Source organism: Streptomyces sp. NPDC033216 (assembly GCF_055577115.1).
Map to the genome: position 1 here is coordinate 54088 of NZ_JBVIQK010000021.1, position 53739 is coordinate 107826.

Consider the following 53739-nt stretch of genomic DNA (forward strand, 5'->3'; position numbering starts at 1 on the left):
AACGGAAGCGTATGGCTGTCGAAGGGCGGAACGAGAGCCAAGTCGTGCAGCAACGCCGCGACGAAGAACAACTCACGGTCGAATTCCAGGCCTTGTGCCTCAGCCCAGGCCGCACCGAAGAAATAGGACCGCATGGAGTGGTGGTAGAGCGCCTTGTCAGCATATTCCTCACAGACCAGCCGCGCCGCCGATGCCGCCCGCCCGCCGGGGGCGCGAACCCCTGCCACCTCACTGAGCATCCGCTTGCCACCTTTGCACTCGAAACATCGTGCTGCCATTGCGCCGGAACCTCTGGCCGCCTGAATACCCGTCACTCGCACGTATCCCGGAGGCAAGACACGTTGCAGTGTTCCAAGCGCGCGTGATCAGCGGCACTGGTGTTCGGGCCGGCTAGGCACAGGATCGGGCCAGACGTGCGCGGCGGGCGGCCCAGACGGTGCGTTCGGTGCGTACCGTCAGGTCGTCGCGGCGCAGGATGCCGCGCGGGTTTGCGGGGTCGAGGAGCTGGTCGAGTGCGGTGAGGTCCTCGGGGGTGAGTCTGTCGGCGATGACGCCGCGGATGCGCAGCAGGACTGCGAGGGCGTAGCGACCGGTCGCCTCGCTGCGGTCGCCCTCGATGTTCACGGTGAGGGTGCGTTCGTCTTCGACGGTGAAGCCGGCGGCAGTCAGCATCGGGCCCCAGTCGGCGCCGCGGTGGGGCATGTGTTCGGCTTGCCGGAGATCGGCGGCGGTGTGGACGCGCTCTTCCAGGCCGGGCCGCTCCTCGGGGGCGTTCTCGGGCAGGAAGCGGGGGTGGCCGGCCAGTTCGACCACGGCGAACAGGCCGCCGGGTGCGAGCATGCCGTGGACGGTGCGCAGTGCGCGGTCGGGGTGGGCCATGTGGTGCATCGAGGCCGATGCCCATATCAGGTCCGGTGTGCCGAGGTCGGGCCAGGTGGCGGCGTCGAGGTCGGCCCGCACGGTGCGTACGCGTTCCTCGACGCCGCGGGCGCCCGCCTTGGCGCGCAGGCGCTGAAGGTGTTCGGCGGACGCGTCGACGGCGGTGACATACGCGTCGGGGAAGCGTTCGAGGAGGGCGAAGGTGCCCGCGCCCGTGCCGCAGCCGAGGTCCACGATGTGGCCGGGGGCGGTCTTCAGTGGCAGCGACGCGGTGATGGAGGCGGTGTGCTCGGCGAGGACCTCGGCGTCCAGGTCGAGGATCTCCGCCTGGCCGCTGGTGTCCTGCCCGGGGTGACGGCCGTGCGACGCGCCGTGGTGGGGGGTGTGCGTATGCGCCTGGTTCATGCTTTTCACCCTAGGTCCACTATGCGCCTGGGGCATGCTGTCTTCCTATTTACGCAAGACGATGGGCGTAGGTGCTGCCCGACGCGCAAGAGGTCGCCGCCGAGGAGGGTGGTGCACAGCTCGCGCCGTCATCCGGGGGGACCTTGAGTGTCGGCGTCGTCGCGCTGGTGGCCGCGGCGGGCGTCGCGGTCGAAGAGGCCCAGGATCTCGCAGGGGCCGCCCTCGGCGCCGATCGCGTGCGGCATCATCGTGGGGAACTCGGCAGCCTGGTTGGTCTCGATGCGGAAGCGGCGATGGCCGAGCATGAGGATCGCGGTGCCGGACAGCACGACGAGCCACTCGCGCCCCGGATGGGCGCGCATGCGGGCGGGGTTGTCGGGCGGGGGGTCGGTCAGGCGCTGCCGCACCACGCTCATGCCGGGGTCGGCCTTCAGGTTCCAGCGCATCCGGCCGTGGGTGCCGTCGATCGTCGGGCTGGTGACGACGTCGTCGGTGGCGGTCTCCACGAGCTGGTCCAGGGTGGTGTCCAGGGCGCGGGCGAGGGTGACCAGCTGATCCAGTGCGAGGCGGCGCCGGCCGGTCTCGATGCGGCTCAGTGAGGACTGGCTGAGGTGGGCGCGGGTGGCCAGTTCCTCCAGCGACAGGCCCTGTGCCACCCGCAGCGCGCGGATGCGTTTGCGTACGAGGCTGTCCAGCTCTCCACCTTCTTGCGTCATGCGCAACATTCTATGCCTCGTATGCAATGCGGGCCTAGGGTTGTGTCCCGGATGGTCCGCGCTGCCTGGGACCAGGCACGACGAAAGCAGAGGGCATGGCTGCGACTGTGACGACTTCTCCGTACGCTCACTGCCCGGTGGGACCGTCGACGCCGTGGTGATCGGCGGGGGCGCCGCAGGACCGACCGGCGCGTCGGCGCTGCCCCGCTCGGGCCGGCACCGTCGCCGAGGTCCGCGGCTTCGCGTGGGTCACCCGGGCAGCTTCCTCTGATCATCAGTACGAGCCGTACGTCGAGCCGCGTGACACCCGCGAAGGGGACGACGAGGCCCGACGCCGCACGCAAGAGGCACCACCCGGCCGAACGGGCCGGCCCGAAAAGGCTCTCGACGAAGCGATGTCACGGGTGTGGGTCCGCCACCGGGGGACATGTGCAGATCATGAGCGTGCGAGCAGAAATACAGGAGGCCGACACGGCCGTGTCCCAGCAGGCGGGCACACGCATTCCCGCCTCCGTCGGCCGGATGCTGTCGGTGGTGGAGGAGGCAGCGGAAAGCTCGAAACTGTGGTGCGGCGCGGCCGTGGTGATGGCCGCTCTCGGCGGGCGGCGCGGCCGGAAGGCAGCCGTCGCGGGCATAGCGGCGCTCACGCTGGCACAGCTGGTCTCCAACGGCCTGGTGAAACAGCTCTGCGACCGGTCCCGGCCGCCGAAAGAATGGTTCCCGCACGACGAGGTCGACGACCGCCCCGACTCCTCCTCCTTCCCCTCCGGGCACACCGCGGCAGCAGTCGCCTTCACCGCCGCCGTCGCACCCGCGTGGCCCGCCGCAGGCCTCACGTGCGCGATACCGGCAGCCTTGGTGTCGGTCGAACGGGTGCAGTCCGGCGCCCACTACGCCAGCGACGTCGCCGCCGGCGCCGCCATCGGCCTGCTCAGTGCCTGGCTCACCCGGCACGCCCCGTACCTGCTCACGCGCCGCCGACGGTAATCGCCCAAGCGGCAAACGCCTGCCTCCGCGACCTTGCCGGCCGGCACGCCGACGGGGTCGGGGCAGCTGGCCGGCCGACATGCTGGCGGGCCGGGGCAGCTCGCCGGCCGGCACGCTGAAGGGCCGGGGCAGCTCCGTCCACGCCGACCCCGGCTTGCGTACGGCGGGGGTCGGCACGCCGGCAAGTGGTCGGCGCACCCCGAAAGCGCGCCGAGGTGGACTGTCCTCACGAATACTTGGCTAGCCACATGACTGCTGTTACCTTAATTATGTGGCCAGCCACGCTTCTGGTGGCCCGAAGGGAATGGAGTCATCATGAAAGCAATCGTTTTCGACCAGTTCGGCGGCCCGGACGTACTGCACGAGGCGGACATCGACGTGCCGCAGCCCGGCCCCGGCCAGGTCCGGGTCCGCGTGAAGGCCGCCGGGCTGAACGCGCTGGACGGCAAGATCCGCTCAGGGATGCTGGAGGCCGTCCGCCCGACCACCCTCCCCGCCGTCCCCGGCGGCGAGCTCGCCGGCGTGGTCGACGCCCTGGGTGAGGGCGTGAGCGACGTGCGGGTCGGCGATGAGGTGCTCGGCTGGTCGGACACCGGCTCGTACGCCCAGTACGCGCTGGCCACCACCGTGGCCCTCAAGCCGGCCGGCCTCGACTGGCGGCACGCGGCCGCGCTGCCGGTGGCCGGCGAGACGGCCGAGCGGGTCCTGAACCTGCTGGGGGTCGCCGCCGGGGAGACCGTGCTGATGCACGGCGCGTCCGGAGCGGTCGGCACGGTGGCGGTCCAGCTCGCCACGGCCCGCGGAGCACGCGTGATTGCCACCGCAGGCCCCTCCAACCAGGACTACCTCACCTCGCTCGGTGCCACCGCGACCGTGTACGGCGAGGGCCTGGTCGAGCGCGTGCAGGCCCTCGCCCCCGACGGCGTGGACGCGGTGTTCGACCTGGCCGGGAAGGGCGCCCTGGAGGACTCCATCACGCTGCGGGGCGGCACCGACCGCATCGTCACCATCGCCGACTTCGGCGCACGGCAGCTGGGCATCACCTTCTCCCAGGGGTCCCAGGAACGCTCGACCGCCCGCCTGGCCGCCCTGGCCCAGGACGCCGCGGCCGGCACGCTCGTCACCACCGTCACCGCCTACCCGCTCGACCAGGCCGCCACGGCCCAGCAGGTCAGCGACGCCGGGCACGTGCGGGGCAAGCTCGTCCTGACCGTCGACTGAGCACCCCCGCCCACCGCCTCCCCACGACCACGCTGCCTCTACGGTGACCCGCCGGTCACCGCCCTGTCGAAGGATCCCCTCATGCTGAATCCCCTGTGGACGCCGACCACTCTTGGCGGCATGTCTCTGCCGCACCGCCTGGTCATGGCCCCCATGACCCGTGACCGCTCCACGCCTGAAGGCGTACCGACCGAGCTGAACGCCGAGTACTACGCCCAGCGGGCCTCGCACGCGCTCGTCATCACCGAGGGAACCCAGCCCTCCGCCGACGGCCAGGGCTACCTCCTGACCCCCGGCATCCACAACGACGAGCAGATCGCCGGGTGGCGCAAGGTCACCGACGCCGTGCACGAGGCCGACGGCCGGATCGTCATCCAGCTGATGCACACCGGACGCATCGCCCACCCCGACAACACCCCCCACGGGCGCATGCCGGTCGCCCCTTCGGCAGTCCGGCCCCAGGGCATGATGTTCACCGCCTCCGGGCCCCAGGAGATGCCGACCCCCCGTGCTCTGTCGACGCAGGAGGTCGCGGCGACCGTCGACGACTTCCGCCGCGCCGCAGCCGCCGCCGTCGCGGCCGGCGCCGACGGCGTGGAGATCCACGGCGCCAACGGCTACCTGGTGCACCAGTTCCTGTCCGACAACACCAATCAGCGCACCGATGGCTACGGCGGCTCGATCGAGGGCCGCATCCGCTTCGCCGTCGAGGTCGCCGCCGCGGTGGCCGACGAGATCGGTGCCGAGCGCACCGGCATCCGTATCTCCCCCGGCAACCCCTACAACGACATCGCCGAGTCCGACACCGCCGAGCTGTATCCGGCGCTCCTGGACGCCCTGCGCCCCCTGGGCCTGGCCTACCTCCACGTGATGCACGCGGGCGACGAGGAACTGCTGGGCACCCTGCGCGCGCTGTGGCCGACCACGCTGATCCTCAACCGGGGCGGCACCGACCTGCCCGCCCGCGCCAAGGACATCGACAACGGCACGGCCGACCTCGTCTCCGTCGGCGCCCTCGCGCTCGCCAACCCGGACCTGGTCGAGCGGCTCCGCGCCGGCGCGCCGCTGAACACCCCCGACCCGGCGACCTTCTACGGCGGCGGAGCGGCCGGCTACACCGACTACCCCACCCACACCGTCTGAGGAACCGCACCATGCCCACCCCCGAACCCCGCATCCCCACGACGGCCGGCGCAGGACCGATGAGCTACGCGATCTTCCAACTCGCCCGCGCCCACCGCGCCTACGCCGCCGCCATGCTCCGTGAGATGGACCTGCATCCCGGACAGGAGCTGCTGCTGATGCACCTTCTTGACCGGGACGGCCAGACCCAGTCCGAGCTGCTCGACAGCGTCGGCCTGGACCACTCCACCGTCTCCAAGTCCCTTCGCCGCATGCAGGACGCCGGCCTGCTCATCCGTGAGCCGGCCGCACATGACCGGCGCGTCATGGTGGTCCACCTCACCGACAAGGGCCGGGCGATGCGCGAGCCCCTGGCAGCCCTGTGGCAGGCCCTGGAGGAGACCTCCGCCCGGAATCTGTCGGAGCAGCAGGCGCAGTCCTTCGTCGAGACCGCGTACGCCATCACCGAGGCGATCAGCAGCCGCGCGCTGCCGGAAGAGGAGTCCGCGTGACTCCCCGGTGTGCACCCCACGCGGACCGGGGTGCACACCGTCCCGCCAAGAAGCTCGCCGAGGACAAGCTCGAACAGCTCGGCGTCCCGTTCGTCGCCCTGCGTCCGGGGGCGTTCCTCGACCAGGTGGCGAGCGTGGCGGGCGACCCGGTCGACAAGGGCCGCATGTGGTGGATCGGCAAGGCCACCGTCCCGCTGACCTTCGTCCACACCTCCGATCTCGCGGCGTACCTGGCGGCCGCGGTCGACGCCGAGGCCGAGGCCGGTGAGCGGATCGACATCGGCTGGGACCGGCCGGTCAGCATGCGAGAGGTGGCCGACGTGATGGGCGGCCGGGCCGGAAGGAAGATCAAGGTGAGGGCCGTCCCGTCCGCCGTCGCCCGCGCCGCAGGAGCCGTCGCCGGCCGCTTCATGCCCCAAATCCAGGACATGGCCGCGATGTTCCGCTGGTTCGAGACCGGACGCTACGTCGCCGACCCCCGCCGCCAGGAGCAGCTGTTCGGCCCCGTCCCCACGGCCGAGGAAACGCTCGCCTGCTACACCGACGAGCTGCGCACCGCACGGCACCGGTGACAGGTCCGCGCCCCATCTCCCGCCGCCCGGCGGCCTGACCAGGACGCTTCGGGCCCACCCCTCCGGGAACGGAAAAAGGAAACACTCATGAACGGATCGACCCTGCTGGCGTTCGCCGCCGAGTACGCGGAGCAACTCCCCGGAGCCCAACTGGAGCACCCCTTCGGCCCGGACTGGGAGGTCTTCAAGGTACGAAACAAGGTGTTCATGCTGATGACCGAGGTCCCCGGGCGCCCCGTCGTGATCCTCAAGGCGGACCCCGACGAGGCCCACGCTCTCCGGGAACACAACAGCCACATCACCCCCGGCTACCACATGAACAAGAGACACTGGATCACGGTGGAGGGCGGGACAGGCGTCGACGAGAAGCTCGTCAGGGAACTCGTCACCGACTCCTACCTGCTCGTCGTCTCCCACCTGCCCAAGGCCGAGCAGCCCGTCGACCCGCACACCTACGGCACAGCAGGCGGGCGGCCCGGTGAGCACGGCCGGTGACCGCCTCCAGGACACCGCCCGCGAGGCGGTCCTCGCCCTGCCCGACGTCAGCCACGGCCGCCTCTTCCTCTCCCCCGGACTCGACGTGTACAAGGTCGCGGACACGGCGTTCCTGATCGTCACCGACGACGGCAGCAGCTGGAGCCCACAGCCGCGGACGGGTTGCGTGCGTACGCAGCCAGGACCCGCGGGACTGCCGACCGGTTCGCCGCCGTCCTGGAGGACATCGCGGTAGTGGTGGATGCGAAGCCGCACCGCCGGCTGCCCGCCCCCGAGGTGGCGTTCGCGTTCGCGGGGACCCGGCAGGCGGTCGAGTCGCGTGACGGGCGTTCAGCGCCTCGTCTCGTACCTGGTCAGGATCACGCCGCAGGGAAGCGTCCGCGTCTCCACCAGGTTCAGGTTCACCCAGCTGTCCAGCGCGGTGAAGAACGGCGTGCCGCCGCCCACCAGGACCGGCGCGGTGGCCAGCAGGTACTCGTCGATCAGCCCGGCCCGCATGGCCGCCCCGGCGAGCGTCGCGCCGCCGATGTCCATCGGGCCGCCGTCCTCGGCCTTGAGCCGGGTGATCTCGGCTACCGCGTCGCCGGCGACCAGGCGGGTGTTCCAGTCGACCTTGTCGATCGTCGAGGAGAACACCACCTTCGACATGTCCCGCCAGCGGCGCGCGAACTCGATCTCCGCCGGGGTGGCGTTGGGCTGCTGGTCGCCGGTCGGCCAGTAGGAGCTCATCGTCTGCCACAGCTTGCGCCCGTACAGCGACAGGTCGGTCGCCCGCAACTGGTCGGACCAAAACTGGAACAGCTCGTCGCTCGGCACGCTCCAGCCGATGTCGTCGCCGGGCGCGGCGATGTAGCCGTCCAGGGTCAGGTTCATGCCGTAGATCAGTTTGCGCATGGCGCCAGCCTTCCGTGAGTCGGTCTCACGCGTACGGACCGGCGCGGCGCGGGAAACTCATCGGTGGGCGATCTGAGTTCGCATGCAGTGGTCTCCACAGCGAGTACCGGGTTGAGAGGCTCCGCGCGTTCCTTGGGGCCCCTCGGGAGAAACAATCCACCGCTTCGGGCCCGGCGCTGCCGAGAGCGCCCACGGCCGGGAACCGGTACTACCGCCGTCGCCTCTTAATGGGCGGAGCGGGCTGAACGCTTCTGGCCGTCACGGAACGTCGATCAACCGACCAGATCCACCGACCACTGATCCCCACACAGTCCCATCCGCCGGGCCGGACCACGCAGCCCGGGAACGCTCCGTCCGGACCGGGACCATGGGCGCCGGAATCTCGAGGAGAAGAAGGAGACCATGAGCGGCGTACTGGTCCACCTGCCGTCGATGGAAAGGACGGAGTTCACGCCCGCCTCGGAACCTGTGAGCCTCCGGCTCGGTCCGGGGGACGTCGCCCGCTTCGGGCGCGGCTCCGCCTCCGTCCCCGTCGATCTACGGCTGAGATGTCCAGCGGTCTCCCGGCTCGCGGGAGAGATCCGGGTGACGGAGGATCACTGGCAGTTGAGCAACCTCAGTACGTCCCAGACCTACCTGGTGGAGAACCCGGAAGGAGCGGGGGAGTACTTCAGGGTCCCGCCCCGCAGGGCCGGAGCGCCCGTGCCCTTCGAGTTCGCGCGCGTCATCCTGCCGGCCCGGGGTTTCGCCGTCAGCTTTCAGGTGTTCGCCCCCGACCACGCGTACCTCGGGACGAGCGGCATCGCCGACTTGGCGGGCACCGGGACGCTCGCCGGATTCTCCCTGGACGAGACCTCCACCTACTTCCTCGTCCTGGTCGCGCTGTGCGAGCCGAGGCTGCGCGACGAGTCCGCGGTGGCGGTGGCGACCACCCCCCAGATCGTCGAGCGGCTGCGGAGCCGGCCGGGCTGCGATCCGCTGACCGCCCGGGCGGTCAGTTCCCACATCGACTATCTGGCGGACGAGAAGTTGCGGATCACCGCCCCGGTGACCGGGCCGGGTCAGGGCGTGCGACGCAACGGCAAGCGGGAGGCGGTGGCGGGACTCGCCCTGCGTTTCGGGCTGGTGCGCGAGGAGCACCTGGGTCTCCTGCCGCCGAGAAGAGCCGCCCTCCACCGGACAGGGGTGGCGGGAGGGTGAGCAGCGGATCCGTGGAGGTGGTCCCGGCCGGCTACCGGGTCGGTGAGTGGGAGGTCACCGACCTGATCGGGGCCGGTGGATGGGGGACGGTGTACGCGGCCAGACGCGCGGACGGTCCGGGCGGCGAGGGCGAGGGTCACGGCCACGTGAACGGGGCCGGGGAGGGGGACGAGGGCGGGTCTGCCACCGGCGGTGAGGCGGCTCCGACGGAGGTCGCCCTCAAGTTCCTGCCCACTGCCGGTCTCGCGCCGCGTCAGGCGCGTGGACTGGTGGAGACCGCCCGGCGCGAGACCGAACTCAGCCGGCTCACCCGGCATCCCCGGCTGATCCGGCTGTTCGACTCCCTCACGCTCGGCGAGTCCGCCGGTTCGGCCTTCGACGGGGCCGTGGTGCTCGTGATGGAGCGGGCGGAACGAAGCCTGCGCGAACGCCTGGAGGCTGCCTCCCACACCGGTCGGACCGTCCGCTCGCCGTCCGACGCGCAGTCATCGACCCCGTCCGGAGAAGAGCCGCTGTCGGTGCGCGAGGGAGCGCGGCTGCTCACCGAAACCTGTGAAGGGCTGGCGCACCTGCACGCGCTGGGCTGGGTGCACGGGGACCTCAAACCCGACAACGTCCTGATCATGGCGGACGGATCGGTACGGCTGGCGGATTTCGGCCTCTCGGTGGAGCTGACCGGCACCCATGCCTACATCCCTCCCCTGGGCACCCCCGACTACCTGCCGCCGGAACGCTGGCAGGCGCCGCTGGGCGAACGGGGCGTGCAGGTGCGGCAGAGCACCGACATCTGGGCGCTGGGCGTGATGATCCACCAGGTCTTCACCGGGGGCGTCTCGCCGTTTCCGGGGGCCACGCCCGCGGCCCGGGGAGCCGCCGCACAGGAGTACGCCGACGGACGCGCACCGCTGCGGATGGATCTGCGCGTGCCGCCCTTCTGGCGCGATCTGGCGGCCGACTGCCTCCGTCCGGCCCACACCGACCGCGCCGCGCACACCGTCGAGAGCCTGCTGGCCCGCATCCGGGCGGAGGGGGAGCGGTCCGCGACGCCCTCGGGAGACCGGCGCGGACGCACGGTTCTGGCAGCCGCCGCGCTGGCGGTGGCGGCGAGCGGTCTGGGCGGCGTGGGGTGGCTCCAGTTCGGCGGCGACGACCGGTCACCGGGCAGCGGCGCCGCGTCCGGGCACGGCGGGGCGGGAACGAGCATCGTGGCGAGCGCCCGCATCAAGGTGTACAACGCGGAGCGGTCCTGTCACCGGCTCGGCGAGCGGGACAACCTGTGCAGCCTCGGACTCGCGATCGACCCCTTGCTGCCGTACGACATCGACAACGTCGTGCTGACCAGGGTGTGGGAGGGTGACGTGCTGACCGCCGACTGCCAGCTCCCCCGGGGGGTGCCGGTCGCCGACGAGGCGGGCACGCTCTCGTTTCGGTGGTACAGGGTGCGTCTCACGGCGGAGAAGGGCCGGACCGCGGCCTGGCTGCCGGCCGTGCGGACGAAGGATCGCCCCGCACTCGCGGAGTGCCCGGCCCGGCCCTCTCCGAACTGACCTCGCTCAGCACAGCCGGATGTCGCGCCCGTCGTTGTCCTTGGCCTCGTCGTTCCCCCAGCGCTGGAGGTAGTAGGCGGAGATGTACGCGCGGCCCGAGCCGCCCGGTGCCACCTCGTCGAGGTCGGTGAGCAGCCACCAGCGGTTGAAGGAGTTCCCCACGCGCACCTCGTCGCCCAGCTTCTTGCACAGGACGTAGTTGGTGCCCTTGAGCAGCTTGCCCTGGACCGCGCAGCGCGGGCTGGTGTCGCCGACGCAGTCGACCGCCGCGTAACCGGGGGCGTCGGCGAAGGTGTCCACCCAGAACCGCTCCGGAGTGGTGCCGCCGCCGCAGGCGTTGGTGCTGGTCACGCGCGGAAACTCCCCGGAGGGGGAAAGCCGGTACTCGATGCCCTGGATCACCGGGTGCACCATCTCGTCCGTCTCGCCGTCGTTGTCGCCGTTGGTGTCGTACAGCTGCTCGTAGTGCAGGTGCGCCGAGGTGGTACCGACCAGTCCGAGCCTGCCGAGCGGCGCACCCGAGGAGACCTGCTGACCCAGACGCACGTCGATGCGGTCCATGTGCAGGTACACCGACAACCAGCCACCCCCGTGGTTGATCTCCAGGCCGCCGGGCTCGAAGAGCTCGGTGACCGTGCCGGCGGCCGAGGCGACGACCGAGGCGCCGAGCGTCTGCCCGCCGACGCGGTACATGTCGAGCTTCTTGTCGTCGGGTGCGTGTCCCTCGTACGTCTGCAACTGCCAGGTCTCGCCGCAGGCGAAGGGCAGCCGGAAGTCGGGCCGGGCAGCCGCGGTCGCCCGCGTCGGCGCGGCGGCCGCCGGGGCCGCCCCGGCAGCCACCCACGACCCGAACACCGCGAGGACGGCCGCGACGGCGAGGACGAACGGCTGTGGCAGCGCTGCCCCGAAGGCACCTCTGCTGCGTAATGTGCGCATGGAATCCTTCCTTGCCCACCCGACTCGATGCCGGGCGGTCGCTTCGTACGGTGTTCCGGCCTGGCCCGGTCCGCCGGGCCAGGCCAGGCCCGGACGACCCCGGGCGTCAGCGCTGCCGGGCGGGGCCGTGGATCGCCCCCGTCAGCAACGCGGCAGGCCGTACCTGCTCGGATCGGCGTCGAACGCGCCGGGGGTGAACACCCAGTCGGCCGGCACGTAGCCTTCCCGCCCGTCGCTGCTCCAGTCGGGCACCGTGCGGTACCAGGTCGTGTTGCCGCCGCCGTGCAGTCCGCCCGGCGACCAGCAGGTGAAGTAGCTGAACGTCGATTGCAGCAGACCGGTGATGGGACTTTCGTGGAACGGCTCCACCCGGGTCGGCGCCGATCCGCGGTTCCCGCACCACAGCCGGCCGTCGTGAGCGCGCACGCCGCACTCGGCCGCCGCCGCGGCCGACGTCGCCGCAGGTGCGGACGTGGCCGCCCGTGCCGAGGGAGCGACCAGGACTCCGGCCACTGCGGTGGTCAGCGTGATGGATGCCGCAACTGCCTTGACGTGTTTCCCGATCATGATTCTTCCTTCGTCGTGTATGGATGCTTTCCGGGGGAGAGCGGTGGCCGGACGTCCGTACGGCACGCAACGGGATTGGCGGCGAGCGCAAGTGACGCCGTTCCAGGCGGTGGCGGCGGAGCCGCCTCCTCCCCTCCGCCGCTCACGGCCGGGCAGGCCGCGACGTAGGCCGTCTCCGAGGGCGCCTGTGCGGACGCCGTCGGAGTGGCGGCGTGGCTGGGAACCGCCGCGCCGCGAGCGGCAGGAGCACCGTGGACGCGAGAGGCAGGCACCGCGCAGGACGTGGCCGAGTGGACGTGGACGCACGAGTGTTCCCCCCATGGCTCCGGCCGCGTTAGCGCGCTGTGAGATCGCTGTCACCGGCTCATCGCGGTCGTGACTGGACCGGTGCCTGGAAGGTATCCGTGGGAACGCGGCAGGCGGCATCCGGAAGATTCCGGAGTGACACGCGAGCCCGGAGGCAGTCCGTGAGCCGGAGATGCGGGGCGGAGGCCGGTCCGATCAGGGAACGGGCCGTCACGCCGTGGGCGGGCATGGTCGGTCCCCAGCCATGTCGGACCTGCCTCGGGACTGTGGCTCCGTGCATGACCCGCCAGCCCTTGGAGCATGCTGAGCGTCCGCCTCGCATCGCGTTCGATGCGCGAGAGCTCCTGGGGGATGGAGCCGGCCTCTACGAGGTTCTTCGCGTCGCCGGATTCACCCGCGGCCGCGACAAGCACGGCCACCTGTGTCCAGAGGGTGGCGGCCTCTCTTCGACAGGGCTGATTGCAGTCGCCTCGACGACACGGGACCAGGGCAGCGAGCTGATCAAGGCGATCACCGCCGCGGCCAGGAGCACGATCCGGCTGGCCGTCGAGGCACATCCCGCGCCGAAGTACCTCTACGACCTGGTCGACCACCACATCGGACGAGTCCCCGAGGACCCCTCCGCGACCACGGATCCCCGCAGGCTCGCCAGAATCGACCTGGCCTTCGCGCCTGCTCCCGGCAGAAGGGTCACCGAGTCGCGGCTGGACTTCCCGGCCTACGACTACCCGCCGTACAAGGGCATGTCGCCGAACGCGTTGCCCGCCGAGGCGGTCGCCCCCGGGCGGCGCACCGACTGGGTGTCCGCAGGCAACGGCATCACCTGGCAGCAGTCCGCCGCCCTGGACGGCTGGGGCCACTCACAGACCACCAGCTGACCTACCGGCCGGGCAGCGGGCACAAGGACCGCTGGTTCGGGCCCATCACACGGCCGCGCCTGATCGGCAATGAGGTCCCCTTCCGGGGAGAGAACGCTCTCAGCGCCTACATCCAGGGGTTCGGCGACGCGCGTTCCGCGCACAGCGGCGGGTCCGGCATGAACCAGGCGATCTCGTTCCCCCGAGGTGACAAGCAACTGACCAAGGTCGAAGGCTGGCCCACGCTCAGTGTGGGTGACCTGGCACCCGAGAAACGTGCCTACCGGCTGGTCGTCGACACCAGGAACGACGGCAAGGTCTCCCCGTACTCCACCACCACCCACACCGGGTGGAGCTTCACCTCCGGCGTCGCCGGGGGCGTGCGGGCCGTCCCGCTGGTCCAGTTGGACTACGAAGCGGTGCTGGACGCCGAGGGGCGGGCGAAGCGGACAGCGGACTTCGCCATCACACCGACGGCGACGGAGGCGGTCCGGTCCGACGCTGTAAAAGGCGAGGTCGGGCAGGCCGCCGCTCCGTCGACAACTCAGGGGCCGTCGGCCGGCTTCCGTCGCACACGAGAGCCCCTGCCCGATGTGACGGTCGGGCAGGACCTCCTGGCCCGGCGCTTGTCGCCGTGCCAGCCGCAAATTCACCGAATCGCAGTTCCGTTGGATGGTATGTCCCCCTCCGGGTACCGGGCACGAGGGGAGTGCCTCGTGCAACGGCGCGGACACCTCCCTCCAGACCCGACCACTGCCGGCAGCTGAGAAAGGCGGCAATCCGACATGAGTACTCAGGATTCCCACCGCGGCTCGAGCGGCTCGCAGGAGCCCGTGGGTGATCTGGTCCAGCGGGCCTCCCAGCAGCTGACGGAGCTGGTGCGCGGCGAGATGCGGCTGGCGCAGGCGGAGATGAAGGAGAAGGGCAAGCGGTACGGCAAGGGCGGCGGCCTGTTCGGCGGAGCGGGCCTGGTCGGTTTCCTGACGCTTCAGGCCCTGGTCGTCACCGCCATCGCGGCGCTGGCCGTTCCCCTCCCCGTGTGGGCCGCGGCCCTGATCGTGACCGCCGTCCTCGGCGTGATCACCGCCGTGCTCGCGCTCACTGGCAAGAAGGAAATCAGCGAGGCCGCGCCACCGGCACCGCAGCGGACCATCGACAGCGTCAAGGCCGACGTGGCCGAAATCAAGGAGAGTGCACAGCGATGACCCAGCCGCCCCACGACGAGCCCACCGCCTCCAGCCCGGAGCAGCTGCGCAAGCAGGTCGAGCAGACCCGTCAGGAGCTCGGGGAGACGGTCGAGAACCTGGCCGCCAAGACCGACGTCAAGGCGCGCGCGCAGGAGAAGGCGACCGCGCTGAAGGAGCAGGCGGGCGCCAAGGCCGCGGAGTTGACCGGGCAGGCCAAGGCGAAGGCTGCCGAGGCTGCGCACCTGGTGCAGGACAAGCTGCCCGACCCGGTCAAGGACAAGGCCGCCGCGGCCGCCGAGCAGGTGAAGGCCAAGGCCGGACAGGCCGGTCAGGTGTGGCAGGACAAGGCACCCGAACCGGTCCGCTCCAAAGCCCAGCAGGGCGTCCAGGCGGCCCGCGACAACCGCACCGCGCTGATCGTGGCCGGCAGCGTGGCAGTGGCCGCCTGGCTGCTGCTGCGCCGCCGGGGCAGGAAGTAAGGGTGAAGGCATCGGAAGTCGCCTACGAGCCGGTCGCCCGCCAGGCCGACCGCGAGCCGCCGGCGCCCGCCGCCTGACCGGGAGCCGACCCGGCTGAAACAGCCGCTGCCAGCGGCGCCCCGCCCGCCCTCGGGGGTGCCGGGGCGCCGCTGGCAGCGGCCCGCGCAGCCGGCCCGGACCGGTGGGAGGAGTTCGCGACGCATGCCCTTCATGGGCGGGCCCCGGCCGCCGCGGTCCTCACCGCCGGTTTGTGGCTGACCCGATGGTGGGTGATCTCCCGGCACCGTGCCGACGCACCGTGCCCACCGACACCACACCGACGATCGGGGTGTTCTCGTACCGGCCGTCCGGACGGATCGCGAACACCCCGTGGCCGGCCCACCGGACACGACCGATCGGGCTCCTATGACGCGGTGCGACCGGCGATGCTCCCACCGGGGTCGTCGGCCAGCGCGATCAGCACCGTGACGCGTTTGCCGACCGGCTCCCGGTGGACCTCGTAGCTCTGGCTGACGGCGAGGGTGATCTCCAGGCCGTGCCGCCCGACCCGCTGCGGGTCGGTGGCCGCGACGTCGGGCAGGGCCGGATCGCCGTCCCACACGGACACCCGCACCGCGCCACCGACGATCTGTAGGTCGAGCATGACCGGGCCCGGCGCGTACTTCACCGCGTTGGTGACCAACTCACTGACCACCAGTTGCGTCATGCCCATCGCCCGCTCCGACACCGGCAGCCCGTGCACGGCCTGCACCTCGGCGAGGAAGCCGGTGGCCAGATCCCGCGCTGCGCCGATACAGGAGGAGTCACCGTCAAAGGCGGCCGACGCCGACGGCAGGTCGCGGTCCTTGGCCGCTTGTCCCTCGTCCCCCGCGGTCTGCTCCACGCGCCCTACCTCATCTCATGTGATCAGCACACGAAGTTCACACTGTACGGAGGCACATGGCACCACAGCCACCCGTCGGCTTCCCCGAAGAGCGAGCTTCAGCCCGATCTGACCGGCGGCGGTTGACATCGTGCCGGGTCATGCGTTTGCGTGGGCAGCGGCCTCGTAGCGGCGAGTCCCGCCTACGACGGACAGGAAACGGTATGAGTCAGGCCCCCTTGACCGTCACCCAGCACACCACCACCGACAGCGTGCACGTCCTCACCCTGGCCGGCGAGATCGACCACACCACCGCCGACACCTTCCGCCAGGCCCTCACCGCGGACGACAGCTTCCCCCGGTACACGGTCATGGACTTCCGCGACGTCACCTTCATGGACTCCAGCGGCATCAACGTCCTCGTCGCCGCGAACAACGCCGCCCAGGCCGGCGGCGGCTGGCTGCGCCTGGCCCACACTCCGCCGCGCGTGCTGGACCTCCTCCACATCGTCGGCCTGGACGACCTCATCCCGCTCTACCCCACCCTGAACGGCGCCCTCGCGGCACAGAACGCCGCCTGACCTGGCCTGTCCCGAGCGGCCAGGACCTTCACGCTGTGCGGAGCGGGTGTTCGGTCAGGTGGTGATGACGAGCTTCCCTCGGACGTGTCCACTGGTGGAGGCGGTGTACGCCTGGTCCACGGCGGTCAGCGGGAAGGTGGTCGTCTCGGCCACGCACAGTTCGCCGGAGGTGACGCCTGTCCCAAGGCCGACCCACCGCCGCCGAACGTTTCGAAAGCGGGCCAGGGGCCGTGAAAGGTACGAAGCCACCGGAAAGGTCGAACGAGCCCCCGTCCTCGGCACCGCCGACGAGCCGGACCGGCTCGTGTCCGCCCGGCCCACCTGCCAGTTCTCCTCCGCTGGGCCCACCGCGCGGACCGGACCGCCGGACAGCTCCACACCCCAGCCCTGGTGGTTGGGCGACAAGTCGGCCACCCCGCCCCGCACGTCCAGACCCTCCTGGACGGCATGCCCGGCCCCCACGAACTCCGCCACCTGGGCGCGATCGACGCGCGCATCCAGTTCTACGACGACCCCGAACTCATCGGCCGGGCCGTAGCAGAGATCAACGAATGGCACCTCATGGCCGAAGCATGACTTCTACGGCGTTCCCCGCCGGCTCGCGCCACGCCGCGACGCCCCCGGTCCGATCGGATCCCCACCATGCGGCCGGGGTCGGGGTCCCGCGAGCGAGCGCCGCGCCGACGACGCCGAGTTCGCCCCGCGGCCGGTCCGCACGGGTGTCACCGGGGCGGCCCGACGATGACCTGGCCATGGAGGTCGGCGGCCTCGAACACCGGCGCGCGGGCCGCCGTTCACCACACCAGGGTCATAGCCGACAAGGGCTGCCGTGGCACCGGCTCGCTCATGCCGCTCCACCGCGAACCCGCCAGGCCGAACTCCCGGCCCGGCAGGAGGAACACGACATCGCCCCTCGCACGGCCCGCGCCCGGATCGGGCACTCCTTCGCGCGCATGAGGACAGGGAAGCTCGTGATCAGGCGGACCGGGAGGTGAGCGCGGCGAGTTCTCCCAGGGCTCGGGCCGCCGGTGCCGGGTCGATCAGCCACTTCAGGTGGCTGCCTCGGAGGGTGCGGACGTCGTAGGGGTTGTCCGGCGTCAGCGCGTTTCCCTCGCGGATCAGCCGGTCCTGCATGGCGAGCGGAAGGCTCGCGTCGTCGGCCAGACGGACGAAGGTCTTCGGGATGCGGCCCCAGGTCGCGGCCTGCGCCCGGTCGGCGGACGTGCCGACGTCCAGGTTCTCGTCGGGCTGGAAGGTGTTCAGGAAGGTCAGGAACTCGTCGTCGGTCCCGTCGGCGAGGAAGGCGGCCTTGAGGGCCGCGAGGGCGTCGGGGTCCGAGGTGCGGAAGTTGACGCGCAGGAGACCCAGTTCGGCCGGGTTCCCGGCCACCGCCAGACCCAGGGATGCGGCGTCGACGGTGGCCATCTCCGGCTCGGCGTAGTAGTCGTTGACGTCCAGGTCGACCGGGCACCAGGCCGCGACATAGACGATGCGGTCGATCAGGTCCGGCCGTGCGTTGGCGGCGGCGGTGGCCGTGATACCGCCCCTGCTGTGGCTGACGAGGATCACCGGCCCGTTCTCCTTGGCCCGTTCCAGGACCCCGATCAGGTGCGCGGCGTTGTCGGCGAGCGTCACCCCCTTGAGGGAACCGGTCGCGGCGGCGAGACCCTGGAGATCCTGAGGTGCCTGATAGGCGCGCACGAAGGTCGCGCCGAAACCGTGGCCGGGCAGGTCGACCGCCACGCAACGGTGCCCGAGGAGGCCGAGCTCGGCCTGGAGCGGCGCGAAGGAGAAGGAGTTCGCGAAGGCTCCGTGAACCAGTACGAATGTGGGCTGCATGTCTCTCCTCGTCTTTGGTCCCGCCGCGTCGGCGGTACGGCGGGGGTGGGGAACGGTCCGTTGCTGGAAGCCGGCTGCGCCCGCGATGCGGGCAAGTGGGCGAACGTGCCCACGGTGGTGGTCGGCGAGGCCGGCAGCGCTTCGAGCAACACCGGGGGTGGGACGGGTGGTGGGTGAACGGGGCGGGTCGAGCGACGGGCTCGAGATCCGCTGCGCCAGTAGGGGTCAGCCGTGCTCGGGAGCAGCCCACTCGACGAACTGGATGATCACTCCGTTGGGATCGGTGACCTGGAACAGGCGCTCACCCCACGGTTCCTGACGCGCTGGCATGGTGATGCGGACCCCGGCCTCCCGCAGCCGCTCTTCCTGCTCCTGAAGGCCGGCGGCGACGGTGAAGGCCAGGATCAGACCGCTGACGCGCTGCTCGCGCTGCTCGGGCGGCAGCACCTCGATACCGCGGGCGAGCAGGACGATGTCGACCGCGTCGTCGTGCGACAGGGACACGAAGCCCTCGGCGGCCTGCCGGACGACATAGCCCAGGTGGGTGGTGAAGAACTCCTGCGAAGCGGTGACGTCGTCAACGGTCAGCGACACGGTGGAGGCGGTGAACTGCACGGGACTCCCTGGATGCGGTTGGGGACGGACTCGGTTGCCACGGCGGGACGTTGCGGACGGTGGCCGCCCAGGGGCGGCTGAGGCGACAAGGTCGCGAGTGCGCTCGCGCATGGCTGTACGCCCTCCCCCGTGTGCCGCATTTGCCCGCCGTAAAGTTACGACGGTTATAAACTTACTCCGAGCCAACGCTAGTGTCAACATAAAGATGCTACCGATGTAAGATTGCGACATGGCTACCCAGACGCCGGCCCCCGGGGCCGGACTTCGCGAGACCAAGAAGCAGGAGACCCGGCAGCTCATCTCCGACCACGCGACACGGCTGTTCATCGACCAGGGGTTCGAGCGGACGACCATCGCCGAGATCGCCGCCGCCGCCCGCGTCGCCAAGAAGACCGTCACCAACTACTTCGCCCGCAAGGAAGACCTGGCACTGGACCACCAGGAGCAGTTCGCCGCCTCGCTGGCCGGAGCCGTGGCCGCCCGACACCCAGGAGAATCAGCGCTGGCCGCGCTGCGCCGCGTCTTCGCCGACTCCGTCGCCGCCCAGGACCCGGTCGCCGGGTTCTCCGGCCGGCAGTTCGCCCGCATGATCGCCGACAGTCCCACCTTGAGCGCCTGTGTGCGCGGCCTGCACGACCAGCGCGAACACCACCTCGCTCAGGCGCTCGCCCAGGCCACCGGCGCTCAGCCCGACGACATCACCGTCCGGACCGTCGCGGGCCTGCTGGGCACCGTCCACCGTGTCCTGTTCCACCGCATCCAGGAGCTCACTCTCGCCGGACACCCCAACGACCACATCGCCCAGACCATCACCGCCGAAGCCGCCCGTGCCTTCGACCTACTGGAACCCGCCCTGTCCGACTACGCCACCGCCTAGAACGGCGCCCCCCGCCCGCAAGGCAGCGCTGTCCCCGACATGGACCGGTTCTCCGGGCGCCCCTGAAGCGAGGCCGACAGGCCGACAGGCCGACAGGCCGACAGGCCGACAGGCCGACAGGCCGACAGGCCGACAGCGGACGGTAAGCGGTGCCGGGCACGACGGTGGTCGTCGAGGGCAGGTTCGTGGCGGCGGGCAGCTCGTCGGAGGTGACGCCGTAGGTGCCGGCCCGGTCCAGCGGGTTGCCGGGGCGGCGGTGCGGCGCCGCGGCTCCGCTCAATTCCGGCAAGCGCTCCCTGGGGCCGGCTGGCAGCACACGCAAACGGCCACCTCGTACGCCCGCCGGCCGGAGGGCATCCTGCGCGGGCGACTCGGCCGTCAACCAGTCTCCGGAGACGCAGCGGGCTCGAACGCCGGACGGACGAGATGCCTTACGCCCCGTACGACCCGTCCGTGGGCGGCTCGCCGGCAGACACGGTGGCGGATCATCTCCCTGCGGCGTTCACCGAGGCGTAGGGGAGCAAGTCCGACCCGAGCACCGCCTACTGGCGTGCCGTCACGGCCGTCGCGAACCCGCTCCGGCCCCGGTCATCCCTGTTCGCCCGAGGTGCGCTCGGCGCGATGGGTCCGGCGGTAGGCGGAGGGCGTGGTTCCGGTCAGGGTGCGGAAGTGACGGCGCAGGACAGCCGGTGAGGTGAAGCCGGTGCGGGCGGCGATGTGTTCGACGGGAATGTCGGTTTCCCTCAGCAGCCGCTGGGCCTCGGAGATGCGCACGTGAAGCAGGTACTGGAGGGGGGTCTGACCGGTATGGGTACGGAAGCGACGGGTGAGGCTGCTCGGGCTGGTCCGTGCGTGCGCGGCCATGTCCGAGAGCGTCACGGTCCGGTCGAGCCGGTTCTCCAGCCACCGAAGAGTCGGTTCGAGTCCGGCGCTGTCCATGATCTCCCGTTCGATGGTGTCCTGGACCCGGTCCGCATCGAACTGAAGCGGTGTGATCAGCTCCCGGGCGGTCTCCCCCGCCACTCGTGCACCGTGGTCACTACGGAGAATGTGCAGACAGATGTCCAGTCCGCCGAAGATCCCCGCAGCAGTGAGGAAGGAGCCGTCCTCGACCACGGTGCCGAGCGGGTCGACCCGGAGCTGCGGATGACGCGCCCCGAGTTCCCCGGTGTGGCGCCAGCTGGTGGTCGCACGGCGCCCGTCCAACAGTCCGGTCGCCGCGAGGGTGAACACACCGGTGCCGACAGCCGCGACACGGACTCCCCGGCCTGCCGCCGCGAGCAGCGCGGCGTGAACGGACGTCGGCGGCTCGCCACGGTGGCCGGGGTGCCCGGGGTGCCCGGTGATCAGTACGACATCCGCGCCCACGAGACCTTCCAGACCCCAGGGCAGGCGGACCGGCATCGGATCGGGCGAACGGATCACCCGGAGGCCGGGGGCGGCGCAGAGCCGCACCTCGTATCCCACCTCCGGATGGTCACGGGAGGCAGCTCCGAACACCATCGCGGGGGTGGTGAGGTGAGGGCCGGGGACCCCGTCGAGCGCGAGGACGGCGATGACTGACACGTCCGGAATATAGCCAGGCCTGCGCGGGTGCCGCCGTGCGGTTCATGTCCGCTCCCCGGCACCTGCCGCCGTGTCAGCCGGACGCGTGGATCGTCTTCCGGATCCAGTCCGCGTATACCGGCACGTTGGTGTACAGACCCGGCCCCGTAGAACAGGTCGGGTCGTTGTCACCGTCGCCCGATGTCGTCCCGACGAGTTCCCAGCGACCGTTCCTGGCGCGCCGCAGCTGCGGACCGCCGGAGTCCCCGTTGCACGCCATGGCATCCGGCTTGCGGCTCACCGTGCACAGCCGGGTTTCCCCGGCACGGCCGAAGCACTCGGCCTCGGATCCTCTGCGGGTGTCCAACTGCTGGAGCCGCTCCGGAAACACCCAGTCCTTCGGGAGATCGGCGCCTACGACCGTACCGAAGCCGAGAATCCGGGTGGGCGTGCCCACCGGCCCCGCCTGCTTCGCGATCCGGACGGGCTTCTGGGCGACCGGGCGGTCCAGGCGTACCAGCGCGAGGTCGTCCTGGTTGGGAGCGCCGGACTCGCCCTGGGCGTACCCCGGGTGCATGACGACCTTGTCGACCTTGCGCACGGTGCCGCCGGACGTACGGCGCTCGCTGCCGACACGGACCAGTCCCTCCTGGGAGACCCCGAGATCCGGGTCCATGCAGTGACCGGCCGTGAGCACCCATTGCCGGTCGATCAGCGTCGCACCGCACTGGGCCTTCAACACCACCCCGTCCTCCAGGGGGACCGACAGGGGGATCGACGCCATGAAGGAGTAACTCTCCGTAGACGCCTCGCCGTTGACGATGGCGCCTGCGCTGCCCGTCATGAGCGTTGCGCCGAGCGCGGCGGCCGCGCCGGCCGCGGCCGCGGCGCGGACCGTCAGGCCGCGTCGGCGTGCGGAACGGGGATCGGGGGTGGTGCGGTGAGCAGGGGGGAGACGCATGTCAGTCCTCTCGGAAGGGGCACAGGATGGGGCACGGGCCGGGCGGGAGGCCTCGCGTCCGGGCTCCGTGCTGATCCCCATCCTTGGGGCAGGGCCCCGCCCGAAACAGCCGCCCGCATGTCACTCTCGGCTAAATTCGGGACATGCCACTGATCGCTGTTCTGGTGCTCGACGGAGTTCCGGGGCACCAACTCACCACTCCCGGACTGGCGTTCGGCGCCGCTGCCAGACACCACCCATGGGTCGACTACGACCTGCGGATCTGTGCCGCGCCGGGCTTCGAGAGCACGGGCGGCCCCGCCCCCTTCCGTATCGGGACACCGTGGGGTCTGGAGGGACTGGAAGACGCCGACACCGTGCTGCTGCCCGGCTGCGCGGGCTTTCGTGACGAACCCGCGGCCGCCGTGGCCGACGCCCTGCGTGCCGCTGCCGCGCGTGGCTGCCGCATGGGCGCGGTCGGTACCGGCACGTTCGTTCTCGCCGCCACCGGTCTGCTCGACGGGCGGCGCGCCGCCACGAGCCGTCGGCACACCGAGGAACTGGCGCGCCTGTACCCCCGCGTCGAGGTCGATCCCGACGGCGCGGTCGTGTCGCACGGCCCCTTCCACAGCGCGGCGGGGGTGCTGGGTGGGCTCGATCTCTGTCTCCACCTGATCGCTCTCGACCATGGGGAACCCGTGGTCGTCGAAACCGAGAGACAGGCCTTCCTCCAGCTCCACGCGCCGGCCGACGACCCCGTCGGTGACGTCCCGGCCACGGCCCTCGCCCCCTCGGACGGCAGCCTCGATGAGGCGATCCGGTGGATGGAGGCCAACCTCCAGCATCCGCTGACGCTCGCCGAGATCGCCGACCGCACGGGGCTCGGCATACGCACCCTGACCCGGCGCTTCCGCACCGAGACCGGACTGAGCCCGCTCCAGTACCTGCTCCGCGCCCGCCTCCAGCTTGCTCAGCGGCTCCTGGAACGCACCGACGACCCCATCGAGCGCATCGCCGCCCGCACCGGTCTCGGCACACCCGCGAACTTGCGCCACCACTTCCACCGCTGCACCGGCACCACCCCCGGCATCTACCGCAACGCCTTCCGCTCCCTTGCCGCTTCCCTGACCTGGGCCGAGCGGGACGAACCCGACCGGCACTGAGTGGCACCACTACCGGTGGCTCTCCGGCCCTACGCCCGGGGCCGGCCGCAGGGGTGGCGGTGACAGGGGAGCAGGCACTGCGGGCGATACTGCGGGCGCTCGCGCATGGTGTGGTTCCCCGCCCGCGCTGCATCCGGGCAACGCGCCGGGCCCATGGCTGATACGCGGCTCCGACAGCTCGGTCAGTACGTGAACAAGAGCTTGGGGAATGGCTGCGGCCGCTGTTCGGGTCAGCCGGCACCGCGGCGTTGTCGCGCACTGGAATCAAGACGTGGACTCGCCACGGCCGCGCGTCTTCTCGCGCGACGAACTCTTCGACCGTCTTCTCCGCGCCGATCACCGGATCGGGCAATTGCGCTCGGCGCATTCCGATGAGGAGTTCGCCCGACTGATCGCAGCCGCTGACGACGGGCCCGGCCACTCGGCGGACGTGGGTCTCCTCCCGGCCGACATCGCGAAGGCGACAACCTCCCGAACGCGGCGAGCGGGTCTCCGGCAACCACCTCGGACGACGCAGGAACGGTACGGCCGGGCGGGAAAGGGGCGCGGCGGGAGGCAGCCGTCACCCACGGTGGGTGAGCGTGGCACAGGCGCCTCGCGACCGTTCCTCGACCCGTCTTCCAGCAAGACGCTCGACGATGCCGCCAGGCGGGGAGGTGGGATGCCTCCGTTCGGCGTTCTGGCGTTCGGCGTGAGGAGTGCGTATGTGCAAGGTCGTATCCCGTGACGGCACCACGGGCGCCTACCAGAAGGCGGGTGACGGCCCGCCGATCGTGCTCCTCGACGGATCGTTGCGCGACCACGCCGTCCTCGAGGCGCTCGTGCCCGAACCGGCGCCGCACCGCGCCACCTGCGTCCACGGCCGTCCGGGACGCGGCCAGGGGGCAGGCTCCCCGCGGTACGCCCTCATCCGCGAGACCCAGGACCTCGAGGCGGTGATCGAGGAGGCCGGCGGGTCGGCGCTCGCGGTGATCGAGGAGGCCGACGGGTCGGCGCTCGCGGTGATCGCAGTGCCGGCGGGTGCGGCCTCGGCCGACGCCGCCGGCGGGCGAGGTCGGCTCTGATGCGCCGCGTCGCGATCGTCGGGGCCGGCGCGGCGGGGTCGCTGACGGCGGTCCAGCTGATGCGTCAGGCAGACAGGCTCGGCCGGGCGGTCGCGATATGGCTGATCGACCCGGCCGCACGAACCGGGCCGGGTGTCGCCTACGGCACGTCCGACCCGCGCCACCTCCTCAATGTGCCCGCCGGCCGCATGAGTGCCTTCCCTGACGACCCCGGGCACTTCCTGCGCTGGCTGACGGACCGGCACCCGCACACGACACCCGGCGACTTCGTTCCCCGTCAGGTGTACGGGCAGTACCTGACCGACATCGTCGAGCGCACCGCCGACGCCTGCGGGCACACGCGCCTGCACCGGGTGCGGGACGGAGTCGTCGCCGCCCGCGGGCGGGGATCCGGACTGGTGCTGCGGCTCGCCGGCGGCGGTGAGCTGCGGGTGGACGCGGCCGTACTGGCGCTGGGCAACCTCGCCCCGGCACAGGACTGGGCCGGCGCCGAACTGAGGGCCTCCGGGCGCTTCGTCGCCGACCCCTGGGCGCCGGGCGCGCTCGACGGCCCCGCCGAGAAGGGGGACGTCCTGCTCGTCGGCACCGGCCTGACCATGGTCGACCTGGCCGCCACGCTCGCCCGCCCGGACCGGGTGCTGCACGCGGTGTCCCGCCACGGGCTCCTTCCCCAGGAGCACCTGCCCGTCGCGGCCCCGCCGGCCGAGCCGCCGGACCTGGACGGTTCACGCGGTCTCGACGCGCTGCGCCGCGGCGTCCGACGACACCTCTCCGCCACCCGCCGCGCCTGCGGGGACTGGCGCCCCGCCCTGGACGGGCTGCGCCCGTTGACGGCGGCGCTGTGGCAGCAACTGCCCGCGGCCGACCGTGCCCGCTTCCTCGGCGAGGACCTGCGGGCCTGGGAGGTGCACCGCCACCGCATGGCACCCGCGACCGCCGCCACACTCCGCGAGCTGCTGGCGTCGGGCCGGCTGCGGATCGGCGCCGGGGAGGTGGTCCGTGCCGCGCCGGTCGACGACGCGGTGGCGGTCGCCCTCAGCGACGGCAGACGGCTGCGGGTCGGTGCGGTGATCAACTGCACCGGGGCTCGGACGGGCCCGCCCGGCACGGCGGATCCCCTGGTCCGCTGCGTGCTGGAGCGGGGCTACGGCCGGACCGGCCCCGCCGGTCTGGGGCTCGACACCTCCCGCGACGGACGGCTGGTGCCCGCGGCCGGCGCCCCGGTCCTGCGGCTGTGGACGATCGGGGCCGCGCGACGCGGGAACCTGCTGGAGACGACCGCCGTTCCGGAGATCCGCGCGCAGGCCGCCGAAGTCGCCGGCGACGTGCTGGCTACGCTCACCGACCGCCGGGCCCCCCGACCGACCGACCGCTACGGGCAGCGTCTGAGCACGTCACCCGAGGCGGCGGAGCTGTACGACCAGGCCCTGGAGCGCATCCTGGCGGGCAGCCTCGGCGCCGAGGCGCTGCTGACGAAAGCCGTCGGCGTCGACCCGGACTTCGCCGTCGGCCACGCGGCGCTGGCGCTGCTCGGCCACGAGTGCGGGAGCGCCGGCGAAACGCCCTCGGCGCTGGCGGCCGCCCGTCGGGCCGCGGCCGTGCGGGCGGACGACCGCGAACGCGGCCTGGTCGCCGCGGTGGACGCCTGCCTGACCGGTGGCGAGGAGAGGGGAAAGGCGGCCCTGCTGGGCCACATCGCCGACCATCCCCGGGACGCCCTGGCGGTGAGCGCGGCCGTACCGACCGTCTCCTTCAACGGGGTGACCGGCGCCGAGGAGGCCTGGGCGCTGGTCGAGGGGTTGACGGGAACCTACGGGGACGACTGGTGGTACCTGGGGCAGCTCGCCTTCGTCCGGCAGGAACAGGAGCGTTGGGAAGAGGCCGAGGCCCTGGCCTGCCGGGCGCTCACCGCACAGCCCCGCGCCGGGCACGCCGTCCACGCCCGGGCACACGTGTACTACGAGACCGGCGAGCACCGTGCCGGCCTGGCCTGGCTGGACGAGTGGCTTCGCCGTCACGGGGACGGGGCGGGCCACCGTTCCCACATCGCCTGGCACGCCGCCCTGCACGAGCTGTCGCTCGACGACCGCCCCGCGCTGCTGCGCCGCTACCGCCGGGAACTCGTCGTCTCCCGGGTGAGCGGAGGCCGACTGCTCGTCGACTCCGCCTCGCTGCTGTGGCGGGCGCGCATGACGGACAGTTGGAGGGGCGGCCTGCCCGTCGCCGAACTGCTGGACGCGGCTCCGCGGCACTGGCTGGACGCACCGGCGACGGGCTTCGCCGCCCTGCACGGCGCGCTGGCCCTCGCCGCGGCCGGGGACCTGCACGCCCTCGGGCGGCTGCGGGCCCATGCGTTGAATCATCACCAGGGGGTGTTCGCGCTGGTGGTCGCTCCGCTGTGCGACGCGCTGTCGGCCGTGGTCCGGGAGGACTGGCGGCAGGCGGTACGGCGGCTTCGGCCGCTGCTGCCCCTGGTCGCGCGCGTGGGTGCGAGCAAGGCCCAGCAGGAGGTGGTGGAGGAGACTTTGCTGCACGCCCTGATCGCGGGGGGCGAGTACGACCGGGCGGCACGGCTGCTCGCCGCGCGGCTGGACCGCCGCCCGTCGCCGCTCGACCGGCGGCGACTGGAGTCGGTGCGCGGGCGGCGTGCGGAGCGACGTGACCCGGCGGTCATCGGCAGGCCCTCCGAACGCACCTGCTCCGCCTGACAGAGCCAGGCCGCCTCTTCCAGTGGCAGACGAACGCCGCGTACAGGGCTGTCGGGTTGGGGCGTGTGTTTCTGCCGCCGCAGCGTGCGCAGGCACTCGCGGTGGCGGCGACGCAGGTTCTCGAGAGCCCGGCGGCCGAAACTGACTTTTCCTCACTGTTTGCGGTTCCACAGCGAGTCGAACCTGTCGTTGTCGCCGCCGAGCGTCGGCGTGGGTGCCGTGTAGGGGGTGAAGATGCCGGAGTAGCTGTCGTCGCACCACGCGCACAGCCGGTTGTCGGCGCACTGTGCGGGATCGCCTACGCGGGTGGCCGCGCCGTGGCGAAAGCCACCCCCGCGGCCCTCAGCGGAATCGCTGCGCGCTCCAGCGCGCGGTGGGGACGGAAATTGGTCCCCGGTCCCCGGGTGGCGCGGGTGAAGCGGTCATGTGTGTCCTCCCCTTGGCGAAGACGACGTGCTTCCAGGACTGCGGTACCGAGCAACCCCGGACACGCCGGAACGACATGAACGCTCCGGGTTGCCCGGTCGGGCGCCCGCCGCAGGACGGGGCGTCGGGTACCGACCTGCGCTGTCAGTCCTCGTCCAGCAGTTCCCGACCGAGGGAAGAGGCCAGGTGCACTACGGAACCACCGCGACGGCTGGTGGTGATGAGGCGTGCGTCGCGCAACGCCTTGGTGTGCTGGCTTACGGCCGGCAGGGAGACGCCCAGCCGCGCTGCCAGTTCAGTCGTGCTGCAACCGTCAGCGGTCCTGCGCAGCACGGCGGCCCGGGTGCGTCCGAGCAGGGCGCCCAGGGCGTCGTCGGCCACGGGGCCCCTGGGGCGCCACAGCGCCTCGCCGGTAACCGGGTCGGTCACTGCCGGGACGGTCAGCCGCGGTACGGACGTGTCGTCGTACGGGTCGTACAGCAAGCTGAAATTGCGCCAGGAGAACAGGGCGGGCACCAGAGTCAGTCCTCTGCCGCCCAGGTGGACCTCGATCGGGCGGGGGTAGCGCACCTCCAGTACGGGCGGGCGCCAGCGCACCAGCGGAGGGCTCAGAGCGGCTAACAGGGCGTCGACTCCTCCTTCCAGGAACGTGCGGGCGTACTGCGCGCGTACGACGTCCAGCCGCGACCGTGAGGCCTCCCAGTACGGTGCGAGCGTCACCCGGTGACAGGCCACGAGTCCGGCCGCCAGCAACCGCCTGGCGTCGGCGTCCCCGTCGGCGACGGCCCGCGCCCATGACATGTGGGCGGGCGCGACGGCGACGGTTTCCAGCTCACGGCGTACCTGGGTGCGGGGTGCCCGCAGCAGAGCCTCCACGGCGTGGTCGATGTCGGGTGAGTCGCCGGCCAGCGCCAGCAGGTCGAGGCCCGGACCTCGGGTCGGCAGCAAGGTGGTGAGGGGACCGGCGTCCTCGCCGAGTCGGCCGGCCACGGTGGCGCGCCACCGCTGGAAGGGCAGCGGGAGGGAACGCCGGCACAGCATCTCCAGGCCGTAATACGTCTCCGCGGCGGCCCCGATGCTGCTGGCTACCCGAGTACGGGCGAGATCCTCAGCGGTGAAATGAATGCGCAGCACCAGACACCCCCATCACGAAACGGGGACACCTCGGGTGCGGTGCCGGCCCCGGCCGCCGCCTTCGTGGCGACCGAAACATTGTCGGACGGCACGAGGAGGGCCTGCGACGCCCTTTCCGGACCTTCCGCCATGCGGCACACACGGTGTCCGCGGGGGGGACGGCTTCACCCCGTGCGTGGGCGAAGGCTCGTCTCCCCGGCGCCCCGACGGCACTGAAGACGAGCCGGGAACAGTCGACTCGCCCCGAGAACGGCGGAAAACCGCTCGACTCCGAGGTGGCGGAGGCCATTTATCGGCTGATCGGCTGGACTTCCGCTTTCCAGCCGGCACCTGTCGTGGACGTCATGTCTCATCGGGGCCGACGCGAGGATCACGACTGCGTGCACTGTTGCGCCGGGTCGGCTCTGCCCACGAGTACCAGTTCGGGCAGCGCCGCTCCCGCGTACGACTTCGTTCGGGCCCGCGGCAGCGCCGGAGGCGGAACTCCGCCTCCGGCGCTGCCGTTCGGGGCGGGCATGCGCCATGGCCCTGTCGACAGGTCGGCAGCGCCCGTCACCAGGTGGTTCCGGCGGGCTCCTCGATGGTGGTGTTGATGCGGTTGAAGAAGTTGGTGAGGCTGATCATCAGGATGATCGCGGAGAGCTGCTCCTCGTTGAAGTGGTCCGCGGCCTCGTTCCACACCTCGTCGGGGACGGCCTTGCCGGAGCGGTCGGCGATCCGGGTGGCGGCCTCGGTCAGGGCCAGCGCCGCGCGCTCCTCGTCGGTGAAGAACGGCGCCTCGCGCCAGGCGACCACGGCGTGAAGGCGTTCGTCGCTCTCGCCGTGCTTCTTCGCGCCAGCCACTCCGGCGAACACGCAGGCGCTGCAACCGTTGATCTGGCTGGCCCGCAGGTGGACCAGCTCAAGGATCTGCGGGGACACGCCGCCCTGGTACATGGCCTGGTAGATGTTCTGGATGCCCTTCATGGCGTCCGGCAGGACCAGAGCGGGGTTCTTCATCCGGGCAGTGGTGGTGATCGGGGCGTTCATCTGATGCTCTCCTGGTGATCCGTTAGCGTCTGTCACTGGACCGACGGATCGGGACGCGGGGGTGTGACAGGTGAGCGAGAACTTTTTTCTGGCCGACCGCTTCGAGGCGGAACGGCCCGGCCTGCGGGCGGTGGCCTACCGGATGCTGGGGTCGCTCGCCGAGGCGGAGGACGCCGTCCAGGAGGCGTGGTTCAAGCTCAGCCGCACCGATGTGAGCGACGTGAGGAACCTGGGGGCCTGGCTCACCACGGTCGTGGGCCGGATCTGCCTGGACATGCTGCGCTCGCGTACCGCGCGCCGTGAGGATCCGCTGCCCGAGCGGGACGGTTCCGTCCGGCTTCCGGACCCGGTCGTCACCGCGCCGACCGGCGTGGACCCCGAGCAGGAGATCCTGATCGCGGACTCCGTGGGCATTGCACTCATGATCGTTCTGGAGACCCTCTCCCCGGCCGAGCGACTCGCCTTCGTCCTGCACGACATGTTCGACGTGCCCTTCGACGACATCGCCCCCATCCTCGGCCGGACCACGGTCTCCACCCGGCAGCTCGCCAGCCGCGCCCGCCGTCGGGTGCAGGGCGCAGCCCCGGCGGCCGACACGGACTCCGCCTGTAAACGCGACGTCGTGGACGCCTTCCTGACCGCCTCCCGCGGCGGCGACTTCGAGGCACTCCTGGCCGTCCTCGACCCGGACGTGGTCGCGCGCTCCGACGGCGGCACGCTCGTCCCGAGCATCCTGCGGCGCGGCGCAGCCGACGTGGCCTCACAGGCGATCGCCTTCGCCCGCTTCGCGGCGGACGCACACCTCGTCCTGGTCAACGGCACACCGGGCGTCGTCTCGTTCGCCGAGGGCCGGCCACTGTCCGTCATGTCGTTCACCATCCGGGACGGCCGTATCACCGGCCTCGACATCCTCAGTGATCCCGACCGTCTGACCACGCTGGGCCTGACCGCCTGACCGCCTGACCGCCTGACCGCCTGACGGCTTGTCATGTTGTGGGGGGTGCGACGGTCTGGTGGTGCGTCGTGGCAAGCGGGCCCGTGCTCCGGGGCCGGTCGGCCCCTCCCGGCCCGGTCGGCCGGAAGACCGTCCCACCAGCCGGCCCACGGGGCGGCGCCGGCCGTGGCTCTCCAGCGCGGCGGGTTGGCGCCGCGAGGCCTGTGCCGGCGACCGGGTGTCCGGGGGAGGGATGCGGCGACACCACCTCGGTCACCGCCGCCTCCGACCCGTACACCGACCGCATGATCCCCCTCACCCGCCCCCGAACGGGGCCGGATAGGGCAGGGTGGGGTAACGGCACGACAGGAGCAGGGCGATGGTCTGGTCGCGGGTACGGGCCGGGGTGTCGTTCCAGGCGCACAGCAGCTCCCGGTCGCTGAAGAGGGCGCTGTTCTCGGGGTCCAGGCGGGCGCGTACGGCGGCCAGGGCGGCTCCCTCCTCCGGGCTGCGGGACCGGGCGTCCCCGGTGGCCGCCCAGGCGAGGGCGCCTACCAGGCTGGCCGCCTGCGGGTCGTGGGGGGATCCGACGTACAGCAGGCCCTGTCCTTGGCACCAGCCTCGTCGAGCGATCAGCAGGGCGCTTCGGCGGAAGATCTCGTCGCCCGCGTGCACCGGTGGCGGTGGGGTGAGGTCCGTGATGTCGGGGTGGTACAGGGCCGTGCTCATCAGGTCGGGCTCCCTGGCGTGGCGGGGTGTCGTTCTCGGTGGCTGACATGGCCGCTGCGCCGTCGGCCCGGGGAGGTGAGGCGGTCGGCGCAGCGTGTTCTGGATGGGGAGTCGGTGGGCGGTCAGGTCACCGGCTGGTGTGGCCGGCCAGCCGCGGGTGCTCGCTCCTGGCGTCGGCCGCCGCGGCCGTGGCGGGTACCGGCTCAGGCGCCGCGGGCTGCTGCGCGGCGCGGCGGTGGCGGCCCCAGGTGCGGTCGCCGATCAACAGGAGTGCGGCGGGCATGACCAGGCGGCGGATGACGACGGCGTCGAGGATGACGGCGGCGGCGAGGCTGATGCCGAGTTCGCGCACGATGCTGATCTGGGCGCTGGTGAAGGAGGCGAAGACAGCGACCATGATCGCTGCGGCGCCGTTGACGAGGCCGGCGGTGCGGGCGAGGCCGCCGAGGACGGCCTGGCGGTGGGAGAGGCCGCCCAGGTAGGTCTCCCGCATCCGGGAGATCATGATCACCATGTAGTCCATGCTCAGGCCGAACATCACGGCGAAGAGCATCAGCGGGGTGACGCTGTTGATGGAGTGGTCGTCGTTGCCGGTGAGCAGGGCGAGGAAGCCGAGGCTGGCGCCGACGACGGCGATGTTGAAGGCCAGGGCGAGCAGCGGCAGCAGGACCGAGCGGAAGGCGTAGAGCAGGATCAGGAAGCTGAGCAGGGCGACGGAGAGGACCACCAGGGGGGCCGAGCGCAGGACGAGGTCGTCGAAGTCGGAGCCGGTGGCGGTGGCGCCGGCGAGCCGGGCGGTGACCTCGGGCTGGGTGCGGTCGTCGAGGTGGTCGCGCAGGTCGTCGACGAGGTGGTGGGCCGAGGAGCTGTCGGGGTCGGCGTCGGGGGTGACGATGACGCGCGTGATCAGGGTGTCGCCGTCACGGGTCCACAGCTGGTCGAGCGCGGTGCGGTCGGCGGCGTCCAGGGAGGCGGGGTCGGCCAGACCCCGGGAGAAGGGTGCGACGGACTGGACCTTGTCGGCGCCGGGTGCGGACCGGGCGTAGGAGGCGATGTCGGTGGCGCTCTTGAGGAGGGCGTCGGACTGGTCGCGGTCGGCGCTGAGGACGACCTGGACGGGGAACATCTCGCGTACGCCGATGTCCTGCTTGATGCGCTCCATGCCGATGCGGGCGCTGTCGTCGGCGGGCAGGATGTCGGCGCTGGCGACGGGGACGCGCAGGGTCAGCTGGGCGGCGGGGGCGGCGAGTGCGGCGAAGGCGACCGCGAGGGCGGCCAGGACGAGTCCGGGGCGGCGGGTGAAGCGGTTGCCGGGGCGGTCGTGGGTGCCGGCCGGGCGGGGAGTGGTGGTCTCGGTGGTGTTCTTGCGGCGGCGCAGGGTGCCCCAGTTGATGCGGTGGCCCAGCAGGCTCAGTACGGCGGGCAGCAGGGTCACGGCGATGGCCACGGCGACCAGGGAGACGGCCACGCCGCCCAGGGCGATGCTGGTGAAGGACATGGCGCGGGGGATGAAGAGTGCCGAGAGGGCGACCACGACGGCCAGGCCGCTGAAGACCACGGAGTGGCCGACGGTGCGCATGGTGCGGTCCAGGGCGTCGGGCACGGGGTGCCCGTCGGCCAGTTCCTCGCGGAAGCGCTTGATGACGAAGAGCGAGTAGTCGACGGCGACGGCCAGGCCGACCATGCTGACGATGTTGGTGAAGAGGCTGTTGACGTCGGTGAACTGTGTCATCCCGTAGCCGATGGCCTGGGTGAGCATCAGGGTGACGCCCGCCATGAGCAGGGGGACGACCATCGCGGCCACGGAGCGGAAGACCAGCAGCAGCACGATGAAGAGGACCGGGAAGGCGATCGTCTCGGCGCGGGTGACGTCTTCCTTGGAGTGCACGTTCAGCGCGTAGTCCAGGGCGGGAGCGCCGGTGACGTCGGCCTCGACCTTGTCGCCGACGGCCTCGCGCACGTCGTCCTCCAGGTCGGGGACGAGGTTCTGGACGGTGGTGTTGTCGCTGGTGAAGCCCACCTGGAGGAAGGTGGTGCGGCCGTCCTCGGAGAGCCATTCGGGGTGAGTGGACCGGTCGGTGACGGCGGAGACCCCGTCGCGCTGCACGGCCTCGCGGGCCGGTGCGATGGCGTTCTCGACGGTGCCGTCCTTGCTGTGCAGGACGACGAGCAGGGAGTTGGGGGCCTCGTCGAAGGCGCGCTCCAGAGTGCGCTGGGCCTTGACGGACTCTCCGCGGGGGTCGGAGAAGCCGCCGGTCTTCAGGGCGCCTTCGAGCTGGAGGGCGAACGGGACGGCCAGGGCGAGCAGCAGCAGCCAGCCGGCGATCACAGCTTTGGGCCGTGTAACGGCGAGGTGGGCGATTTTCTTCACTTCTACTCCTGGGGTCGAGGTCCGCCGCTCGCGGGGGCGGGCCGTCCGACGGAAGCCAGACAGGAACGGCGCATTTCGATGTCGAAGCAACGATGATGCGTTATCGATGTCCCATCATGAGTGATGCGACATCGATGACGCAACATCTTTGCGGGAGGATTCTTGGCGCGCGGTCGCCGGAGAGCACGCAGAGCGCGCCGGCGCCGGCGCCGACGGGGAGGCGGCCGGCGCGCGGGCAGGGCGTTCAGGGGGCGGCGGCGCCGGGTTCCGCCGACCCCCCGGCGACGGTTCCGGCTCCTGCCGGTCCCCCGCCGGCACCGGGACGCCGGGCGCGGAGCCTGGCCAGCTCGCCGTGGTCCGCGCGCAGGATGAGGCGGTACGGGGGGCGGCTCTCCTGGCGCGCCACGGTGACCCAGCCCCGACGGGCCCAGGCGTACAGGGTGATGTACGGCATCGACAGTTCCGCGGCCAGGTCCCGCAGCCACCACTCGTCGGCCGCCAGGATCTCCTCGGGAGCCGGGGCCGGCCGGCGACGGACCGGGGGGACGTTCTCGCGCAGCAGGCGGCGCACCGTGGTCAGGCTGAGGGGATCGCTGCGGCCCGGAGCCATCGTGTAGCCCTCGCGCTGGAGGACCTGGGCGATGGTGGGGGCGGTGCAGCCCTGTCCGGCGAGTGCGGTGATGCGCGCGACTATCCGGGCGTAGTAGCGCTCCGACGGGACGGCGGCGGCCGACGTCATGACCGTCGTGACAGGCCCGGAGTGCTCACCCGTCCGCAACCGGGCGTACAGATGCCGGTGTGCGGCGAAGGATCGGGGTCGACGAGGCGGGAAACGGCGGGATTCAAGGTGGCGTCCTTCATCGTCCCTATGGCTGCGTCGGTTGCCGGTACCGCGGAGGTCATGCCTGTCGTTACGCCACAGCGTGTCCGTCACGCTAGAGCGTGCTCCGGGACGCCGGTGGGTGGTTGCGTGACGCGGCTTGAACCTGGCGTCGGCCGTCGGGGAGCCGCCATCCGTCATCGCGGGCTGAGCTGGGCTTTCGCCGCCGGGCACGCGGCCGGACTTTACAAAATCTTGCCCTTTGCTGGCCTGAACGGCACGGTCGGGCCGGACGGGGGCCGCCCGTCCGGCCCGGTTCGGCGCCGCGGGGCGGTCCGCTCCCGTCAGGCGTCACCGGTACCGCGGAAGGCCAGACAGACGTTGTGGCCGCCGAAACCGAAGGAGTTGTTGAGCACGACGGCGGGGCCCGGGGCCAGTTCGCGCGGTTTGTCGCGGACGACGTCCAGGTCGACCCGCTCGTCGAGAACGCCGACGTTGATGGTGGGCGGCGCGAGGCGGTGGTGCAGGGCCAGGACCGCGGCCACCGACTCCACCGCCCCGGACCCGCCCAGGAGGTGTCCCGTCATCGACTTGGTCGCGGAGATCGGCACCCGGTCGGCGTGGGGACCCATCACCCGGCGCAGCGCGGCGAGTTCCGCGAGATCGCCCAACGGCGTGGAGGTGGCGTGGGCGTTGACGTGGGTGACCTGCTGCGGGGCGCTGCCGGCGTCGGCGAGGGCCGCGCGTACGGCGCGCGTCACGTCCCGGCCCTCGGGTTCGGGCTGGGCGATGTGGTGGGCGTCGGAGGTCAGGCCGGCGCCGGCCGCCTCGGCGTAGACGCGCGCGTCACGGGCGCGGGCGTGCTCCTCGGCTTCCAGGACCAGGATGCCGGCACCCTCGCCCATCACGAACCCGTCCCGGTCGCGGTCGTAAGGGCGGGATGCGGCCTCGGGATCGTCGTTGCGCCCCGACATGGCCATCATGTTGGCGAACGCCGTGATGATCAGGGGGTGGAGGGGAGCCTCGGTCCCCCCGGCGACGACCACGTCGGCCCGGCCGGAGCGGATCATCGTCAGGGCGTGTCCCACCGCTTCGGCCCCCGAGGCGCAGGCGGAGGCCGTGGTGTGGACTCCGGCCCGCGCGCCCAGTTCGAGGCCGACGTGCGCGGCCGGGCCGTTCGGCATGAACATCGGCACCGTGTGCGGGGATACGCGGCGCGGCCCCTTCTCCCTGAGCACGTCGTGGGAGGTCAGCAGCGAGGTCAGGCCCCCCAGTCCCGAGGCGATGACGACGCCGAGCCGGGTGGGGTCCACGACCGGCCGGCCGGCATCCCGCCAGGCCTCCCGGGCCGCGACGAGCGCGAACTGCGACGAGCGGTCGGTGCGCCGGGCCAGGGCCGGGCCGATGAGGGGCGCGGGGTCGCTCGCCGCCGGGCACGCGATGCGCACCGGGAGGTCGCGCGCCCACGCCTCGGTCAGCGGCCGGGCGCCGGAGCGGCCGGCCAGGAGGGACTGCCAGGTGGAGGCGGCGTCGCCGCCCAGCGGTGTGGTGGCTCCGAGCCCGGTGACAAGCACCTTGCGGCCGGCGTGCGTCATCGTGGTCTCTCCTGGAGGTGGGAATCGCGTGGTCCGGCGGGCACCCCGCCCGGACACGTCCTGGTCGGACGGCCGAAGACCTGTCAGACGGCCCGGAAGATGCGGGCCATGATGTCCAGAACGGTGGTCAGTTCCTCGGGCGCCCCGCCCGGCCGGTCGGCACCGGTGCCGGTGGCGCGGTCGTGCTCGCCGAGCGCGAGCGGGTCGGTCTGCGGCTCTACGGTCGTCACGTTCACGGCAACTCCTGGGCGGGGTCGGACGGACGGGTTTGCGGAGAGGTGCGGGGCGGGCGTCAGGGCAGCGTGACCACCTGGGCGGCGTAGGAGAGGCCCGCGCCGAAGCCGATGGTGAGGGCGAGCGCGCCGCTGCGGGCGGCTCCGCAGGCCAGCATGTGCTCGATCGCCAGGGGGATGGAGGCCGCCGAGGTGTTGCCGGTGTGCACGATGTCGCGGGCGACGGCCACGTGTGCGGGCAGGCGCAGTGTCGTGGCGAGGGCCTCCACGATGCGCAGGTTGGCCTGGTGCGGGACGAACGCCTCGAGGTCGGCGGCGTCCACGCCGGCCTCGTCCAGGGCCTGCCGTGCGGCACGGGCCATCTCGTAGACGGCCCAGCGGAACACCCTCTGGCCCTGCATGGTCAGGGCGGGGAAGCGCGGCGGCCGGCCGTGGCGCAGGCGGAGCCAGGAGGCGCTCTGGTCGATGGCGTCGCCCTGTGCCCCGTCGGAGCCCCAGACCACCGGGCCCATGGCCGGGGTGTCGCTGGGGCCGACGACGACGGCTCCGGCGCCGTCGCCGAAGAGGAAGGCGGTGGCGCGGTCGTCGTGGTCGATCAGGTCGGACATCCGCTCGGTCGCCACCACCAGGACATGTTCGGCGCTGCCACCGCGGACCAGGTCGTGGGCGATGGCCAGGGCGTGGGTGAAGCCGGCGCAGGCCGCGGACAGGTCGAAGGCGGCGGCCTGCGCGGTGCCGATCCGGTGGGCGATGTCGGCGGCGAGGGCGGGCAGTTGGCGGAAGTGGGTGGAGGTGGCCACCAGCACGCAGCCGATCCTGTCCGCGGTGACTCCGGCGTGCGCGAGCGCCTTCTCCGCGGCCGCGGCGCCCATGAGGGCCACACTCTCCTGGTCGGTCGCCCAGCGCCGTTCGGCGATGCCGGAGCGTTCGCGGATCCACTCGTCGCTGGAGTCGATGCGGGCGGCGACTTCCTGGTTCGGCACCACGCGAGAGGGCCGGTAGCCGCCCACGCCGGTGATGCGGGCGTACGCCGCACCCGTGGCGGGCCGGAGCACGGAGGGTGCGGACACGATGGGTCCGGACACGATGGGTCTCCCTGGGACGGACGGTCGAGGACGGCCAAAGGGGAGGGCGGATGGTGACGGGCCCGCAGGGGGGATGTCTCCGGGCCCGTCACGGCGGAGGGGCGGCCTGATCAGTCCAGGCCGCGCAGGATGTGCTCCTCGGCCGCCTCGCCGTCCAGGCGCGCCAGGTGCAGCGGCATCGGCAGCGCCCAGCGGTCGGGGCGGGCGACGGTCAGGGGCACGGCCGCCGACGGCGCCCGGTCACCGGGCGGGGTGACGGGGGACGGCGCCGCGGCGGACGGTACGGCGACGGGCGGCATGGTCAGGACACCCCTGCCAGCGCGCGCTGCCGGGCCCGCTGGGACAGGCGCCCCAGGCGCAGGTCGGCGACGCCGGCGAACGCCGGGCGCAGCAGGGCGGCGAGGCTCCCCCGGTTGGTGAAGGAGTGCGTGACGTGGGTGCCGTCGCCGTGCGGCAGCAGGCGCCAGCTGTTGGTCTCGGCCAGGCCGGGGACCTCCCACCAGCCCTCGATGTGGTCGTCCCCGATGCTGCGGTACTCCCAGTGCCCGGTGAGACCGCCGCGGGCGGTGAGGGGGTAGCGCCGGCCGACGGTCGCGGCCTCAGGCCCCCCCACCGACAGGAAGGCGGGGTTCCACTCCGCCAGCGCGGTGGGTTCCAGGAGGATCTGCCGCACCGTCCGCAGGGGGGCGGGGATCAGGATGTGTGCGTCGGCGGTGTTCATCAGTACCTCATTCCTCCGTCGGAGCGGATGACCGTGGCATTGATGTAGTCGGCGGCCGGAGAGGCCAGGAAGGCGATCGTCTCGGCCGTCCGGGCGGCTTCGCCCAGTCCGAGCAGGGAGCGGTCGGTCATGCGCCGCCGCTGCGGGCCGGCCACGGCCGCGCCCAGGCCGGTGTCGAGGATGCCGGGAGCCAGGGTGGCGGTGCGGATGTTGTAGGAGGCGTACTCCTGCGAGACGGTCATGGCCAGGCCGTGCAGGCCGGCCTTGGAGGAGGCGTAGGCGGCCTGGCCCGCGTTGCCGGTCAGCGCGGTGATCGACGAGATGTAGATGATGCGGCCGTAGCGCGCCCGCATCATGGCCTTCACCGCGTACTTGGTGGTCAGGAAGGCGCCGCGCAGGTTGACCCGCTGCACCTCGTCCCAGTCCTCGATCGACATCCGCACCAGGGGCTGGTCACGGGTGATCGCGGCATTGTGGACGAGGACGTCGAGCCGGCCGAACCTGCGGGCCTCCGTGGCCAGCAGGGCGGCCGTCTCGTCGGTGGCCGCGTCCCCGGGGACGAGCCGGAGCCGGTCGCGGTACTTGTCCGTCAGGTGTTCCAGTTCCTGCGAGGGCGAGCGGTGGTTGGCGACGACCGCGGCTCCCTGCTCCAGGAGCGTCTGCGCGGTCAGCAGGCCGAGCCCCCGTCCCGCGCCGGTGAGAAGCACGACCCTGCCCGTCAGCGGGCTTGCCGGGGGCGGGGCTGTCGAAGCCGGAAGGGTCATGGCGTGGTCTCCCAGGTACGGGCCGCGGCCATCGCCGGGTCGGGCGGGCACAGCACGGCGGCAGGGTCGGCAGTGATGACGGGGCCGGCGGAACCGGCAGGGGTGGCGGGGAGGGCGGAGCCGGCGGAACCGGCAGGGGTGGCGGGGAGGGCGGAGCCGGTGAACAGGTGGTCGGTGACCGGTGCGAGACGGTCTTCGGCGAAGGGGCGGGGCCTGCGCAGACGGGCGAACCTGAGGTTCTCCGGGTGCTGGGGAGTGTCCTCGACGATCAGATGCGGCAGCAGCAGATCGGGCTTCTCGCGCAGCAGTCGCGTGCTGTTGCGCAGGAAGCGCAGGCCCCGTTCGCGCAGCGCGGCCGGCATCCAGTCCAGAACCGGCAGGTGCAGTTCGCTCACCACACCGTCGCTGGTCAGCGTGGCCCGGGCGGCCACATCCGGCGGAAGACGCTCGGCCTCCTCGGCGTACATCGGTACCGAGATGCGCTCCTGCTCGATCAGGACGAGCAGACAACCGCCGCTGTACAGGTGGTCCATGACCTCGGCCGCCTGCGCGGGGCTCGGCCACAGGGCCGTGGGGACGTAGTCGCCGGGTGCGGAGGTCCGCCAGGACAGGCGGCGGGGTCCGTCGAAGACCACCATCGTGTCGCCGCACCGCAGGAACGCTGATGTGCTCATGAATCTCTCACGCCCTCGGGGTCACAGGGCCGCCGACGCCGGCGAGCTGCTGGTAGTGGGCTTCGGCCCGGCGCCGTCGGTCCGCCGTTCTGGCGTCCGGGGCCGGCGCGGCGAGGATGCCTCGCAGGTACAGCGCCGCCTCGTCGTCGCGGCCCTCGGCGATCAGCGCCTCGGCGTACGCCATGGGGTAGCGGGTGTCGTGGGCGCCGAGGCGGGCCGCGTGCCGCAGGTGCTCCAGCGCTTGGGGACGGCGGCCGCCCAGGGCACGGGGCATCAGCAGGTGCCAGCGGCCCAGCAGGTAACGGGCCATCAGATGGTCGGGGTGGGTACGCAGTACCTCCTCGGCGGCGGGCCGCACGCCGCGCAGCACGGCGGGGCGCAGCGGTGCGGGGGCTTCCAGGGCGCGCAGGCCGGTGAGCCTGGCGGCCAGGACGCGTGCGTCGGCGCCGACAGAGGTACGGGGGTCGGTGAACCCGTCGGGATCGGTGACGCGGGCCAGGGCGAGCAGCAGGCGCGCCTGTCGCATGCGCCGCTGGGCGGGCAGATGGTCGGTGTGGCTGAGCATCGTCTCCACGACCGTCTCGGCCCGCTGGACGAGTTCGGCCGCCGCCTGCCGGGCCCGCTGCGGGCCGGGGGCGGTGCACGCGGTGTCCACCAGCGACTCCAGCGCGTCGCGCGCCGCTTCCACCAGTGCCGCGACCCGCCGGGGCCTGGGCAGTGCGGTGTCGTCGGGCAGCGCGGGGCCGAAGACGACCCGCACCCGGGCCGGACGGGGCAGCCACTCCCCCTTGGGCAGGACGTGCTGGGCTCCCCACATCGCCACGGGGATGACCGGCACGCCGGCCCGGACGGCGAAGCGGAAGGCACCGTCCTTGAAGGGCAGCAGCGGCCGGCCGGGCCCGCGGGTGCCCTCGGGGTAGACCACCAGGGCGCCGCGGTCGGCGAAGACGGCGTCCACCGCGGCCAGCAGTTCCTTGCCGGGCCGGTCGCGGTCCACCGGGATGCCTCCCATGCCCTCGGTCCACCGGCGGCGCACCGGATGGACGAAGGCCTCCGCCTTGGTGAGGTAGGACGTGGGGGTGTCCCTCAGGCCGTCGAGGACTGCGTCGAGGACGAGGTGGTCCGCGAAGCTGCTGTGGTTGGCCACCAGGACGAACGGCGAGTCGGCCGGCAGGTGCCGCACTCCTTCTACTCCGGCGAGGAACCGGTGCGTGACCGCGGGACGTGTCAGCGCGGTCGACGCACCGGCCATCCACCGGGGGATCCGGCTCACTGAACCCGCTCGCTGCGGGCGGCGGCGTACTCGCGCAGCTTCTCGATGCTGGTGAGCACCAGGCCCTCGCGCCGGGCGAACTCGGCCAGCTGGGGCAGGCGCGCCATCGTCCCGTCCTCACGGATGATCTCCACGATGACGCCGGCGGGTGCCAGCCCCGCGAAGCGGGCGAGGTCGACCGCCGCCTCGGTGTGGCCGGGCCGCTCCAGGACACCGCCAGGGCGGGCGATGAGGGGGAAGATGTGACCCGGCCGGCGCAGGTCCCCGCTGGAGCCCTTCAGGATCAGCTCGATCGTCTTGGCGCGGTCCGGGGCGGATATCCCGGTGGTCACCCCGTGCTCCGGACCGCCGTCGACGCTGACGGTGAACGCGGTGCCGTGGTGGTCCTGGTTGCGCTCGACCATCGGGGGCAGCTGAAGCTCGGCGGCGCGCTCCTCGGTCACCGAGACGCAGACCAGGCCCCTGCCGTGGGTGATCATGTAGTTGATGGCCGCGGCGTCGGCGTGCTCCGCCGCCACGATGAGGTCTCCTTCGTTCTCCCTGTCCTCGTCGTCCACCACGACGACGAGCTCACCCCGGGCGATGGCCGCCACGGCCGCCGCGGCGTCGTCGAGAACGATCGGGGAGTCGAGGGCGACGGGAGCGCCTTCCAGGATCTGCGCGGTCATCTTGCTTCCTTTGCTTGACGTGGGCTTGCGCTGGGGTCGTGCACCGGTCAAGAAGCGATGGAACGGACACCGACATCGATGTTCCGACATCGATGCTGTAACACCGATGCCTCATCATGCATGTCGCGGCATCGTTGTTGCAACAGCATTCGGGTGAGCTGATCAAAGTGACAATCACGGTTCCGGAACGGCCGGAAAAGGCTCATATCGATGACGTAGCATTGAATGACACGGCATGGATGCTGCATCATCGAGAAACGAACCCATCCGACCGTCGGACCCTCACCCCCGACCAGCCACCTCCGGAGCCGCCATGTCCCACCCCGCCGTCACCACGGACACACCCCCGAGCCGGGCGCCCGCCGCAGCCGACCCCCCGCAGGCCGACTCCGAACTGCGCTACCTGCTGCTGGCGGCCCAACGTGAGGGAGCCCGGCAGATGACGGGTCACCTCCGGCCCCTCAACCTGACGCCGGCCCAGGCGGAGATCCTCCTCGTGCTCGCCGAACGCGCCCCTCTCACGCTCGCCGAGGTGGGCCGCCTCATCGTCTGCGAGAGCGGCAGCCCGAGCCGCATCGTCGACACCCTCGCCAAGCGCGGTCTGGTCGACCGGGAGCCGGGACAGGTGGACCGCCGGGTCGTCTACCTCCGGCTGTCACCGCGCGGAGAGGAACTGCTCCCCTCGCTGCGCGTCATCGACGCCGAGACCGACGCCATGGTCACCGACTGCCTCAGCCCGGAGGAACAGGCGGTCATGACCCGCGGGCTGCGCCGCATGCTCGACGGCACACCCAGCGGCACCGCCCTGGCGGGACGCTTCGGACACAAGAGGTAACCGGCCGCTCGGCACCCGCCGGCGCTCCGCCGCCCCGTCGGTGGAGCGCCGGCGCGGCAGGCCTCGGGCGCATGAAAGCCCGTCCGCACGTCCGCGCGGGCCGGGGATCCGGGCGAGGCCTGCTCGGCGCGGGTGCGCTCGGCGAACCGGCGGCCTGCCGGCCGGGCGATGACGATGCGCCGGTGGTGTCTACCTGCGGTTCGTCCGCCGCCTGGACGGGACGACCTGCGGTGCCGGGACGGGACGACCCGGCGCTGCCAGGACGACCCGGCGGTGCCGGGACGGGACGAAGGCAGCCGCGGGCACGCCGGTGGACGAACATCCCGGCGGCTTCTCCCCGGTGGTGCTGTGAGTGCCGCCGGTCGGCCACCCGGACGCGCTGCGGGGCAGCGCGGGCCGCGCCCGCGGCGAAGAAGGGCGCGTGGTCGCGGCAGACGGTCCTGATGCCGCACCGCGCGGCGGGCCAGGCCGCCGAGACGCCGAGTACCACCAGCGGGCCACGCGGCAGCGCGCCGTAGCGCCGGCGCGGCGGGGGCTCCTTCGCACACGGGGACGGCTCATCGCCGACCGGTGTCACGCTTGCGCGGCGCCGAAGGATGGTGGGCCGCCGGGACGTGGGGGATGTCGTCCCGGCGGCCCAGGTGGGCGGGGCCCGTCCGTGGGCGGGTCCGCCCGGTCAGACGGCGCTGAGAACGACCGCCGAGTTGAAACCGCCCCGGCCGCGGGCCAGGACCAAAGCGTGGCGGACCGGCGTCTCGCGGGGCGCGGTGACGAGATCGACGGGGCAGTCCGCGGCCGGCTCGGTGGTCCCGATGGTCGGCGGAATCACCTGGTCGCGCAGGGACAGCAGGGCCGCGGCGACGTCAAGGGAGGCGCCGCCGGCCAGCAGCCGTCCGGTCATCGACTTCGGCGCGGTGACCGGCACGCCCCGAGGGCCGAACAGGCCGGCCAGCGCCTGCGCCTCGGCGCGGTCCGCGGCGCGCGCGCCGGCCGCGTCGGCGAACACCACGTCGATCTCCTCGGGCCGCACCCCGGCGTCGTCGAGGGCCAGCCGGGCGGCATCGCCCAGGCGCGGGGCGCCGGGGCCGTCGAAGGTGGCCGCGTACCCGGTGAACGCCCCGTACACGCGGGCGTCGCGCTCGCGGGCAGCGGCCTCGCTCTCCAGGACGAACAGGGCGCCGCCCTCGCCGACCACATGACCGCAGGCCGCGGCGTCGAACGGCAGGTAGGCGCGGGCGGGGTCGGCCACGCGGCTCAGCTCGCCGGCGGCGAGGTGGGCGGCCCAGCCCCACGGACACAGCGCCGAGTCGACGCCGCCGGTGACCATCAGCCGGGCGCCCTTGCGGATCTGGCGCCGGGCGTGGGCGACGGCGTCCAGTCCGCCGGCCTGCTCGGCGACGACGACCCCGCTGGAGCCGCGCAGCCCGTGCCGGATGGAGATCTGACCGGTGTTCACGGCGTAGAACCAGGCGAAGGACTGGTAGGCGCTGACGTGCTGTCCGCCCTTGGACCACAGGGCCTGCAACTCGCGCTGGCCGAACTCGAAACCGCCCGCGGAGGAGGCGGTGACCACCCCGGCACCGTACTCGGGCAGCGCTGCGGGGCCGGTGCCGCAGTCGTCGAGGGCCTCCTGGGCGGCGGCCAGCGACAGCCGGGTGACGCGGTCGGTCTGCGGCAGCAGCCGGCTGGGCAGGTGCTCGTCGTCGACGAAGCCGGGGACCTCCCCGGCGAGGCGCACCGGGTAGCGGGAGGCGTCGAAGCGGGTCACCGGGCGGATGCCGCTCTCGCCGCGCAGGGTCGCCGCCCACCAGGCCTCGGTGCCGAGCCCGTTGGGGGCGGCGACGCCGATGCCGGTGACGACGGAGCCGATGGCGGGCCGGACGCCCGCCCGGGCGGCGGGACGGTCCAGTGTGGCTGTGGTCATGCCGCCTCCTGAAGTCGCGGCCGGGTCAGGACGATGGCGCTCTGGAAGCCGCCGAAGCCGCTGCCGACGCTGAGCACGGTGTCGGTGCGCTGCTCGCGCGCGGTGAGCGGGGTGTAGTCGAGGTCGCAGGCCGGGTCGGCCTCGTGCAGGTTGGCCGTCGGCGGCACGGTGTTGTGTTCGATGGCCAGGGCGCTGGCGGCCACCTCCAGCGAGCCGATCGCGCCGAGCGAGTGGCCGATCATGGACTTGATGGAGCTGACGGGCACCCGGTAGGCGTGCTCGCCGAGGCTGCGCTTGAACGCGGCGGTCTCGTGCCGGTCGTTCTGCTTGGTGCCGGAGCCGTGGGCGTTGACGTAGTCGACGGCGGTGGCGTCCAGGCGGGCCTCGTCGAGCGCCGCGCGGATCGCCTCGGCCATCTCCACGCCGTCGGACTTCAGTCCGGTCATGTGGTACGCGTTGCTGCGCCCGGCGAACCCGGCGATCTCCGCGTAGACGTGGGCGCCGCGCCGCCGGGCGTGCTCGAACTCCTCCAGGATCAGCACGGCCGAACCCTCGCCGAGCACGAAGCCGTTGCGGGAGCGGTCGAAGGGGCGCGAGGCGGTCTCCGGCTCGTCGTTGCGCGGGCTGGTCGCCTTGATGGCGTCGAAGCAGGCCACCGTGATCGGGGAGATCGGCGCCTCGGTCGCACCGGTCACCATCACGTCGGCGCTGCCCTCGCGGATCAGGTCGACGGCGTGGCAGACGGAGTCGATGCCGGAGGTACAGCCGGTGGAGACCAGGGAGACCGGGCCCTGGGCGCCGACCGCGACGGCCACCTCGGCGGCCATGGAGCTGGGCACGAAGTAGTCGAAGAGGTGGGCGACCGCCCGGGTGTGGTCGACCTCCCAGGTGCTGCCGTTCTCGCTGACCACGCCGTACTCGTTGTCGAGGCCGGTGGTGCAGCCGACGGCGCTGCCGAGGGTGACACCGGTGCGCACCGGATCGAGGGCGCCGGCAAGTCCGCTGTCCTCGACCGCCTCCCGGGCGCTGACGAGGGCGAACTGGGCGGCGCGGTCGAGGCGGGCGGCGTCGGTGGCCCCGATTCCGTGGGCGACCGGGTCGAAGTCCGCCTCGGCGGCGATGCGCGAGCGGAACGTGCTCGCGTCGAACAGGGTGATGCCGCGCGTGGCGGTGCGGCCCGCGGTCAGCGTGTCCCAGAACGCGCGGGTGCCCACGCCGCCCGGGGCCACGACCCCGATACCGGTGATGACGACCCGCCTCATCGTTTGTCCCTCACAGTTGTCCTCCAGATATGAGCCCAGGTACGAGCCGGGTACGCCGCACCATGCGGCAGGCGCGCCCGATCAGTCGGGGTGCGTGCGGGCCGCGGACGAAGAAGTGGTCACCGGGGACGGTGCGCCGGACGAACCGAGCGGTGGTCCAGCGGGCCCAGCCGTCCAGCACCCTCGCGCCGACGGCGGGGTCGTCCTGGCCGCCGACGGCCAGGACGGGAACCGGGAGCGGGCCGTCCGGGTCGGCGAGCGCGTCGGCGCGCAGCGCGTCGGCGAGCCTGAGGTCGTCCCGCAGCACCGGCAGCACGCGGCGGTACCAGAGGCTGCCGGGGGCGGCGAGCGCACCGCCGGGCGCCGCGCCGAGGTCGGTCGCGAACCGCAGCAGCCGTTCGTCGGTCAGGTCGTCGTCGTGGCCGGGCGGCGCGGTCTGCGGTGGGGGGCTCGCACCGACGGCGAGGCAGGCGGGGGCGGGCAGCCCCCGGCTGATCAGAGCGTGGGCGAGGGTGTACGCGACGACGCCGCCCAGGCTGTGCCCGTACAGCACGTAAGGGCGGCCGTCGGCGACCTGGTCGGCCAGCGGCTCCAGGAGCGCGTCCAGGAGCCCCTCGCGCGAGGTCGTGCGGGGTTCGCGGCGCCGGGCGCCGCGTCCGGGCAGCACCATGGGCACGGTGCTCACCCCGGGGCCGGTGTCGGTGCGCCAGTGCGCGAAGCCGGACACGCCCGCGCCGGCGTGCGCGAAGCAGTAGAGCGTGACCGGCGAGCCATCCCGCATGGTGTGTCGCACCTCCTCGGCCGCCGTGGGTAAGAGCGCATCGGCTGCTCCCGAGCCTCGCCGACGTGCCTGGAGGAAGACTCGAATCAGCCATGTGCGCGAACGCCGCGGTGGTGGCGGGTGGTTGCCGGCGGGCACGGTCGTGCGCCGGCGGCCGGGTGGGCGTCGGTCTCACACCGCGCACGTCGTGGTGTGGACGGGTGTCCTCACCGGCGCCGTCGTGCCCGCCGGTGTCGCGGCCGCCGGTGTCGTGCCCCCGGACGTTGCGGCCACCGGTGCCGCGGTCACCGGTGAAGCCGGTGTCGCGGCAGCCGGTCTCGTGCCCGCCGATGTCCCGGCCGCAGGCGTCGCGACCGCAGGCGTTCTGCCCGCCGATGTCGTGGCCGCAGGTGTCCCTGCCGCCGACGTCGCGCCCGCCGACGCCGTGCCCGCGGGTGTCCCTGCCGCCGACGTCGTACCCGCCGACGCCGTGCCCGCGGGTGTCCCTGCCGCCGAGGTCGCGGCGAGCGCGCGGGCCGCCAATGCCGGTGCGGCGCCCACGTAGGCGGTGGGGTCGAGCAGGTGCTCCAGCTCTTCGACGCTGTGGTGCGCGGTCACTTCGGGCAGGGTGCTCAGCACCTCCAGCAGGGGGACCCGACGGAGGTCGGCGGTGTGCGAGGCCCGGGCCAGCAGGTCCTTCGCGCGCGCTCCGCCGATCTTCGGGGCGAGCAGGGCGGCCAGGCGTTCGCTGACCACCTGGCTGCCGGTCAGGCCGAGGTTGTGGCGCATGCGGGCCGGGTCGGGCGTGAGGCCCTCGGCCAGCTCGGCGGCCGTGACGGCGGCTCCGCCCGCCAGGCGGAGCGCCTCGCGCAGCAGCAGCCACTCGGCGTGCCACACCCCGGCCGAGCGTTCGTCCTCGGTCACCAGGCACTGCGTCAGGCCCGCGGTCAGCAGCGGCACCTGGAGGGCGGCGCTGCGGATCAGTGTGGACAGCACGGGGTTGCGCTTGTGCGGCATGGCGGAGGAACCGCCCCGCCCCGTGACGGCGGGTTCGGCGACCTCCGCGATCTCCGTACGGACCAGCACCTGTACGTCGGCGGCGAGTTTGCCGAGGGCGCCGGTGGTGAAGGCGAGCGCCGAGGCGGTGTCCGCGACCGGTGTGCGCAGCGCGTGCCAGGGCAGGACGGGGCGGGCCAGTCCGGTCTCGGCGGCGAACGCGTCCACGAGCCGTTCCTGGTACTCCTCGGGGGTCGTCGCGTCGGCCTGGAGGCCGGCGAACTCCAGGTATCCGGCGAGCGTGCCCGCGGCCCCGCCGAGGGAGACCGGCAGAGCGCCGCGGGCGGCCTCGATCCGGTCGGCGGCGTCCAGGACCAGCCGGTGCCAGCCCGCCGCCTTGAGCCCGAACGTGGTGGGGACTGCGTGCAGGGCGAGGGTGCGGCCGGCCATGACGGTCTCGCGGTGCCCTCCGGCCAGCGCGGCCAGCGCGGCGGCCGTCCGGTCCAGGTCGCCGAGGATCAGGTCCAGCGCCCGCCGGCACATCATCATCATGCCGGTGTCCAGCACGTCCTGGCTGGTGGAGCCGCGGTGCACGTACTCGGCGGCCCGCGGGTCGTCGTGGGCCACCGCCTCGGTCAGGGCGCGCACCAGCCCCACGACCGGGTTGGCGGTCTCGCGGGCCCGCAGCGCCAGCGCGCGCGGGTCGAACCGCTCGGCGCGGGCGGCGCGGGTGATGGCGCGGGCGGCACCGACCGGGACGGTGCCCAGTGCGGCCTGGGCCCGCGCGAGTGCCGCCTCGGCGTCCAGCAGCGACTGTAGCCAGGCCGTCTCGCTGACCGCTTCCTCCACCGGCGTCCCGGCCCGTACGGGGGAGAACAGTCCGGCGTCCGGGCCGCCGTCGAAGGCCGTCGTCGGGTGGATCATGGCGTCATCTCCAGCAGGTCGGCGGGGAGGCCCGGAAGGGGGACGGTGAGGCGCGCGGGACCGAGGCCGAGCACCGCGCGGGCGATGGCGTCGGAGTCGCCGAGGATCACGGAGTCGACCCCCGGCCGGATGCCGGCCGCCGTCACCCAGTGCACGGACTCGGTCGGGACGCCGTAGGCGAAGCGGCGCGGATGCGCCCGGCCGTGGGCGTCGACGGTGTGGTACGGCCGCTCGGAGACGGCGAGGCCACCCGACTCGTAGGCGGTTCCGCGGGTGGTCTCCATCCGGTAGGGCGCCGCCTGGCCGGTGGTGAGCAGGTACCGCAGCAGAGGGTCCGCGGTGCGGTGCAGGTCGGGTTCCGGCAGCCGTGCCTCGAGCAGCACCGGCGCGTGGACGGGCGCCGCGTCCACCCCGTCGGCCGTGGCCACGAACGCCGCCCGGTCGCCGTCCGTGCTGAGCGTGATCCGGGTGCCGGGCCCCAGCGGACGGACGACGTCGGCCTCGATCAGCGCGCGCAGCTCCTCGATGCGGGAGACGGGCGGACCGATCGACAGGAACGCGTTGAGCGGGGTGTACCAGGCCGTCAGCTCGTCCCGGTAGGAGTCGCCGTCCAGGCCGCCGTGGTCGACCGCGAGGCGTATCTCGTTGCGCAGGTCGCGCAGGACGTCGAGGGCCGCCTTGAGCGGTCCGTTGACGTTTCCGGCCCGGGCCTGCCGGATGTCCTCGTCCAGGTGACCGAGCAGCCAGCGCCGGAAACCCGCGCGGCTGGGGAAGCGCCGTCCGGCGGTGGGGCGCTGGATCAGGTCCCAGTCCCACCGCCTGGCGTGGTCGATGCCGTAGGAGTCGATGAGGCGTTCACGGGCCGGTGCCGCGCCGGCGCCGAGGAAGGCGGGCACGAACGCCGACGCCTCCCGGACGCGGCCCTCGGCGCGCAGCAGCGTCTCGTAGTAGACGCTCTCCACCTCCAGGGAGATCAGCGGCCACAGGTCGGTGCGGAAACGGACCGGTTCGCCGTCCGCGCGGCGGCGCCGCAGCGCGTCGATGGCGTCGGGGGTGAGCACCCGCGGCCGGTGCCGCCCGTCGGGGCCCTTCTCGTTCTCGCCGCGCGCGTGATGGGGGACACCGCGGCGGGAGCCGGCGTAGATCCGCGGTTCCCGGCCGGACGGGAGGTAGACCAGCCGTCCCGAGCGACGGACGAACCTGCCGCCCCGGCCGAGGGTGAGCAGCGCCATGCCGTCGAAGAAGTTCAGCCCCAGCCCGCGCATCAGGACGGCCTGCCCCGACGGGACGGTGGAGAGGTCCAGGTCGGCCGGGTTGGCCGGCCCGATGTACGTCAGTCCGTGCCGCGCGGCCGTCCGGGACCAGGCGGACTCCTCGGCCGAGGGGCGCCGCGGCAGGTGGCCCTGGGCGAGGATCACGGCGTCCAGGCCGCGCAGGCGGGTGCCGTCGGCGAGGGTGAGGACCTGCGGGCCGCCCGGCGTGTCCGCCTGGTCCCGCAACGCCACGGCGTGGGTGCGGTGTTCGACGACACGGCAGTTGGCGGGCGCCCGGCGCACGATGCGCCGGTAGCAGTCCTCCAGATAGCTGCCGTAGAAGGCGCGGGTCGGGTAGGCGTCCGGGTGCAGCGCCGCCGCCTCGGTGTACGTGGCGTCGCCGAACTGGTCCGCGGGCGAGGCCAGGACGACGGAGCGGGCCCACTCGTGCAGGTCGGGCCCCGGTTCCACCGGTCCCTGCATCGCCACCGTGTCGTCGGTGAACACCGTCACCTGGGAGGCGACGGTGTTCATCAGGAGCAGCCGCGACTGGTCCGTGCGCCAGACGCGTCCGGCGCCGGGCCGGCAGGGGTCCACGAGATGGATCGTCACCCGGCGCGGCGACCGGGCGGCCCGTTCGTTGGCACAGATCCGCTCCAGCACCGACAGGCCGCGGGGTCCGGCCCCCACGACGCAGACGCTGAGGTGTCCGGCGCTCACGACGTTCCCCCGGCGCCGTCGGGGGCGGGCGGGCGGCCCGGGTACGTCCGGTCGGCCGGACGGCGCCGGGCGGCGAGGTGGCCGCCGGGCCCGTCGCAGGTGCCGGGCGGGGTGTCGCGCCGGTGGCGAGTGGTCATGGCCGGTGCTCTCCTCACGTCGGTCCGCCGGTGGCGGTCGCCGCGGCCGCGTGGGCCATCCCTACCGGCGGCTCGTCGGCGATCGCGGCCAGCGCGTCGGACACGGTCGCCGAACCGCCCGCCAGGCCGGGCAGTTCGCGCAGCAGCCGGGCGCACTGGCGGACGAGTCGCGCAGCGTCGTCGTCGGCGAGCCGGGCGCGGTCGTGGACGGCGGCCAGCACGAGACCGCCGTCGGCGTCCCGGTGGGCCGACAGGGTGACGGGGAACAGGGTGTGTGTACCGGCCGCGCGGGGCGGTTGGACGCTGATGCCCTGGGCGGCGAGCGCGGAGCGCAGGCTGCCGGAGCCGCGCCGCTGGTGCTCGAAGACGACGAGGCTCTCCACGAGTCCGTCGTCCGCGTGGCGCCCGCTCCACTCGTGGATCTGGCCCAGTGACACCCATTCGTAGGCGGCCAGCTCCAGCGCCTGGTCACGCAGTTGGGCCAGCAGCCGGGCCATGGGCGCCGCGGGGTCGACCCGGACGGTCATGGGCAGGGAGTTCGTCAGCAGACCGGGCAGCCGCTCGACGGAGTCCAGGGCGACGCCGCGACCGCAGACGCTGACGCCGAAGCCCACCAGGGCGGGGCCCGGCGTGGCGCCCGCCCGGTACAGCAGCAGCGCCCACACCGCCTGAAGCGCGCCGGCCTCGGTGGCCGCACAGGACGCCGCCCAGGCGCGCAGCCGGCCCGCCGGTCCGGCGCCGAGCCGGACCTCGGCCCGTCCGGACCCGGTCAGGCCGGTCGCCGGGCCCGCGACCGCGGGCAGCACCAGGGTGGTGGGGCCGGGGGCCGCCGTGGACCAGAAGTCACGGGCGGGCGCGGTGTCCTGACCGGCGAGCCAGCGGGCGTAGTCCCGGCAGTCGGGGCGCCGTTCGCCGCCCGGCAGGCGGCCCCCGGCGAGGTAGGCGCGGTAGAACTCCTCGAGCAGGACGGACACGCTCCAGTTGTCCAGCACGACGGTGTGGAAGGTGAGCAGGATCCTCACGGACGGCGGGCCGCCGTCGACGGAGGCCGGTTCGTCGACGAGGTTGAGCCGCAGCAGGCCCGGGGAGCGCAGGTCGAAGCCGCGCAGCCGGTCGCGTTCCCTCAGCTCCTCGAAGTCCACGGAGCCGGCCGGGTGGCGGACCACCTCGGCGCGGGCGTGCTCGTGCAGTACCAGGCGTGGCTCGGTGTCCCGGTCGAAGGCGGCGCGCAGGACGGTCTCGTGGTCGAACACCGACTGCCAGGCAGCGGTGAACCGGCCGGTGTCCAGCGGGCCGCGCCAGCGCCAGTGCAGTTGCTCCACGTAGCGGCCGGTGCGGCGGTGGGCGAGCGCGTCCGGGAGCAGGGCGCGCTGCTGGGGGGTGACCGGCACGGCCGCCGCGGGGCCGTCCACCGGGTGACCGTCGGTGTCGCACCGCGGGCCCCGCTGGGCGTCCTCCAGTGAGGGGGCGGCCGAGGTGGCGTCCGGTTCCCGCGCGGTGAGCGCCGCCAGCGCGCGCCGGTCGGTCCTGCCGTCGGGCAGCAGGGGGATGTGCGGCACCCGGTGGAGACGGGCCGGGACCAGATGGGACGGCAGCCGTGACCGGAGGGCGGCGCGCAGTTCGGCGGGCGGCGTGCGCGTCACCACGTGGGCGACGATCCGCAGGCTGCCCGGAGCCTGCCGGGCCGCGTGGACGGCTGCGTCCCGCACACCGGGCAGCGACACGAGGGCGGCACGCACCTCGCCGAGTTCGACCCGGTCGCTCATGTGGTCTCCCTGTGTTCGGCGGCAGGACGGGACGGGCCCGGTCCACTGTCGCCGCGTGCGCTGCCAGAAGCCTGACGCACCGCTGACGGCCGCCGTCGGGTCCGGTCTCGCCACGGTCATCACAGGGCCCAGGAGTCGAATCCGGCTGTGGCCCCGCTCGTGGGCCGCTGGTGCGCGGGAGGAGGGGGCGGCGCACGGCGGGGCGGGGCCCTCGGTCCGACCGTGCGCGACGACCGGGCACAGGGGCCTTGCGACCGTTCCTCGACCCGTGGTCCAGCGAGGCGCTCGAAGATGCCGCCAGGTGGGGAGGTGAGGGCACCTCCGTTCGGCGTGAGGAGTGCGTATGCGCAAGGTCGTTTCCCGTGACGGCACCACGATCGCCTATGAGAAGGCGGGTGACGGCCCGCCGATCGTGCTCCTCAACGGATCGTTCCGCGACCACACCATCTTCGACGCGCTCGTGCCCGAGCTGGCGCCGCACTGCACCACCTACGTCTACGACCGCCGGGGACGCGGCGAGAGCGGAGACTCCCCGCAGTACGCCGTCGCCCGCGAGATCGAGGACCTCGAGGCGGTGATCGAGGAGGCCGGCGGGTCGGCGGTGGTGTTCGCCGGATCGTCGGGGGCCAACCTCGCGATCGAGGCGGCACTCGCCGGCGCCCCGATCACCAGGCTCGCGCTGCACGAACCGTTCTACCGGGTCGACGGGTTCCCCAAGCCCCCGTGGAACGTCGCCAAGACGCTGCGGGTCCTCATGGAGGAGGACCGGCGTCAGGAAGCGGTCGAATACTTCCTCGGGAGCTTCCTCGGGCTGACCCCCGACACGGTCGCGCAGTGGCGCAAGGGGCCGATCTGGGCGGTGAACGAGGCGAACGCCCACACCCTCGCCTACGACGTGGCGATCTGCGGCGACTACAGCGTCCCGGCCGGCCGGCTCGCCGACTACCGGACACAGACGCTGGTCCTCAACAGCACCGGCACCAGCGACTGGCTGCGGGCGGCGGCCCAGGCGACCGCGGCGGCCCTGCCCAACGGCCGGTCGCTGGAACTGCCCGGTTCCTGGCACCGGATCGACATGGACGTACTCGGCCGGACCCTGGCCGAGTTCGCCACCGCCTGACACCTCCCGCTCCGGCACGTCACCTCACGTTCAGGAGAACATCACCGTGACCACAGCTCACACCCTGGCCGCCGGGGCCGCAGCGCAGGCAGCCACCACCGCCGCCACCCGTGAACGCGGCGCCACCGTGTGGCTGACCGGGCTGCCGAGCGCGGGCAAGACCACCCTGGCCCGCGCCGTCGCCGAGCGGCTGGCCGCCACCGGCCGCCGAGCCGAGGTGCTCGACGGTGACGAGATCCGCCGATTCCTGTCCCAGGAGCTGGGGTTCACCCGTGCGGACCGCCACACCAACGTGACCCGGATCGGTTTCCTGGCGCAGACGCTCGCCTCCCACGGCGTGCTGGTGCTGGCCCCGGTCATCGCGCCGTACGCCGCCTCCCGTGCCGCGGTCCGGGAGCGGCATGCCGCGGGCGGCACGGCGTACCTGGAGGTGCATGTGGCCACTCCGGTGGAGGTGTGCTCCGAGCGCGATGTGAAGGGCCTGTACGCCAAGCAGGCGGCGGGCGAGCT

General features: G+C 72.7%; 54 protein-coding genes and 2 pseudogenes (1 of these 56 only partly in view). 23 read left to right on the plus strand and 33 right to left on the minus strand.

All coding sequences use genetic code 11. From position 1 onward, the window contains the following. The 3 genes from ACZ5Y0_RS29410 to ACZ5Y0_RS29420 all read right to left on the minus strand — a co-directional run. Positions 1 to 239 carry the beginning of an HD domain-containing protein gene (locus tag ACZ5Y0_RS29410; RefSeq protein WP_469131706.1) on the minus strand. 361 nt of this gene lie to the left of the window's left edge, so the window shows 239 of its 600 coding nt (coding positions 1-239); the start codon lies at positions 237 to 239; the stop codon falls past the left edge of the window. 151 nt (positions 240 to 390) lie between these two features. Further along, positions 391 to 1284 carry a class I SAM-dependent methyltransferase gene (locus tag ACZ5Y0_RS29415; RefSeq protein WP_469131707.1) on the minus strand — a complete coding sequence of 298 codons (894 nt, stop codon included), beginning with the start codon at positions 1282 to 1284 and terminating at the stop codon, positions 391 to 393. A 128-nt stretch (positions 1285 to 1412) separates the two neighbouring features. After that, a complete protein-coding gene (locus tag ACZ5Y0_RS29420) occupies positions 1413 to 2000 on the minus strand; it encodes a helix-turn-helix domain-containing protein (protein ID WP_469131708.1) in 588 nt (195 codons plus the stop codon). A 438-nt stretch (positions 2001 to 2438) separates the two neighbouring features. Here ACZ5Y0_RS29420 and ACZ5Y0_RS29425 point away from each other — a divergent pair, with 438 nt between their 5' ends. From ACZ5Y0_RS29425 to ACZ5Y0_RS29455, 7 genes are all read left to right on the plus strand, one after another. Next, complete coding sequence (locus tag ACZ5Y0_RS29425; RefSeq protein ID WP_469131709.1) at positions 2439 to 2987, plus strand: phosphatase PAP2 family protein; 549 nt, start codon at positions 2439 to 2441, stop codon at positions 2985 to 2987. Positions 2988 to 3302: 315 nt separating this feature from the next. Next, complete coding sequence (locus tag ACZ5Y0_RS29430; RefSeq protein ID WP_469131710.1) at positions 3303 to 4208, plus strand: NADP-dependent oxidoreductase; 906 nt, start codon at positions 3303 to 3305, stop codon at positions 4206 to 4208. Positions 4209 to 4289: 81 nt separating this feature from the next. After that, a complete protein-coding gene (locus ACZ5Y0_RS29435; protein WP_469131711.1) occupies positions 4290 to 5351 on the plus strand; it encodes an alkene reductase in 1062 nt (353 codons plus the stop codon). Between the two features lie 11 nt (positions 5352 to 5362). Then, a complete protein-coding gene (locus ACZ5Y0_RS29440) occupies positions 5363 to 5842 on the plus strand; it encodes a MarR family winged helix-turn-helix transcriptional regulator (RefSeq protein ID WP_469131712.1) in 480 nt (159 codons plus the stop codon). Then, positions 5839 to 6414, plus strand: coding sequence for an NmrA family NAD(P)-binding protein (locus tag ACZ5Y0_RS29445; protein WP_469131713.1), 576 nt, complete (start codon positions 5839 to 5841; stop codon positions 6412 to 6414). The genes ACZ5Y0_RS29440 and ACZ5Y0_RS29445 overlap by 4 nt, the downstream gene beginning before the upstream one ends. A gap of 87 nt (positions 6415 to 6501) precedes the next feature. Continuing rightward, the gene (locus ACZ5Y0_RS29450) at positions 6502 to 6909 is read left to right on the plus strand and encodes an MmcQ/YjbR family DNA-binding protein (RefSeq protein ID WP_469131714.1); all 408 of its coding nucleotides are present in this window, start codon (positions 6502 to 6504) and stop codon (positions 6907 to 6909) included. Further along, on the plus strand, positions 6893 to 7144 hold the full coding sequence (locus ACZ5Y0_RS29455) for a hypothetical protein (protein WP_469131715.1): 252 nt from the start codon (positions 6893 to 6895) through the stop codon (positions 7142 to 7144). Before ACZ5Y0_RS29450 ends, ACZ5Y0_RS29455 begins: the two co-directional genes overlap by 17 nt. Positions 7145 to 7239: 95 nt before the next feature. Here the strand turns inward: ACZ5Y0_RS29455 and ACZ5Y0_RS29460 are convergent, their stop codons facing one another. Beyond that, on the minus strand, positions 7240 to 7803 hold the full coding sequence (locus ACZ5Y0_RS29460; RefSeq protein WP_469131716.1) for a dihydrofolate reductase family protein: 564 nt from the start codon (positions 7801 to 7803) through the stop codon (positions 7240 to 7242). Between the two features lie 402 nt (positions 7804 to 8205). On the opposite strand from ACZ5Y0_RS29460, the gene ACZ5Y0_RS29465 reads away from it, so the two are divergent. Then, entirely contained in the window at positions 8206 to 9003 is a 798-nt protein-coding gene (locus ACZ5Y0_RS29465) for an FHA domain-containing protein (RefSeq protein ID WP_469131717.1), read from the plus strand. Next, entirely contained in the window at positions 9000 to 10550 is a 1551-nt protein-coding gene (locus ACZ5Y0_RS29470) for a serine/threonine-protein kinase (RefSeq protein WP_469131718.1), read from the plus strand. Before ACZ5Y0_RS29465 ends, ACZ5Y0_RS29470 begins: the two co-directional genes overlap by 4 nt. 6 nt (positions 10551 to 10556) lie before the next feature. Here the strand turns inward: ACZ5Y0_RS29470 and ACZ5Y0_RS29475 are convergent, their stop codons facing one another. After that, a complete protein-coding gene (locus tag ACZ5Y0_RS29475; RefSeq protein ID WP_469131719.1) occupies positions 10557 to 11486 on the minus strand; it encodes a M23 family metallopeptidase in 930 nt (309 codons plus the stop codon). A gap of 141 nt (positions 11487 to 11627) precedes the next feature. Continuing rightward, on the minus strand, positions 11628 to 12053 hold the full coding sequence (locus ACZ5Y0_RS29480; RefSeq protein WP_469131720.1) for a hypothetical protein: 426 nt from the start codon (positions 12051 to 12053) through the stop codon (positions 11628 to 11630). 584 nt (positions 12054 to 12637) lie between these two features. Between ACZ5Y0_RS29480 and ACZ5Y0_RS29485 the strand changes: the two genes are divergently transcribed. The 4 genes from ACZ5Y0_RS29485 to ACZ5Y0_RS29500 all read left to right on the plus strand — a co-directional run bounded on the left by ACZ5Y0_RS29485 (position 12638) and on the right by ACZ5Y0_RS29500 (position 14882). Further along, a complete protein-coding gene (locus ACZ5Y0_RS29485) occupies positions 12638 to 13237 on the plus strand; it encodes a hypothetical protein (protein ID WP_469131721.1) in 600 nt (199 codons plus the stop codon). Between the two features lie 158 nt (positions 13238 to 13395). Continuing rightward, entirely contained in the window at positions 13396 to 13983 is a 588-nt protein-coding gene (locus ACZ5Y0_RS29490) for a hypothetical protein (RefSeq protein ID WP_469131722.1), read from the plus strand. A gap of 18 nt (positions 13984 to 14001) precedes the next feature. Beyond that, the gene (locus ACZ5Y0_RS29495) at positions 14002 to 14421 is read left to right on the plus strand and encodes a phage holin family protein (RefSeq protein ID WP_469131723.1); all 420 of its coding nucleotides are present in this window, start codon (positions 14002 to 14004) and stop codon (positions 14419 to 14421) included. Next, the gene (locus ACZ5Y0_RS29500; protein ID WP_469131724.1) at positions 14418 to 14882 is read left to right on the plus strand and encodes a DUF3618 domain-containing protein; all 465 of its coding nucleotides are present in this window, start codon (positions 14418 to 14420) and stop codon (positions 14880 to 14882) included. Before ACZ5Y0_RS29495 ends, ACZ5Y0_RS29500 begins: the two co-directional genes overlap by 4 nt. Positions 14883 to 15285: 403 nt before the next feature. Here the strand turns inward: ACZ5Y0_RS29500 and ACZ5Y0_RS29505 are convergent, their stop codons facing one another. Beyond that, positions 15286 to 15765, minus strand: coding sequence for an ATP-binding protein (locus tag ACZ5Y0_RS29505; protein ID WP_469131725.1), 480 nt, complete (start codon positions 15763 to 15765; stop codon positions 15286 to 15288). A gap of 203 nt (positions 15766 to 15968) precedes the next feature. Here ACZ5Y0_RS29505 and ACZ5Y0_RS29510 point away from each other — a divergent pair, with 203 nt between their 5' ends. Both ACZ5Y0_RS29510 and ACZ5Y0_RS29515 read left to right on the plus strand, forming a co-directional pair. Further along, the gene (locus ACZ5Y0_RS29510) at positions 15969 to 16325 is read left to right on the plus strand and encodes an STAS domain-containing protein (protein WP_469131726.1); all 357 of its coding nucleotides are present in this window, start codon (positions 15969 to 15971) and stop codon (positions 16323 to 16325) included. 390 nt (positions 16326 to 16715) lie between these two features. Next, on the plus strand, positions 16716 to 16901 hold the full coding sequence (locus ACZ5Y0_RS29515) for a hypothetical protein (RefSeq protein ID WP_469131727.1): 186 nt from the start codon (positions 16716 to 16718) through the stop codon (positions 16899 to 16901). 399 nt (positions 16902 to 17300) lie between these two features. Here the strand turns inward: ACZ5Y0_RS29515 and ACZ5Y0_RS29520 are convergent, their stop codons facing one another. Then, entirely contained in the window at positions 17301 to 18164 is an 864-nt protein-coding gene (locus ACZ5Y0_RS29520; RefSeq protein WP_469131728.1) for an alpha/beta fold hydrolase, read from the minus strand. Between the two features lie 225 nt (positions 18165 to 18389). Next, positions 18390 to 18779, minus strand: coding sequence for a VOC family protein (locus ACZ5Y0_RS29525; RefSeq protein WP_469131729.1), 390 nt, complete (start codon positions 18777 to 18779; stop codon positions 18390 to 18392). Between the two features lie 229 nt (positions 18780 to 19008). Here ACZ5Y0_RS29525 and ACZ5Y0_RS29530 point away from each other — a divergent pair, with 229 nt between their 5' ends. Next, complete coding sequence (locus ACZ5Y0_RS29530; protein WP_469131730.1) at positions 19009 to 19656, plus strand: TetR/AcrR family transcriptional regulator; 648 nt, start codon at positions 19009 to 19011, stop codon at positions 19654 to 19656. A gap of 588 nt (positions 19657 to 20244) precedes the next feature. Here the strand turns inward: ACZ5Y0_RS29530 and ACZ5Y0_RS29535 are convergent. Together ACZ5Y0_RS29535 and ACZ5Y0_RS29540 are read right to left on the minus strand one after the other, a co-directional pair. Further along, positions 20245 to 21222, minus strand: coding sequence for a GlxA family transcriptional regulator (locus tag ACZ5Y0_RS29535; RefSeq protein WP_469131731.1), 978 nt, complete (start codon positions 21220 to 21222; stop codon positions 20245 to 20247). A gap of 73 nt (positions 21223 to 21295) precedes the next feature. Next, positions 21296 to 22162: a S1 family peptidase gene (locus ACZ5Y0_RS29540; RefSeq protein ID WP_469131732.1), complete on the minus strand. Its 867-nt coding sequence runs from the start codon at positions 22160 to 22162 to the stop codon at positions 21296 to 21298. Positions 22163 to 22305: 143 nt separating this feature from the next. Between ACZ5Y0_RS29540 and ACZ5Y0_RS29545 the strand changes: the two genes are divergently transcribed. From ACZ5Y0_RS29545 to ACZ5Y0_RS29555, 3 genes are all read left to right on the plus strand, one after another. Continuing rightward, positions 22306 to 23304 carry a GlxA family transcriptional regulator gene (locus tag ACZ5Y0_RS29545; protein WP_469131733.1) on the plus strand — a complete coding sequence of 333 codons (999 nt, stop codon included), beginning with the start codon at positions 22306 to 22308 and terminating at the stop codon, positions 23302 to 23304. Positions 23305 to 24008: 704 nt separating this feature from the next. Beyond that, positions 24009 to 24368 (plus strand): alpha/beta fold hydrolase, encoded by a 360-nt coding sequence (locus ACZ5Y0_RS29550; protein ID WP_469131734.1) that lies wholly within the window; start codon positions 24009 to 24011, stop codon positions 24366 to 24368. Next, positions 24368 to 27076, plus strand: coding sequence for an FAD/NAD(P)-binding protein (locus ACZ5Y0_RS29555; RefSeq protein ID WP_469131735.1), 2709 nt, complete (start codon positions 24368 to 24370; stop codon positions 27074 to 27076). Before ACZ5Y0_RS29550 ends, ACZ5Y0_RS29555 begins: the two co-directional genes overlap by 1 nt. A gap of 152 nt (positions 27077 to 27228) precedes the next feature. Here ACZ5Y0_RS29555 and ACZ5Y0_RS29560 read toward each other — a convergent pair. The 3 genes and pseudogenes from ACZ5Y0_RS29560 to ACZ5Y0_RS29570 all read right to left on the minus strand — a co-directional run. Next, positions 27229 to 27360, minus strand: a pseudogene (locus ACZ5Y0_RS29560) (peptidase inhibitor family I36 protein); the annotation flags it as partial. A gap of 286 nt (positions 27361 to 27646) precedes the next feature. Then, positions 27647 to 28636 (minus strand): ArsR/SmtB family transcription factor, encoded by a 990-nt coding sequence (locus ACZ5Y0_RS29565; protein ID WP_469131736.1) that lies wholly within the window; start codon positions 28634 to 28636, stop codon positions 27647 to 27649. A gap of 552 nt (positions 28637 to 29188) precedes the next feature. After that, positions 29189 to 29665, minus strand: coding sequence for a carboxymuconolactone decarboxylase family protein (locus tag ACZ5Y0_RS29570; RefSeq protein WP_469131737.1), 477 nt, complete (start codon positions 29663 to 29665; stop codon positions 29189 to 29191). 70 nt (positions 29666 to 29735) lie between these two features. On the opposite strand from ACZ5Y0_RS29570, the gene ACZ5Y0_RS29575 reads away from it, so the two are divergent. Continuing rightward, positions 29736 to 30620: a sigma-70 family RNA polymerase sigma factor gene (locus ACZ5Y0_RS29575; RefSeq protein WP_469131738.1), complete on the plus strand. Its 885-nt coding sequence runs from the start codon at positions 29736 to 29738 to the stop codon at positions 30618 to 30620. A 294-nt stretch (positions 30621 to 30914) separates the two neighbouring features. Here ACZ5Y0_RS29575 and ACZ5Y0_RS29580 read toward each other — a convergent pair whose 3' ends face one another. The 12 genes from ACZ5Y0_RS29580 to ribB all read right to left on the minus strand — a co-directional run bounded on the left by ACZ5Y0_RS29580 (position 30915) and on the right by ribB (position 41532). Further along, complete coding sequence (locus ACZ5Y0_RS29580) at positions 30915 to 31328, minus strand: DUF6197 family protein (RefSeq protein ID WP_469131739.1); 414 nt, start codon at positions 31326 to 31328, stop codon at positions 30915 to 30917. A gap of 127 nt (positions 31329 to 31455) precedes the next feature. Further along, a complete protein-coding gene (locus tag ACZ5Y0_RS29585) occupies positions 31456 to 33699 on the minus strand; it encodes an MMPL family transporter (protein WP_469131740.1) in 2244 nt (747 codons plus the stop codon). A gap of 244 nt (positions 33700 to 33943) precedes the next feature. Further along, positions 33944 to 34438, minus strand: a complete 495-nt coding sequence (locus ACZ5Y0_RS29590) for a hypothetical protein (protein ID WP_469131741.1) — start codon at positions 34436 to 34438, stop codon at positions 33944 to 33946. Between the two features lie 425 nt (positions 34439 to 34863). Further along, positions 34864 to 36114, minus strand: a complete 1251-nt coding sequence (gene fabF, locus ACZ5Y0_RS29595) for a beta-ketoacyl-ACP synthase II (protein ID WP_469131742.1) — start codon at positions 36112 to 36114, stop codon at positions 34864 to 34866. Positions 36115 to 36197: 83 nt separating this feature from the next. Beyond that, on the minus strand, positions 36198 to 36350 hold the full coding sequence (locus ACZ5Y0_RS29600) for a hypothetical protein (RefSeq protein ID WP_469131743.1): 153 nt from the start codon (positions 36348 to 36350) through the stop codon (positions 36198 to 36200). 56 nt (positions 36351 to 36406) lie between these two features. After that, positions 36407 to 37432, minus strand: a complete 1026-nt coding sequence (locus ACZ5Y0_RS29605; protein WP_469131744.1) for a beta-ketoacyl-ACP synthase III — start codon at positions 37430 to 37432, stop codon at positions 36407 to 36409. A 110-nt stretch (positions 37433 to 37542) separates the two neighbouring features. Further along, positions 37543 to 37731 carry a hypothetical protein gene (locus tag ACZ5Y0_RS29610; RefSeq protein ID WP_469131745.1) on the minus strand — a complete coding sequence of 63 codons (189 nt, stop codon included), beginning with the start codon at positions 37729 to 37731 and terminating at the stop codon, positions 37543 to 37545. A 2-nt stretch (positions 37732 to 37733) separates the two neighbouring features. Then, the gene (locus ACZ5Y0_RS29615; protein WP_469131746.1) at positions 37734 to 38153 is read right to left on the minus strand and encodes an SRPBCC family protein; all 420 of its coding nucleotides are present in this window, start codon (positions 38151 to 38153) and stop codon (positions 37734 to 37736) included. Continuing rightward, entirely contained in the window at positions 38153 to 38917 is a 765-nt protein-coding gene (locus ACZ5Y0_RS29620) for an SDR family oxidoreductase (protein WP_469131747.1), read from the minus strand. The genes ACZ5Y0_RS29615 and ACZ5Y0_RS29620 overlap by 1 nt, the downstream gene beginning before the upstream one ends. After that, positions 38914 to 39591 carry a hypothetical protein gene (locus ACZ5Y0_RS29625; protein ID WP_469131748.1) on the minus strand — a complete coding sequence of 226 codons (678 nt, stop codon included), beginning with the start codon at positions 39589 to 39591 and terminating at the stop codon, positions 38914 to 38916. Before ACZ5Y0_RS29625 ends, ACZ5Y0_RS29620 begins: the two co-directional genes overlap by 4 nt. 7 nt (positions 39592 to 39598) lie before the next feature. After that, positions 39599 to 40843: a lysophospholipid acyltransferase family protein gene (locus ACZ5Y0_RS29630; RefSeq protein WP_469131749.1), complete on the minus strand. Its 1245-nt coding sequence runs from the start codon at positions 40841 to 40843 to the stop codon at positions 39599 to 39601. Between the two features lie 17 nt (positions 40844 to 40860). Next, on the minus strand, positions 40861 to 41532 hold the full coding sequence (ribB, locus tag ACZ5Y0_RS29635; RefSeq protein WP_469131750.1) for a 3,4-dihydroxy-2-butanone-4-phosphate synthase: 672 nt from the start codon (positions 41530 to 41532) through the stop codon (positions 40861 to 40863). Positions 41533 to 41845: 313 nt separating this feature from the next. On the opposite strand from ribB, the gene ACZ5Y0_RS29640 reads away from it, so the two are divergent. Further along, the gene (locus tag ACZ5Y0_RS29640; protein WP_469131751.1) at positions 41846 to 42367 is read left to right on the plus strand and encodes a MarR family winged helix-turn-helix transcriptional regulator; all 522 of its coding nucleotides are present in this window, start codon (positions 41846 to 41848) and stop codon (positions 42365 to 42367) included. A gap of 676 nt (positions 42368 to 43043) precedes the next feature. Here the strand turns inward: ACZ5Y0_RS29640 and ACZ5Y0_RS29645 are convergent. The 7 genes and pseudogenes from ACZ5Y0_RS29645 to ACZ5Y0_RS29675 form a co-directional block, all read right to left on the minus strand. Further along, positions 43044 to 44291: a ketosynthase chain-length factor gene (locus ACZ5Y0_RS29645; protein ID WP_469131752.1), complete on the minus strand. Its 1248-nt coding sequence runs from the start codon at positions 44289 to 44291 to the stop codon at positions 43044 to 43046. Continuing rightward, the gene (locus ACZ5Y0_RS29650; protein ID WP_469131753.1) at positions 44288 to 45553 is read right to left on the minus strand and encodes a beta-ketoacyl-[acyl-carrier-protein] synthase family protein; all 1266 of its coding nucleotides are present in this window, start codon (positions 45551 to 45553) and stop codon (positions 44288 to 44290) included. The genes ACZ5Y0_RS29645 and ACZ5Y0_RS29650 overlap by 4 nt, the downstream gene beginning before the upstream one ends. 10 nt (positions 45554 to 45563) lie before the next feature. Continuing rightward, positions 45564 to 46334 carry a thioesterase II family protein gene (locus ACZ5Y0_RS29655; protein WP_469131754.1) on the minus strand — a complete coding sequence of 257 codons (771 nt, stop codon included), beginning with the start codon at positions 46332 to 46334 and terminating at the stop codon, positions 45564 to 45566. A gap of 501 nt (positions 46335 to 46835) precedes the next feature. Then, positions 46836 to 48233: pseudogene (locus tag ACZ5Y0_RS29660) on the minus strand (nitrosuccinate lyase); the annotation flags it as partial. Beyond that, a complete protein-coding gene (locus ACZ5Y0_RS29665) occupies positions 48230 to 50206 on the minus strand; it encodes an FAD/NAD(P)-binding protein (protein ID WP_469131755.1) in 1977 nt (658 codons plus the stop codon). The pseudogene ACZ5Y0_RS29660 and the gene ACZ5Y0_RS29665, both read right to left, overlap by 4 nt. Further along, positions 50203 to 50343: a hypothetical protein gene (locus tag ACZ5Y0_RS29670; RefSeq protein ID WP_469131756.1), complete on the minus strand. Its 141-nt coding sequence runs from the start codon at positions 50341 to 50343 to the stop codon at positions 50203 to 50205. Before ACZ5Y0_RS29670 ends, ACZ5Y0_RS29665 begins: the two co-directional genes overlap by 4 nt. A gap of 14 nt (positions 50344 to 50357) precedes the next feature. Beyond that, complete coding sequence (locus tag ACZ5Y0_RS29675; protein WP_469131757.1) at positions 50358 to 52109, minus strand: condensation domain-containing protein; 1752 nt, start codon at positions 52107 to 52109, stop codon at positions 50358 to 50360. A 343-nt stretch (positions 52110 to 52452) separates the two neighbouring features. Between ACZ5Y0_RS29675 and ACZ5Y0_RS29680 the strand changes: the two genes are divergently transcribed. Together ACZ5Y0_RS29680 and cysC are read left to right on the plus strand one after the other, a co-directional pair. Further along, complete coding sequence (locus ACZ5Y0_RS29680; RefSeq protein ID WP_469131758.1) at positions 52453 to 53229, plus strand: alpha/beta fold hydrolase; 777 nt, start codon at positions 52453 to 52455, stop codon at positions 53227 to 53229. 64 nt (positions 53230 to 53293) lie between these two features. Further along, positions 53294 to 53739 (plus strand): adenylyl-sulfate kinase (gene cysC / locus ACZ5Y0_RS29685; RefSeq protein WP_469131762.1); only part of this gene is annotated, 446 nt, incomplete at its 3' end.

Excerpts from the sequence above, each read along its gene's own strand:
- ACZ5Y0_RS29630 (WP_469131749.1), bottom strand. The coding sequence starts at position 40,843 with ATGGCCGGTGCGTCGACCGCGCTGACACGTCCCGCGGTCACGCACCGG.
- ACZ5Y0_RS29450 (WP_469131714.1), top strand. The coding sequence starts at position 6,502 with ATGAACGGATCGACCCTGCTGGCGTTCGCCGCCGAGTACGCGGAGCAA.
- ACZ5Y0_RS29655 (WP_469131754.1), bottom strand. The coding sequence starts at position 46,334 with ATGCGGGATGGCTCGCCGGTCACGCTCTACTGCTTCGCGCACGCCGGC.
- ACZ5Y0_RS29490 (WP_469131722.1), top strand. The coding sequence starts at position 13,396 with ATGAACCAGGCGATCTCGTTCCCCCGAGGTGACAAGCAACTGACCAAG.
- ACZ5Y0_RS29480 (WP_469131720.1), bottom strand. The coding sequence starts at position 12,053 with ATGATCGGGAAACACGTCAAGGCAGTTGCGGCATCCATCACGCTGACC.
- ACZ5Y0_RS29555 (WP_469131735.1), top strand. The coding sequence starts at position 24,368 with ATGCGCCGCGTCGCGATCGTCGGGGCCGGCGCGGCGGGGTCGCTGACG.
- ACZ5Y0_RS29435 (WP_469131711.1), top strand. The coding sequence starts at position 4,290 with ATGCTGAATCCCCTGTGGACGCCGACCACTCTTGGCGGCATGTCTCTG.
- ACZ5Y0_RS29475 (WP_469131719.1), bottom strand. The coding sequence starts at position 11,486 with ATGCGCACATTACGCAGCAGAGGTGCCTTCGGGGCAGCGCTGCCACAG.
- ACZ5Y0_RS29530 (WP_469131730.1), top strand. The coding sequence starts at position 19,009 with ATGGCTACCCAGACGCCGGCCCCCGGGGCCGGACTTCGCGAGACCAAG.
- fabF (WP_469131742.1), bottom strand. The coding sequence starts at position 36,114 with ATGACGCACGCCGGCCGCAAGGTGCTTGTCACCGGGCTCGGAGCCACC.
- ACZ5Y0_RS29425 (WP_469131709.1), top strand. The coding sequence starts at position 2,439 with ATGAGCGTGCGAGCAGAAATACAGGAGGCCGACACGGCCGTGTCCCAG.
- ACZ5Y0_RS29650 (WP_469131753.1), bottom strand. The coding sequence starts at position 45,553 with ATGAGGCGGGTCGTCATCACCGGTATCGGGGTCGTGGCCCCGGGCGGC.
- ACZ5Y0_RS29670 (WP_469131756.1), bottom strand. The coding sequence starts at position 50,343 with ATGACCACTCGCCACCGGCGCGACACCCCGCCCGGCACCTGCGACGGG.
- ACZ5Y0_RS29415 (WP_469131707.1), bottom strand. The coding sequence starts at position 1,284 with ATGAACCAGGCGCATACGCACACCCCCCACCACGGCGCGTCGCACGGC.
- ACZ5Y0_RS29440 (WP_469131712.1), top strand. The coding sequence starts at position 5,363 with ATGCCCACCCCCGAACCCCGCATCCCCACGACGGCCGGCGCAGGACCG.
- ACZ5Y0_RS29420 (WP_469131708.1), bottom strand. The coding sequence starts at position 2,000 with ATGACGCAAGAAGGTGGAGAGCTGGACAGCCTCGTACGCAAACGCATC.
- ACZ5Y0_RS29620 (WP_469131747.1), bottom strand. The coding sequence starts at position 38,917 with ATGACCCTTCCGGCTTCGACAGCCCCGCCCCCGGCAAGCCCGCTGACG.
- ACZ5Y0_RS29460 (WP_469131716.1), bottom strand. The coding sequence starts at position 7,803 with ATGCGCAAACTGATCTACGGCATGAACCTGACCCTGGACGGCTACATC.
- ACZ5Y0_RS29580 (WP_469131739.1), bottom strand. The coding sequence starts at position 31,328 with ATGAGCACGGCCCTGTACCACCCCGACATCACGGACCTCACCCCACCG.
- ACZ5Y0_RS29625 (WP_469131748.1), bottom strand. The coding sequence starts at position 39,591 with ATGAGCACATCAGCGTTCCTGCGGTGCGGCGACACGATGGTGGTCTTC.
- ACZ5Y0_RS29520 (WP_469131728.1), bottom strand. The coding sequence starts at position 18,164 with ATGCAGCCCACATTCGTACTGGTTCACGGAGCCTTCGCGAACTCCTTC.
- ribB (WP_469131750.1), bottom strand. The coding sequence starts at position 41,532 with ATGACCGCGCAGATCCTGGAAGGCGCTCCCGTCGCCCTCGACTCCCCG.
- ACZ5Y0_RS29550 (WP_469131734.1), top strand. The coding sequence starts at position 24,009 with ATGTGCAAGGTCGTATCCCGTGACGGCACCACGGGCGCCTACCAGAAG.
- ACZ5Y0_RS29430 (WP_469131710.1), top strand. The coding sequence starts at position 3,303 with ATGAAAGCAATCGTTTTCGACCAGTTCGGCGGCCCGGACGTACTGCAC.
- ACZ5Y0_RS29615 (WP_469131746.1), bottom strand. The coding sequence starts at position 38,153 with ATGAACACCGCCGACGCACACATCCTGATCCCCGCCCCCCTGCGGACG.
- ACZ5Y0_RS29645 (WP_469131752.1), bottom strand. The coding sequence starts at position 44,291 with ATGACCACAGCCACACTGGACCGTCCCGCCGCCCGGGCGGGCGTCCGG.
- ACZ5Y0_RS29590 (WP_469131741.1), bottom strand. The coding sequence starts at position 34,438 with ATGACGTCGGCCGCCGCCGTCCCGTCGGAGCGCTACTACGCCCGGATA.
- ACZ5Y0_RS29465 (WP_469131717.1), top strand. The coding sequence starts at position 8,206 with ATGAGCGGCGTACTGGTCCACCTGCCGTCGATGGAAAGGACGGAGTTC.
- ACZ5Y0_RS29610 (WP_469131745.1), bottom strand. The coding sequence starts at position 37,731 with ATGCCGCCCGTCGCCGTACCGTCCGCCGCGGCGCCGTCCCCCGTCACC.
- ACZ5Y0_RS29545 (WP_469131733.1), top strand. The coding sequence starts at position 22,306 with ATGCCACTGATCGCTGTTCTGGTGCTCGACGGAGTTCCGGGGCACCAA.
- ACZ5Y0_RS29500 (WP_469131724.1), top strand. The coding sequence starts at position 14,418 with ATGACCCAGCCGCCCCACGACGAGCCCACCGCCTCCAGCCCGGAGCAG.
- ACZ5Y0_RS29640 (WP_469131751.1), top strand. The coding sequence starts at position 41,846 with ATGTCCCACCCCGCCGTCACCACGGACACACCCCCGAGCCGGGCGCCC.
- ACZ5Y0_RS29675 (WP_469131757.1), bottom strand. The coding sequence starts at position 52,109 with ATGAGCGACCGGGTCGAACTCGGCGAGGTGCGTGCCGCCCTCGTGTCG.
- ACZ5Y0_RS29510 (WP_469131726.1), top strand. The coding sequence starts at position 15,969 with ATGAGTCAGGCCCCCTTGACCGTCACCCAGCACACCACCACCGACAGC.
- ACZ5Y0_RS29570 (WP_469131737.1), bottom strand. The coding sequence starts at position 29,665 with ATGAACGCCCCGATCACCACCACTGCCCGGATGAAGAACCCCGCTCTG.
- ACZ5Y0_RS29495 (WP_469131723.1), top strand. The coding sequence starts at position 14,002 with ATGAGTACTCAGGATTCCCACCGCGGCTCGAGCGGCTCGCAGGAGCCC.
- ACZ5Y0_RS29680 (WP_469131758.1), top strand. The coding sequence starts at position 52,453 with ATGCGCAAGGTCGTTTCCCGTGACGGCACCACGATCGCCTATGAGAAG.
- ACZ5Y0_RS29540 (WP_469131732.1), bottom strand. The coding sequence starts at position 22,162 with ATGCGTCTCCCCCCTGCTCACCGCACCACCCCCGATCCCCGTTCCGCA.
- ACZ5Y0_RS29485 (WP_469131721.1), top strand. The coding sequence starts at position 12,638 with ATGACCCGCCAGCCCTTGGAGCATGCTGAGCGTCCGCCTCGCATCGCG.